The organism is Pseudomonas sp. UBA6315 (assembly GCF_002438125.1).
Taxonomy (GTDB): Bacteria; Pseudomonadota; Gammaproteobacteria; order Pseudomonadales; family Pseudomonadaceae; genus Aquipseudomonas; species Aquipseudomonas faucium.
In genome coordinates, this window is the sequence record NZ_DJTF01000179.1 from 64041 (window position 1) to 121711 (window position 57671).

The 57671-nt window shown below is 65.1% G+C and carries 45 protein-coding genes and 1 pseudogene (1 of these 46 only partly in view); 19 read left to right on the plus strand and 27 right to left on the minus strand.

Annotated features, from left to right (window positions below):
* A partial coding sequence (locus tag B3E94_RS21000) for a FecR family protein (RefSeq protein WP_286915021.1) occupies positions 1-954 on the plus strand: 954 nt, incomplete at its 5' end.
* Positions 955-958: 4 nt separating this feature from the next.
* On the opposite strand, the gene B3E94_RS21005 is transcribed toward B3E94_RS21000, so the two are convergent.
* Positions 959-2278: a Na+/H+ antiporter family protein gene (locus B3E94_RS21005; protein ID WP_286915023.1), complete on the minus strand. Its 1320-nt coding sequence runs from the start codon at positions 2276-2278 to the stop codon at positions 959-961.
* A 540-nt stretch (positions 2279-2818) separates the two neighbouring features.
* Between B3E94_RS21005 and B3E94_RS25645 the strand changes: the two are divergent.
* The 3 genes and pseudogenes from B3E94_RS25645 to B3E94_RS21015 form a co-directional block, all read left to right on the plus strand.
* Positions 2819-3784, plus strand: a pseudogene (locus tag B3E94_RS25645) (HAMP domain-containing protein); the annotation flags it as partial.
* Positions 3785-3886: 102 nt separating this feature from the next.
* Positions 3887-4642 (plus strand): methyl-accepting chemotaxis protein, encoded by a 756-nt coding sequence (locus tag B3E94_RS25650; RefSeq protein ID WP_409521158.1) that lies wholly within the window; start codon positions 3887-3889, stop codon positions 4640-4642.
* 96 nt (positions 4643-4738) lie between these two features.
* The gene (locus B3E94_RS21015; RefSeq protein WP_286915027.1) at positions 4739-5755 is read left to right on the plus strand and encodes an ABC transporter substrate-binding protein; all 1017 of its coding nucleotides are present in this window, start codon (positions 4739-4741) and stop codon (positions 5753-5755) included.
* Between the two features lie 12 nt (positions 5756-5767).
* On the opposite strand, the gene B3E94_RS21020 is transcribed toward B3E94_RS21015, so the two are convergent.
* On the minus strand, positions 5768-7255 hold the full coding sequence (locus tag B3E94_RS21020; RefSeq protein ID WP_286915029.1) for an aldehyde dehydrogenase family protein: 1488 nt from the start codon (positions 7253-7255) through the stop codon (positions 5768-5770).
* A gap of 201 nt (positions 7256-7456) precedes the next feature.
* On the opposite strand from B3E94_RS21020, the gene B3E94_RS21025 reads away from it, so the two are divergent.
* The 10 genes from B3E94_RS21025 to B3E94_RS21070 all read left to right on the plus strand — a co-directional run bounded on the left by B3E94_RS21025 (position 7457) and on the right by B3E94_RS21070 (position 15685).
* Entirely contained in the window at positions 7457-8608 is a 1152-nt protein-coding gene (locus tag B3E94_RS21025) for an amine dehydrogenase large subunit (protein WP_176516919.1), read from the plus strand.
* A 15-nt stretch (positions 8609-8623) separates the two neighbouring features.
* Positions 8624-9160, plus strand: a complete 537-nt coding sequence (locus tag B3E94_RS21030; RefSeq protein ID WP_286915031.1) for a MauE/DoxX family redox-associated membrane protein — start codon at positions 8624-8626, stop codon at positions 9158-9160.
* 4 nt (positions 9161-9164) lie between these two features.
* Positions 9165-9800, plus strand: a complete 636-nt coding sequence (gene mauD / locus B3E94_RS21035; RefSeq protein WP_286915033.1) for a methylamine dehydrogenase accessory protein MauD — start codon at positions 9165-9167, stop codon at positions 9798-9800.
* 14 nt (positions 9801-9814) lie between these two features.
* Positions 9815-10336: a methylamine dehydrogenase light chain gene (locus B3E94_RS21040; protein WP_016392015.1), complete on the plus strand. Its 522-nt coding sequence runs from the start codon at positions 9815-9817 to the stop codon at positions 10334-10336.
* Positions 10337-10340: 4 nt separating this feature from the next.
* Positions 10341-10859, plus strand: a complete 519-nt coding sequence (locus B3E94_RS21045) for a cytochrome C (protein ID WP_286915036.1) — start codon at positions 10341-10343, stop codon at positions 10857-10859.
* Positions 10860-11255: 396 nt separating this feature from the next.
* Positions 11256-11816 carry an FMN reductase gene (msuE, locus tag B3E94_RS21050; RefSeq protein ID WP_176516911.1) on the plus strand — a complete coding sequence of 187 codons (561 nt, stop codon included), beginning with the start codon at positions 11256-11258 and terminating at the stop codon, positions 11814-11816.
* Positions 11817-11825: 9 nt separating this feature from the next.
* Positions 11826-13013, plus strand: a complete 1188-nt coding sequence (locus B3E94_RS21055) for an acyl-CoA dehydrogenase family protein (RefSeq protein ID WP_236238271.1) — start codon at positions 11826-11828, stop codon at positions 13011-13013.
* Positions 13014-13022: 9 nt separating this feature from the next.
* Positions 13023-14123 carry a sigma54-dependent transcriptional activator SfnR gene (gene sfnR / locus B3E94_RS21060; RefSeq protein ID WP_236238272.1) on the plus strand — a complete coding sequence of 367 codons (1101 nt, stop codon included), beginning with the start codon at positions 13023-13025 and terminating at the stop codon, positions 14121-14123.
* A gap of 166 nt (positions 14124-14289) precedes the next feature.
* On the plus strand, positions 14290-15303 hold the full coding sequence (locus tag B3E94_RS21065; RefSeq protein ID WP_286915038.1) for an RHS repeat-associated core domain-containing protein: 1014 nt from the start codon (positions 14290-14292) through the stop codon (positions 15301-15303).
* Between the two features lie 247 nt (positions 15304-15550).
* Entirely contained in the window at positions 15551-15685 is a 135-nt protein-coding gene (locus B3E94_RS21070; protein WP_286915076.1) for a hypothetical protein, read from the plus strand.
* A 392-nt stretch (positions 15686-16077) separates the two neighbouring features.
* Here B3E94_RS21070 and B3E94_RS21075 read toward each other — a convergent pair whose 3' ends face one another.
* The 9 genes from B3E94_RS21075 to B3E94_RS21115 form a co-directional block, all read right to left on the minus strand.
* Positions 16078-17463, minus strand: coding sequence for a hypothetical protein (locus tag B3E94_RS21075; protein ID WP_286915040.1), 1386 nt, complete (start codon positions 17461-17463; stop codon positions 16078-16080).
* A gap of 118 nt (positions 17464-17581) precedes the next feature.
* A complete protein-coding gene (locus B3E94_RS21080; protein ID WP_286915041.1) occupies positions 17582-18037 on the minus strand; it encodes a hypothetical protein in 456 nt (151 codons plus the stop codon).
* A gap of 76 nt (positions 18038-18113) precedes the next feature.
* Positions 18114-19910 (minus strand): hypothetical protein, encoded by a 1797-nt coding sequence (locus tag B3E94_RS21085; RefSeq protein ID WP_286915042.1) that lies wholly within the window; start codon positions 19908-19910, stop codon positions 18114-18116.
* Positions 19911-20015: 105 nt separating this feature from the next.
* Positions 20016-21398, minus strand: a complete 1383-nt coding sequence (locus B3E94_RS21090) for an MFS transporter (protein ID WP_286915043.1) — start codon at positions 21396-21398, stop codon at positions 20016-20018.
* Entirely contained in the window at positions 21395-22606 is a 1212-nt protein-coding gene (locus B3E94_RS21095; protein WP_286915044.1) for an acyl-CoA dehydrogenase family protein, read from the minus strand. The genes B3E94_RS21090 and B3E94_RS21095 overlap by 4 nt, the downstream gene beginning before the upstream one ends.
* Before the next feature lie 151 nt (positions 22607-22757).
* On the minus strand, positions 22758-24470 hold the full coding sequence (locus B3E94_RS21100; RefSeq protein WP_286915045.1) for a dipeptide ABC transporter ATP-binding protein: 1713 nt from the start codon (positions 24468-24470) through the stop codon (positions 22758-22760).
* Entirely contained in the window at positions 24467-25330 is an 864-nt protein-coding gene (locus tag B3E94_RS21105) for an ABC transporter permease (RefSeq protein ID WP_286915047.1), read from the minus strand. The genes B3E94_RS21100 and B3E94_RS21105 overlap by 4 nt, the downstream gene beginning before the upstream one ends.
* On the minus strand, positions 25327-26313 hold the full coding sequence (locus B3E94_RS21110) for an ABC transporter permease (RefSeq protein WP_286915048.1): 987 nt from the start codon (positions 26311-26313) through the stop codon (positions 25327-25329). The genes B3E94_RS21105 and B3E94_RS21110 overlap by 4 nt, the downstream gene beginning before the upstream one ends.
* On the minus strand, positions 26310-27944 hold the full coding sequence (locus tag B3E94_RS21115) for an ABC transporter substrate-binding protein (RefSeq protein ID WP_409521156.1): 1635 nt from the start codon (positions 27942-27944) through the stop codon (positions 26310-26312). The genes B3E94_RS21110 and B3E94_RS21115 overlap by 4 nt, the downstream gene beginning before the upstream one ends.
* Before the next feature lie 272 nt (positions 27945-28216).
* On the opposite strand from B3E94_RS21115, the gene B3E94_RS21120 reads away from it, so the two are divergent.
* A complete protein-coding gene (locus tag B3E94_RS21120) occupies positions 28217-32389 on the plus strand; it encodes a hypothetical protein (protein ID WP_286915049.1) in 4173 nt (1390 codons plus the stop codon).
* Entirely contained in the window at positions 32386-36768 is a 4383-nt protein-coding gene (locus B3E94_RS21125; RefSeq protein WP_286915051.1) for an RHS repeat-associated core domain-containing protein, read from the plus strand. The genes B3E94_RS21120 and B3E94_RS21125 overlap by 4 nt, the downstream gene beginning before the upstream one ends.
* Positions 36769-36863: 95 nt before the next feature.
* Here B3E94_RS21125 and B3E94_RS21130 read toward each other — a convergent pair whose 3' ends face one another.
* The 10 genes from B3E94_RS21130 to B3E94_RS21175 form a co-directional block, all read right to left on the minus strand.
* Positions 36864-37127, minus strand: coding sequence for a DUF3077 domain-containing protein (locus B3E94_RS21130; RefSeq protein ID WP_286915052.1), 264 nt, complete (start codon positions 37125-37127; stop codon positions 36864-36866).
* 145 nt (positions 37128-37272) lie between these two features.
* On the minus strand, positions 37273-37512 hold the full coding sequence (locus B3E94_RS21135) for a hypothetical protein (protein WP_286915074.1): 240 nt from the start codon (positions 37510-37512) through the stop codon (positions 37273-37275).
* Between the two features lie 322 nt (positions 37513-37834).
* Entirely contained in the window at positions 37835-39622 is a 1788-nt protein-coding gene (locus B3E94_RS21140) for an ABC transporter ATP-binding protein (RefSeq protein WP_176517850.1), read from the minus strand.
* Between the two features lie 133 nt (positions 39623-39755).
* A complete protein-coding gene (locus tag B3E94_RS21145; RefSeq protein ID WP_286915053.1) occupies positions 39756-41402 on the minus strand; it encodes a dipeptide ABC transporter ATP-binding protein in 1647 nt (548 codons plus the stop codon).
* Positions 41399-42253 (minus strand): ABC transporter permease, encoded by an 855-nt coding sequence (locus tag B3E94_RS21150; protein WP_286915054.1) that lies wholly within the window; start codon positions 42251-42253, stop codon positions 41399-41401. The genes B3E94_RS21145 and B3E94_RS21150 overlap by 4 nt, the downstream gene beginning before the upstream one ends.
* A gap of 129 nt (positions 42254-42382) precedes the next feature.
* Positions 42383-43438 carry an NADP(H)-dependent aldo-keto reductase gene (locus B3E94_RS21155; RefSeq protein WP_286915055.1) on the minus strand — a complete coding sequence of 352 codons (1056 nt, stop codon included), beginning with the start codon at positions 43436-43438 and terminating at the stop codon, positions 42383-42385.
* 157 nt (positions 43439-43595) lie between these two features.
* Complete coding sequence (locus B3E94_RS21160) at positions 43596-44918, minus strand: LLM class flavin-dependent oxidoreductase (RefSeq protein ID WP_286915057.1); 1323 nt, start codon at positions 44916-44918, stop codon at positions 43596-43598.
* Positions 44919-44932: 14 nt separating this feature from the next.
* Entirely contained in the window at positions 44933-46177 is a 1245-nt protein-coding gene (locus B3E94_RS21165) for an acyl-CoA dehydrogenase family protein (protein ID WP_286915059.1), read from the minus strand.
* Between the two features lie 22 nt (positions 46178-46199).
* A complete protein-coding gene (locus B3E94_RS21170; protein ID WP_286915060.1) occupies positions 46200-47132 on the minus strand; it encodes an ABC transporter permease in 933 nt (310 codons plus the stop codon).
* Positions 47129-48853, minus strand: coding sequence for an ABC transporter substrate-binding protein (locus B3E94_RS21175; protein WP_286915061.1), 1725 nt, complete (start codon positions 48851-48853; stop codon positions 47129-47131). The genes B3E94_RS21170 and B3E94_RS21175 overlap by 4 nt, the downstream gene beginning before the upstream one ends.
* A gap of 472 nt (positions 48854-49325) precedes the next feature.
* On the opposite strand from B3E94_RS21175, the gene B3E94_RS21180 reads away from it, so the two are divergent.
* Entirely contained in the window at positions 49326-51434 is a 2109-nt protein-coding gene (locus tag B3E94_RS21180; RefSeq protein ID WP_286915062.1) for a TonB-dependent receptor family protein, read from the plus strand.
* 188 nt (positions 51435-51622) lie between these two features.
* Here the strand turns inward: B3E94_RS21180 and B3E94_RS21185 are convergent, their stop codons facing one another.
* Positions 51623-52246: a glutathione S-transferase family protein gene (locus tag B3E94_RS21185; protein WP_236238316.1), complete on the minus strand. Its 624-nt coding sequence runs from the start codon at positions 52244-52246 to the stop codon at positions 51623-51625.
* 117 nt (positions 52247-52363) lie between these two features.
* Between B3E94_RS21185 and B3E94_RS21190 the strand changes: the two genes are divergently transcribed.
* On the plus strand, positions 52364-52900 hold the full coding sequence (locus B3E94_RS21190; protein ID WP_286915064.1) for a GNAT family N-acetyltransferase: 537 nt from the start codon (positions 52364-52366) through the stop codon (positions 52898-52900).
* Positions 52901-52903: 3 nt separating this feature from the next.
* Here B3E94_RS21190 and B3E94_RS21195 read toward each other — a convergent pair whose 3' ends face one another.
* The 4 genes from B3E94_RS21195 to B3E94_RS21210 all read right to left on the minus strand — a co-directional run bounded on the left by B3E94_RS21195 (position 52904) and on the right by B3E94_RS21210 (position 56971).
* On the minus strand, positions 52904-53782 hold the full coding sequence (locus tag B3E94_RS21195; protein ID WP_286915065.1) for a DMT family transporter: 879 nt from the start codon (positions 53780-53782) through the stop codon (positions 52904-52906).
* A gap of 186 nt (positions 53783-53968) precedes the next feature.
* On the minus strand, positions 53969-56062 hold the full coding sequence (locus B3E94_RS21200) for a putative bifunctional diguanylate cyclase/phosphodiesterase (RefSeq protein WP_236238318.1): 2094 nt from the start codon (positions 56060-56062) through the stop codon (positions 53969-53971).
* A 141-nt stretch (positions 56063-56203) separates the two neighbouring features.
* Entirely contained in the window at positions 56204-56698 is a 495-nt protein-coding gene (locus B3E94_RS21205) for a GNAT family N-acetyltransferase (protein WP_286915066.1), read from the minus strand.
* A 135-nt stretch (positions 56699-56833) separates the two neighbouring features.
* On the minus strand, positions 56834-56971 hold the full coding sequence (locus B3E94_RS21210) for a hypothetical protein (protein WP_286915067.1): 138 nt from the start codon (positions 56969-56971) through the stop codon (positions 56834-56836).
* A 192-nt stretch (positions 56972-57163) separates the two neighbouring features.
* Between B3E94_RS21210 and B3E94_RS21215 the strand changes: the two genes are divergently transcribed.
* Complete coding sequence (locus tag B3E94_RS21215; RefSeq protein ID WP_176516681.1) at positions 57164-57481, plus strand: hypothetical protein; 318 nt, start codon at positions 57164-57166, stop codon at positions 57479-57481.
* A 48-nt stretch (positions 57482-57529) separates the two neighbouring features.
* On the opposite strand, the gene B3E94_RS21220 is transcribed toward B3E94_RS21215, so the two are convergent.
* On the minus strand, positions 57530-57671 hold the 3' portion of the coding sequence (locus B3E94_RS21220) for a PLD nuclease N-terminal domain-containing protein (RefSeq protein WP_176516683.1). 71 nt of this gene lie beyond the right edge of the window; 142 of the gene's 213 nt are visible here — the last part of the coding sequence; the start codon falls outside the window, past its right edge; it ends in the stop codon at positions 57530-57532.

Below are 57671 nucleotides of genomic sequence, written 5' to 3' on the forward strand. Positions count from 1 at the left end.
GCGCACTGGTGCATGCGCCTGCACGCCGACGATTGCACGCCGGGCGAGCGCGAGGCCTTCGCCCGCTGGCTGGCGGCCGACCCGCGCCACGCCGAGGAATACCAGGCGATGCTGGAAATCTGGGACACCGCCGACCTGCTGCCGCGCAGCGCCACGGTGATCGACTTCAACCCGCCAGCGCCGCCGGCTGCCCGGCGCCGCAACTGGCGCCCGCTGGCATCGGCCGCGGCGCTTGCCCTGCTGGCGTTGCCGCTGGCCGCCTGGGTGGGCTGGGAACAGGGCTGGGTACCCAACCGCTACCAGCACTTCAGCGCCAGTGACAGCACCCAGGCCGTGGAGCTGAGCGACGGCAGCACGGTCGAGCTCAACCTCAACAGCGAGCTGACCTTCCTCAACTACAAGGACCGCCGCCAGGTCACGCTCAAGCGCGGCGAGGCGTTCTTCAAGGTGCGACATGACAGCGCACACCCCTTCATCGTGCACGCAGGCCACGGCCAGACGCGCGTGACCGGCACCCAGTTCAACGTGTGGAAGTACCAGGACCAGGTCAAGGTCACCCTGGTGCAAGGCTCGGTGCTGGTCAGCAGCAATGGCAGCACCGGCGGCTACCGCCTGGGCCCTGGCATGCAGGCCAGCTACCGCACCGGCGATTTCGAGCCGCAACTGGCCCAGAGCGACGACTACGGCCACAGCCTGGCCTGGCGCAGCGGCCAGCTGGTGCTCGACAACCTGAGCCTGGAGCAGGCCCTGCCGATCATCAACCGCTACCTCGAGGCGCCGCTGCTGCTGGCCGACGAGAGCACCGGGCACATTCGCATCAGCGGCATCTACAGCACCCGCGAAGTCGGGCGCCTGGTGGACAACCTGCCCAAGGTGCTGCCGGTCTACCTGACCCGCAGCAAGGACGGCAGCACCGTCCTCAACCGCATCTCGCCCCCGCCACGCAAGGGCTGAGCCCTTACAGGGTCATCGCCGCCAGCCAGCCGAAGGCCAGCAGTGGCAGGTTGTAGTGCAGGAAGGTTGGCACCACGGTGTCCCAGATATGGTGATGCTGGCCGTCCACGTTCAGCCCCGAGGTCGGCCCCAGGGTGGAGTCCGATGCCGGCGAGCCCGCATCGCCCAGGGCACCGGCAGTGCCGACGATGCACACGGTGGCCAGCGGGTCGAAGCCCAGCTGCACGCACAACGGCACGAAGATCGCCGCCAGGATCGGCACCGTCGAGAACGACGAACCGATGCCCATGGTCACCAGCAGCCCCACCAGCAGCATCAGCAAGGCGCCAATGCCCTTGCTGTGGTTGATCCACTGCGCCGACGCCTCGACCAGGCTCTTGACCTCGCCGTTGGCCTTCATCACGTCGGCGAAACCCGAGGCGGCGATCATGATGAAGCCGATCATGGCCATCATCTTCATGCCCTCGGTGAACAGGTCGTCGGTGTCTTTCCAGCGCACGATGCCCGACAGCGAGAAGATCAGAAAACCGACCATGGCGCCGATGATCATCGAGTCCAGCCACAGCTGCACGACAAACGCCGAGGCAATCGCCAGCCCCGCCACCAGCAGGGTCAGCGGGTTGTACTGCACGCTCACCTGCTCCACCTGCTCGATGCGCGCCAGATCGTAGTCGCGCTTCTTGCGGTAGCTGATGAACACCGCGATCAACAGGCCGGCCAGCATGCCCGCCGCCGGGATGGCCATGGCATGGGTGACGTTGACCCCGCTCACATCGACCCCGGCGCGGGCGACGTTGGCCAGCAGGATCTGGTTGAGGAAGATGTTGCCAAAGCCCACCGGCAGGAACATGTACGGCGTGATCAGGCCAAAGGTGATGACGCAGGCGATCAGCCGGCGGTCGATGCGCAGGCGGGTCAGCACGTACAGCAGCGGCGGCACCAGCAGCGGGATGAAGGCGATGTGGATGGGCAGGATGTTCTGCGAGCACACCGCCACCACCAGCATCAGGCCGATCAGCAGCCACTTGACCTGGCCGCCGTTGGCATGGCCCTGGCGGTCGATCATGCTCAGGGCGCGGTCGGCCAGGGCATGGGCCAGGCCCGACTTGGCGATGGCCACGGCAAAGGCGCCGAGCAAGGCATACGACAACGCCACCGTGGCGCCCCCGCCCAGCCCGCCATTGAAGGCCTTGAGCGTGCCCTCGATCCCCAGCCCGCCCACCAGGCCGCCGACCAGCGCACCGATGATCAGGGCGATCACCACGTGCACCCGGGACAGGCTGAGTATCAGCATGATGCCGACAGCGGCAATCACAGCATTCATCGTTTGGTTTACCTCATGGCTGCAGACAAAAACCGCGCACTCTGAAGCAGTGGGGGGCGGATGTCAAAAGCGCCATGCTACGGCGCATTACACCGGCGCGGCCAATTTAAATTGAATGTTTGAATAAAGAAAAAATGCACGGCGCCGATAGGCTGTCCAGGTGCCCCCAGCGCTGCCCAAGATCCAAAGCCAACCCTTACCGCATAAAAGGGACCCCCAATGCCTTTGCGACAACTTTCCATCCAGTGGAAGATCACCCTGCTCGCCGGCCTGTGCCTGGCCAGCATCGTCACCCTGCTGGTCGGCCTTTCCCTCTACCGCATGGACCACAGCTCGGACCTGGTCAAGGCCAGCAGCATGCAGATGCTTGGCGAAGCGGCGCAGGCGCGCATCGAGTCGCAAGGTGAAGTGCAGGCCCTGAACATCCGTCGCCAGTTCATGGACGCCTACCAGTACGGCGCAGGCTTCGCCCGCCAGGTGCTGTTCCTGCGCGAGCAGGCCGACAAACGCTTCCTCGACGCCTTCGACCTGCGCGAGGACATGACCCGCCAGGTGCGCGCCGCGCTACAGGCCAACCCCGACCTGCTCGGCCTGTCGCTGGTGTTCGAACCCAATGCCCTGGACAGCAAGGACAGCCTATTCGCCGGCAAGCCCGAGCTTGGCAGCAACGAAACCGGCCGCTTCGCCCTGTACTGGTCGCAACCGCGCGCCGGCCAGCTCACCGCCATGGCACTGCCCGAACACGACATGGCCAACACCGAGATCGGCCCCAGCGGCCAGCCGGCCAACACCTGGTGGGTGTGCCCGCGCAGCAGCGGCAAGGTCTGCGTGGTGGAGCCCTACTTCTATGACATCGACGGCCAGCGCGTGCTGATGACCAGCATCGTCTTCCCGCTGGCGGTCGACGGCAAGGTCATCGCCACCCTGTCCATCGACATCAACCTCAACAGCCTGCAGGCCCTGAGCCAGGACGCCAGCCGCAGCCTCTACCAGGGCCAGACCACGGTCGGCATCCTCAGCCCGGTGGGCCTGCTGGCCGGCTACAGCGCCGACGCCAGCAAGCTGGCCCAGCGCTTCGACCAGGTCGATCCGCGCAAGGGCGCAGACCTGGTGCGCGCTTTGGCCGACGGCAAGCTCACCATCCACCATGACCAGCAGCGCCTGAAGGTGCTGGCCGCCTTCCAGCCGATCCCGGATGCGCAACCCTGGGGCGTGCTGCTGGATGTGCCGGAAAGCGCCCTGACCGGCCCTGCCGAAACCCTGAAAAAGGAGCTGGACGCGCTGAACACCAGCGGCACCCTGCTGGAGCTGGGCCTGGGCCTGGCGGCCGCGATCGCCGGCCTGCTGCTGGTGTGGCTGATGGCGCGCGGCGTGACGCGGCCGATCCTCGGCGTGGCCAGCATGCTCAAGGACATCGCCAGCGGCGAAGGCGACCTGACCCGCCGCCTGACCTACGACAAGCGCGACGAGCTGGGCGAGCTGGCCGGCTGGTTCAACCGTTTCCTGGACAAGCTGCAGCCGACCATCGCCGAGGTCAAACGCTCGGTGCAGGCGGCCCGCGGCACCGCCGACCAGAGCTCGGCGATCGCCAGCGAAACCAGCGCCGGCATGGAGCAGCAGTACCGCCAGGTCGACCAGGTGGCCACCGCCTCCCACGAAATGAGCGCCACCGCCCAGGACGTCGCCCGCAGCGCCGCCCAGGCCGCGCAGGCGGCCCGCGAGGCCGACCAGGCCACCCGCGAAGGCCTGACGGTGATCGACCACACCACCCAGCGCATCGACGCCCTGGCCGCCGACATGAGCCAGGCCATGGCCGAAGTCGAGGGCCTGGCGCACAACAGCGAGAAGATCGGCTCGGTGCTGGAGGTGATCCGCTCGATCGCCGAGCAGACCAACCTGCTGGCCCTCAACGCCGCCATCGAAGCGGCCCGCGCCGGTGAAGCCGGCCGTGGCTTTGCCGTGGTCGCCGATGAAGTGCGCAACCTGGCGCAACGTACCCAGGAGTCGGTGGAAGAAACCCGCCAGGTGATCGAGGCCCTGCAGGCCGGCACCCGGGAAGTGGTCGGCGCCATGGACAACAGCCACCGCCAGGCCCAGGGCGGCGTGCAGCAGGTTGGCCAGGCGGTCACGGCGCTGCAGCGCATCGGCCAGGCGGTCAGCGTGATCACCGACATGAACCTGCAGATCGCCTCGGCCGCCGAGGAGCAGAGCGCGGTGGCCGAGGAAATCAACAGCAACGTGGCGACCATCCGCGATGTCACCGAATCGCTGTCGGGCCAGGCCAATGAATCGGCGCGGGTCAGCCAATCGCTGAACAGCCTGGCCAACCAGCAACAGGCGCTGATGGACCAGTTCCGCGTCTAACGCCCTAGCGCAGAGGCCGCTGCTGCCCCCCGGCAGGCGGCCTCGAGCCTTCGTCTACACTTGCCCGCACCTGGTATGACAACCCGTGAGGTGCAGATGAAGAAAATTCCAACGCTGCTGGCCGGCCTGCTGCTCACCGTGGGCCTGGCCAGCACCGACAGCGCCGCCTCGGCCGAGCAGCGCGCGCCGATCCACTTTGGCGCCATCAACTGGGAAAGCGGCGCGCTGACCACCGAGATACTGCGCCTGATCGTCGAGCGTGGTTACGGCTACCCCACCGACACCCTGCCCGGCAGCACCGTGAGCATGGAAGTGGCGCTGGCACGCAATGACCTGCAGGTGGTCGCCGAAGAATGGGCCGGGCGCAGCCCCGCCTGGGTCAAGGCCGAAGCGGCCGGCCAGGTGTTCGCCCTGGGCGACACGGTGAAGAACGCCGAAGAAGGCTGGTGGGTACCGGCCTACGTGATCAAGGGCGATGCGGCGCGCGGCATCGCGCCGGCCGCCCCCCAGCTGCGCAGCGTCGAAGACCTCAAGCGCTACCCCGAGGTGTTCGCCGACCCCGAAGCCCCCGGCAAGGGCCGCTTCCTCAACAGCCCCAGCGGCTGGACCTCGGAAATCGTCAACACCCAGAAACTCAAGGCCTACGGGCTCGATGGCCTGTACAACAACTTTCGCAGCGGCACCGGCGCGGCGCTGGACGCCGAAGTCGATTCGTCCATCCGCCGCGGCAAACCCGTGCTGTTTTACTACTGGAGCCCCACCCCGCTGATCGGCCGCCACGACCTGGTGCGGCTGCAGGAGCCGCCGTTCAATGCCGACAACTGGGCCACCCTGCTCGACCCCAACAACCCCCACCCACAAGGCAGCCAGTCGTTGCCGGCGAAGCTGTCGATCGGTGTGTCCAAGGCGTTTCGCGAGGATCACCCGGAGCTGGTGGCGGTGTTCGAGAAGGTCGACTTGCCGATCGGCCTGCTGAACAAGACCCTGGCGCAGATGAGCGAAAAACGCCTGGCACCGGAAAAGGCCGCGCAAGCGTTCATGCGCGAGCACCCCGAGGTGTGGAAACCCTGGTTGCCGGCCGACATCGCCGCCAAGGTGGCCAGCAACCTGTGACCGCGCGGGCCTTCAGTAGCGGATCATCACCGACTTCAACTCGGTGTAGTCGTCGATGAACGCGCTGCCGAACTCGCGCCCCACCCCGGAGGCCTTGCTGCCGCCGAACGGCACCGCCGGGTCGAGGAAGGTGTGCATGTTGACCCACACCGTGCCGGCCTCGATCTGCGGGATAAGCCGCAGCGCCTTGGACAGGTCGTTGGTCCACAGGCTGGCGGTGAGGCCGTAGGGGCTGTCGTTCATCAACGCCACCAGCTGCGCCTCGTCATCGAATGGCAGCACACAGACGATCGGGCCGAAGGTTTCCTCATGCAGCAGCGGGTCGTGGGCGTCGTTGGCCAGCACCACCGTCGGCTCGACGAAATAACCCGGCCGGTCGAGCGCCTTGGCGCCGCACACCACCGTGTTGTTGGCCCGGGCACGCTCGAAGAAGCCGAGAATCTTCTGCAGGTGCGCGGCGTTGGCCAGGGGGCCGAACTGGGCTTCAGGGTCCAGCGCCGAGCCGATCTTCAACTGCCCCAGCGCCGCGCCCAGCTTGCGGGTGACTTCATTGACCTTGCTGCGGTGCACGTACAAGCGCTCGGGCGATGCGCACACCTGGCCCTGGTGCACGTAGGCGGTCTGCACGATGCCGGCCACCGCAGCGTCAACATCCACATCGGCCAGCAAGGCGGCTGCGTTCTTGCCGCCCAGCTCCAGGGTGGCGCGGGTCAGGTTGGCCGCCATCGCCGCCTTGCCCACGGCAATGCCGGTAGGCACTGAGCCGGTGAAGGCGACCTTGGCCACGTTGGGGTGCTCGATCAGCCGCTGGCCCACGGCGCCGCGGCCGTTGACCACGTTCAGGGCGCCCGCCGGCACCCCGGCTTCGATCGCAAGCTCGGCGATGCGCAGCAGCGTCAGCGGCGTGAACTCGCTGGGCTTGATCACGATGGTGCAGCCGGTGACCAGCGCCGAGGCGATCTTCCAGATGCCGATCATCACCGAGAAATTCCACGGCACGATGCCGGCCACCACACCCACCGGCTCGCGCAGGGTGAAGGCGGTGTAGCGCTCGCCGGCGAACGAGGGGATCGACGGGGTCATGGTCTGGCCGGTGATCTTGCTCGCCCAGCCCGCGAAGTAGCGCAGAAACACCACGCTCTGGGCGATTTCCAGCCCGCGCGAGAGGTTGATCGACTTGCCCGAGCACAGGGTTTCGAGCTGCGCCAGTTCTTCGCCATGGGCCTCGATCAGGTCGGCCAGGCGGTTGAGCACCACCCCCTTCTGATACGGCGACACCTCGGCCCAGGCGCCCTTGAAAGCCTGCCGGGCGCTGGCCACGGCGCGCGCCACTTCGGCTTCGCTGGCCTCGGCGACCCGGCTGATGACCGCCGCGCTGGAGGGGTCATGCACCTCGATCGATGGCCCCGCCTCGCCCGCCAGGTACTGGCCCTCGATGAAGTGGCCATGGGGCCTGGCGAGGAATTCGACCACGGCAGGTAACAGCTGGATATCGCTCATGACATGACTCCTGGGTTGGCAGCGCAAAAAGTGTGCAGGCCGATCTTCCGGTGCCCGGCCACCCGCCTGCCAGCCCTGCCCGGCGTTTTGTCAGGGAGCCACAAGAGAATGTCACGCTGGCCAAAGCAGCGCCTCGAGGCAGGCGGCACACTGCGAAGACTGCGATTTCTGCATAACCCATAACAACATCGGAGATAGCCAATGCGTCGCGTCGACAGGCTCAGCATCTCGGCGGCCCTGGCCTTGGCCCTGGCCGCGAGCACCAGCGCGGTGCGGGCCGAGCTGCCCGCCGAAGAGATCGGTAGCAACACCCTGCCGTTCCCCCCGGACCCTCACCGCGTCTACATCCTCGATGTGGACTTCAAGAACCCCATCGCCGGCAAGGTGGTGGTGGTCGACCCCAAGGCCAAGCGCATGCTGGGCATGACCACCAACGCCTTCGTCGCCCCCACCGCGCTCAGCCCCGACAACCGCACGCTGTACTCGGCCAACCTGTTCTATTCGCGCGGCACCTACGGCGAGCGCACCGACGTGCTGGTGGCCTGGGACACCCAGACCCTGCGCCCGCAATGGGAAGTGGTGCTGCCGGCCAAGCGCGCCAGCACCCTGACCGAGAAGTACGCCATGGGCATCAGCGCCGACAGCAAGCTGGCCTATGTCTTCAACCTCACCCCGTCGACCTCGGTGACCGTGGTCGACACCCAGGCGCGCAAGGTCGCCAGCGAAGTGGCCATCAGCGGCTGCGTGCTCAACTACCCGGTGGGCAAGCGCAGCTTCGCCTCGCTGTGCGGTGACGGCCAGCTGCTGCTGGTGACCCTGGACGACCAGGGCCAGGAAGTGTCGCGCACGCAAACCCCGTTCTTCGACCCGAACAAGGTGCGCCTGAACGAGCGCGCCATCGCCAGCGGCGACACCTACTACTTCACCACCACCCGTGGCGAGGTGTACCCGGTGAGCTTCGAAGGCGGCAAGACCAAGCCGCTGCCGACCTGGTCGCTGGTCACTGACCAGGAGCGCAGCCAAGGCTGGGCACCCGGCGGCTGGCAGGCGCTGGCCGTGGCCCCGGGCCTGAACCGCCTGTATGCGCTGATGCACGACCAGCACAGCGACGGCAAATGGGAAGACCCGAGCACCACCATCTGGTCGTTCGACCTCAAGACCGGCAAGAAACTCGCCACCCTGGAGTCGCCAAAACCGGTGTGGAGCCTGCAGGCCAGCCACGACAAGGCGCCAATCCTGGTGGCCACCGACCTGGAAGGCGGCGTGCAATTCTTCGACCTGGCCAGCAACCAGCACAGCGGCGCGATGGACCAGGTTGCCGCCACCCCCGTGCTCACCCTGGCCCCTTGGTAAGCAGGAGAACCGACCATGCTCGACCCTGTCCTGGTGATTGCCGCCAGTACCGCACTGGCCGCCCTGCTGGCCAGCGCGGCCAGCCACAAGTGGCGTGACTGGCGCGCCTTCAACGCCATCCTGCGCGCCTACCAGGTGCTGCCCAATGCGCTGGTGCCCGGCGCCACGGCCAGCCTGGCGCTGGCCGAACTGGCCCTGGCGCTGGCCTTGCTGCTGCCCGCCACGCGCAGCCTGGCGGCGCTTGGCGTGGTGCTGCTGATGGCGCTGTACGCCAGCGCCATCGGCCTCAACCTGTGGCGCGGGCGCCGCGACATCGACTGCGGCTGCTCCGGCCCCGGCGCCGCGCAACCGCTGCGCCCGGTGCTGCTGCTGCGCAACCTGGCGATTGCCCTGCTCGCAGGCCTTGCGGCCTGGCCCATGGCCGACCGCGCCCTGGGCGCGCTGGATATCTTCGTGGTGATCGCGGCCGGTGCCGTGGCGCTGCTGATTCATGTAGCGGTGGATGGCCTGTTGGCCAACCAGCCGCGTCTTGCCAAATTGACTGGGAGATAACCCCATGCAACTGCTCATCGCATCGAACATCCTGCTCTGGCTGCTGCTGATCGCCGTGGCCTTCACGGTCATGGCCCTGGTGCGCCAGATTGGCGTGCTGCACGGGCGCATCGCCCCGGCAGGCGCCTTGATGGTGGACAAGGGCGTCACCGTCAACGACCCGGCCCCGCAAGTGACCGCCGCCGACCGCCACGGCCGCCCGGTGAACATCGGCTACCGCACCGAGCGCTCGCAGCTGCTGTTCTTCCTCGCCCCCGGCTGCCCGGTGTGCAAGTCGCTGCTGCCGGCAGTGAAGTCGATCGCCAGGGACAACAGCGGCGAGCTGGACGTGATCTACGTCAGCGACGGCGATTTCGCCGAGCAGCAGGCGCTGATCGAGGCCAACGGCCTGCAGCAGGCCACCTATGTGGTCGGCCCCCAAATCGGCATGACCTACCAGATCGGCAAGCTGCCTTATGCCGTGCTCATCGACCCGGCCGGCACCTTGCGCGCCAAGGGCCTGGTGAACTCCCGCGAACACCTCGACAGCCTGTTCGAAACCGTACACCTGGGCAGCGCCAGCCTGCAGCACTACCTGCACGGCGAGCATAAGCACGACCACGGCCATGACCACGCCCACCCCCACAGCGCGCAGCACTGATCGCGGAGCACACCATGAGTTTTCTCGACAAACTGTTTGAACGCTCCAGCCGCCACGTCGCCGACACCACCTCGCGGCGCAAGGTGCTGGCCCGCCTCGGCTCGCTGATCGTGGCCGGCGCCGCGCTGCCGGTGCTGCTGCCGATCGACCGTACCGCCAAGGCACTGGCCGCCGATGAGCCGAAGATGGGCGACCCGGGCGACCCGACCAGCTGCGACTACTGGCGCAACTGCTCGATCGACGGCTTCCTCTGCTCGTGCTGCGGCGGCTCGATCACCTCGTGCCCACCGGGCACCGACGCCTCGCTGGTGACCTGGATCGGCACCTGCCGCAACCCGGCCGATGGCAAGAACTACATCATTTCGTACAACGACTGCTGCGGCAAACACGCCTGCGGCCAGTGCGCCTGCTCGCGCAACGACGACGAACAGCCGCTGTACCGGCCGTTCAACAACAACGACATCAACTGGTGCCTGGGGGCCGAGTCGAAGATCTACAACTGTACCGTCACCATCATCCGCGGCGTGGCGGTGTAGCGCCATGAAGGGTGTGACGGCGCTCCTGCTGCTGTGCCTGCTGGCGCCGCTGGCCCAGGCCAGGACTCTGCCCAACCCCAACCAGCGCCCGGCGCCGGGCAACGAGGTGCCCCCGGTACCGATCGCCCAGGCCGGGTACTCGACGCCAGTGAACTACCAGCTGCAGTGCGCCGGTTGCCACCGCGACCATGGCGAGGGCTCGGCGGCCAACGACACACCGCGCATGCAGGGCTTTGTCGGCAACTTCCTGCGCGTGCCCGGGGGCCGGGAGTTTCTGGTGCGGGTGCCGGGGATCTCCCAGTCGGCGCTCAACGATCAGCAGATTGCCGATTTGCTCAACTGGCTGCTGGCCGAGGGCGGCATGGCAGGCGCCAGCACCCCCGAGCAATGGCAGCCTTACAGCGGCGAGGAAGTGCAGCGGGTGCGCCATACCAGCATGCTCAACCTGCCCCATGTGCGGGCCGGGTTGATCGAAGCGATGCAGGCCAAGGGGATCGTCATCGGCGACGGGCTTGGCCACTGAATCACGCAAGCGTTGTGCCTTCAGCCCGCTCGGTCAGCGGGCTTTTTTTTTGCCTTCGAGGGCCCTATCGCTGGCAAGCCAGCTCCCACAGGTGGGGTGCCCCTGTGGGAGCTGGCTTGCCAGCGATAGGGCCTTCAGAAAAAACTCAATGATCTAAGAATATGAATTCTTATTCTTTTTTATTTACTCTGAACTCCTCTATAACTTTCCCAACTGTACAGCCGCCAACACCCGGCCAACTGTCTGCAGCGCAACACCGAATCAACAACCAACGCCCACAAGGCAACACCGGTAGCCGCCACCAATGGCACGCAACCTGTTGATTCATAACAAAATTCAAACCCGGCACGACGATTGCTCAAGCAAAGTCCCGCTTATAACAACCGGAGACCTGCCATGAGCGCCCCCCTCAACGTCGTTGCCCTGTCCGGCGGCACTACCCGCCCTTCGCGTACCCTGGCCCTGACCGAGGCCATCCTCGCCGAACTCGGCCAGCACCTGAACATCAAGCCGCACCTGATCGAGCTGGGCGACATCGCCCGCCCCCTGGGCGCCGCGCTGTGGCGCAGCGAACTGCCCGAGCAGGTGGAGCAACAGCTGCGCCTGGTGGAAAAGGCCGACCTGCTGGTGGTCGCCTCACCGGTCTACCGCGGCAGCTTCCCCGGCCACTTCAAGCACCTGTTCGACCTGATCGGCCAGGACGCCCTGGTCGACACCCCGGTGCTGCTGGCCGCCACCGGCGGCAGCGAACGCCATGCGCTGGTGCTCGACCACCAGCTGCGCCCGCTGTTCAGCTTCCTGCAGGCCCTGACCCTGCCGATCGGCGTGTACGCAAGCCAGGCGGAGCTGGCCGACTATCAGGTGTCCAGTGACGCCTTGAACGCCCGCATCCGCCTCGCCGCCGAGCGCGCCGTGCCGCTGTTCGGCGCCCACCATGCGCTGCGCAAGAGCGCCTGAGGAGCGGCCATGAATGCACCGGTAACCCCCGCCCAGCGCCCCGCCCTGGTGATTGCCCGCGAACTGGCCGGGCAGTTCGCCCAGAGCGCCGTCGAGCGTGACGAGCGCGGCGGCACGCCCAAGGCCGAGCGCGATGCGCTGCGCGCCAGCGGCCTGCTGTCGCTGGCCATCCCCCAGGCCTTCGGCGGCCAGGGCGCCAGCTGGCAGCAAACCTTCGAGGTGGTGCGCGAGTTCGCCCGCGTCGACAGCTCGTTGGCCCACGTGTTCGGCTTTCATCACCTGATGCTGGCCACCGTGCGCCTGTTTTCACGCCCCGAACAGTGGCAGCCGTGGTTCGAACAGACCGCGCGCAAGCACTGGTTCTGGGGCAACGCACTCAACCCGCTGGACACCCGCACGGTGGTCAAGCACTTCGATGGCTGGTGCGAGTTCTCCGGCAAGAAGAGCTTCTGCTCCGGCGCCAGCGACTCGGAAATGCTGATTGCCTCGGCCGTGGACGAACGCGCCGGCGGCAAGCTGCTGATTGCCGCGATCCCCACCGGCCGCACCGGCATCACCCTGCACAACGACTGGAACAACATCGGCCAACGCCAGACCGACAGTGGCAGCGCCACCTTCGAGCGGGTGCGGGTCGAGCTGGGCGAGCTGCTGCTCGACCCCGGCCCACTGAGCACGCCATTCGCCGCCCTGCGGCCACTGATCGCCCAGCTGCATTTCGCCAACCTGTTCCTTGGCATCGCCGAGGGCGCCTTCGACGAGGCGCGCCACTACACCCTCAAGGAAAGCCGGCCGTGGTTCCGCTCAGGCGCCACCAGCAGCGCCGACGACCCCTACGTGCTGCGCCACTACGGCGAGTTCTGGGTGGGCCTGGAAAGCATGCGCCTGCTGATCGAACGGGCCGCCGCGCAACTGGACCGGGCCTGGGCCAAGGAACATGCGCTCAGCGCCGAAGAGCGCGGCGACCTGGCCCTGGCCATCGGCACCGCCAAGGTCGCGGCCACGCGCCACGGCCTGGACATCTGCAACCGCCTGTTCGAAGTCACCGGCGCGCGCGCCACCCATGCTTCGCTGCGCTTCGACCGCCATTGGCGCAACCTGAGAACGCAAACCCTGCACGACCCCGTGGACTACCGCATCCACGAGCTCGGCGAGTGGGCCCTCAGCGGCAAGCGCCCTGCCCCATCCTTCTATTCCTAAGGATCGCCCATGCAACTGCTGACCCTCCCCCCGTCCCCGCAACTGGCTACCTCGATCAGGGCGACCGCACAGGTCTTCGAAGACCCTAAATCGCAGGCGCTGCTCGCCCACCTGCAACAGGTCGCCCCCAGCGAGGCCAGCGTCCTGATCATCGGCGAAACCGGCACGGGCAAGGAGCTGGTCGCACGCCACATCCACAACCTCAGCGGCCGGCGCAACGGCCCGTTCGTGGCGGTCAACTGCGGCGCGTTCTCCGAGTCGCTGGTGGAGGCCGAGCTATTTGGCCATGAAAAAGGCGCCTTCACCGGCGCCCTGGCGGCCAAGGCCGGCTGGTTCGAGGAAGCCAACGGCGGCACGCTGTTTCTCGACGAGATCGGTGATCTGCCGCTGCCGATCCAGGTCAAGCTGCTGCGCGTGCTGCAGGAGCGCGAGGTGGTGCGCCTTGGCTCGCGCAAGAGCATCCCGATCAATGTGCGGGTGCTGGCGGCGACCAACGTGCAGCTGGAGAAGGCCATCAATGCCGGGCATTTTCGCGAAGACCTGTACTACCGGCTGAACGTGGTGACCCTGCAGCTGCACCCGCTGCGCGACCGGCCGGGCGATATCCTGCCGCTGGCCCGGCACTTCATCCGCAGCTACAGCGAGCGGCTGAACTACGGCCCGGTGGAACTGAGCCCCAAGGCCCAGGCCAAGCTGGTCGAGTACAGCTGGCCGGGCAACATTCGCGAGCTGGAGAACGTGATCCACCACAGCCTGCTGACCTGCGGCGACGGCTTGGTGCAGGCGCAGGATCTGCGCCTGTCCAACCTGCGCCTGGAGCGCCAGGAGGAAGAGCCGACGAGCAATGGCGTGGACGACCTGCTGTTGCAGGCGTTCAGCCGGTTGTACGAGGAGCAGCCGGGGGATTTGTACGAGAAGGTCGAGAATGCGTTGCTGCGTTCGGCGTATCACTTCTGCCATTACAACCAGGTGCATACCGCGCAGCTGCTCGGGCTCTCGCGCAACGTCACGCGCACCCGGCTGATTGCGATTGGCGAGTTGGTGGTGAACAAGCGGCGGGTGCAGGAAGAGCAGGTGCTCGATGCTCGGGTGGTGCGGTTGTCGATCTAAGTGGTGCAGTGCCCTGGCCGGTCTACGAGCAGATTCACATCAGCATTCGACATCATGCTGCAGGCCCACGGCTATTCATACTGACATTTTTACTAGCTTGGAAATTAGAGAAGAAGAAGCGAAACTGAAAATGTGTTGCTTAATCCGAAATTGCTAGAGATTAACCATGATCCAGCACCGCGACCCACACTATTTGCAGCAGGAAAGACAGAAGACGCATTCGTTTTTCTATGTGGGGTCGCGACTTACGACAGTGACTGCGATAGAGTCAGGCATTACCGTGTTTCAAACCAGCACCACCCCCCTCGCGCAGATAACGAGGAGTCAGGCCTTTAACGTCACGCTGCTCGCCTGCGACTTTCAAAAAACAATCGTGCAAGAACAGCCCAACAAAGGCGAATTTAAAAACTACACCCCGTATGGATTTAGCCAGGCAGCTCATCGCGGAGCCGGTGGCATTCTTGCATTTAACGGTGAGCATTTAAACGCACGAACGGCGGCCTATTTACTGGGAAATTATCGTTTCTACTCGCCATCAAGTATGAGATTCAACAGCCCAGACAACATGAGCCCCTTCGGCACTGGCGGGGTTAATTCCTATGCCTATTGTGGTGGGCAGCCTATTACGAGAAAAGATGACAGTGGTCAATTCTGGCGAGATTCGATCGCGCGAATAAAACACACACTCGGACTCGAACGCAGGCAAACGACTTCCACTTTTTCAATTCATGATATGGGAGGCACACGGGTAAATTCGGCTGACCTTGGCCGGTACAAAACGTTGGAAAACATCTTGGAGGCCAAGCTCCCCGACGAGCTCGCGAGCTTTAACAAAAAGCGGGACAACGGCTGGCTGAGCACTTTTTCCATCGAGAATCGAAAAAGTGCTGAAGGTCTAAAAAAAATCAAATGGCCCGACCGATTTGTGTTTACTGACCCACCGGAACTGATCGTTGCCACGGGGCACCATCAAATGGCGGCGATGACGCATGCGGCGTTGGCTACCCGCGGTAACAACACACGCGTCATTTCGGCCGGCATGATAAGGAGCCTGGGTGGAATGGAATTAGAAATATCTAACAAGTCAGGGCACTACCGAACCTCTTTTGATCGTTTGATTCCGGTAGAGAACTACTTGAGCGAACTGGGATTCCACGTAAGAAAAGTCAGAGCATTTTAACGTCGTCATCAATTAATCCCACCACAGCATGCTATTGCCTATGCCTGTACGAGCGGCGGGTGCTGGATACTCGGGTGGTGCGGTTGTCGATCTGAGGTTTGCAGCGTCTGCATCGGCCTCTTCGCGGGGCAAGCCCGCTCCCACAGGATCTGCGCTGTCCTTGAGCTCAGTGGAGATCCTGTGGGAGCGGGCTTGCCCCGCGAAGAGGCAGGAACAGGCACCTCAAATGTCAGGTCCGATCACCTCCATGATCATCCCCGACATCATGATTGACCCCATCATCCGCGCCATGACCTACACCATGGGCCCCGCCGACGTCGTGATTCGCTTCGTGATTGGCGCCGTCATCAGCCCCATTACGGCCACTTTTACCGCGACCTGAACTGGCATGGCCACCGCCATCGCCGCTATGGTCGCTACCACCGCTGTGACCGCCACCACCGCTACCACCACCGCCGTGGCCGCCACCACCACCGCCATCCTTCGCATACGCGCTGGAAGCACCACCGAGGGAGTCAGGCACCAGCACTACCGCTGCTGATAGCACAGCGCCGATAGCCAGCGCCAACAAGCATTTCCTGAACATACTGAGCCTCCGCTTGGAGTTGCACAGGGCAACCCGTGATTTACGGCCCCCCCAAGGGGCTGGATGTCAATCAGCGCGGCTTTCCTTGTGCCAAGCGTGAACAGGATCCGCTGGTGCCAGCCGAGAATATTGCTGAATATTTCTTAAGTGATGAGCGTAGCCGGTCATGGGACCCGCCAACCGAACAGTCATGCAAATGGGCCATTGCTGCCCAGAAAACCCTGGATGGATTCCAGGCATCTTTGCACTTCACCCAGGCGCGCCTTGCTGCGCCGTTCGCGCGCGCGCCCGAGTGTGTCCAGGTAGGTAATGACCTTGTCCAGATGCTCATCGAGTTCGCTGCTGAGTACGTACTTGCCACTGAGTTGATTGAGCCTGAGCCAGGCAGCATTGAAGGTCTGCGCAAACAGCTCGCCCAGTTGCGCCACGGCCAGCCACTGCCCGGCCTGTTCGATGAACAACCCGTCGGTGGTCCTGACCAGGTGGTCGATACCATTGCTGCCAATGGGCCCGCCTTGCTCGGCGTTGGTATAGGTATCGATGCGTGCTTGTGCATCCGCCACGATCGTCAGCATGAAGTCTGCCAGGGAGCGAAAGAAGAACTCCATGACTTCGACGATTTCAATGTTGCGGGTCAGCGCCCGCAAGCTGAGGTTGAAGGCGCGGATCGCAAGCTCCACGGTTTTCTGCTCGCGGCAGCAGCCGACCAGCAATGCCTTGATCTTGCTCAACTCATCTTCATGCACAGCGCACAGTTGCTCGTACTTTTGCACGCTTTCGAGCAAGGCGACGTGCTGTCGCAGGATCGAGTCCGCTTGCTCCTGCGGTGCACTGCCGCGCTCGCGCGCGTCGGCCAATGCCTGCGCCTGATAGGCATTGCTGAACCGGGTCGCCGCAATGATCGTTGCGTTCGCCGCCGTCTTGAACACCGGGTGCGGCAACAGCGTCGAGACCCACTGGGCACCCAGGGCAATCAGGATGTCCATGGCCAGTTTCGACTCCATGACCTGTTGCTCGTAGCGTTGCACTTCGCCCCTCATCTCGACGACCAGGGTATTGATCTGCTGGCGACGGGTTTCGCCGTTCTGCTGCTCGAGCGCGAACTCCTGATTGCCCTTGATCAAGTCACCCAGCTCGATTTCGCTGCGGCGCTTCACCTGCAGGGTTTCGTCGAGAATCCGGTCATAGCCTGCAGCGATCGACTGCAGGTCTTGCCTGACCTGCGCGGCCTTGCTGGCGATGTCCTTGCCCAGTGCCAGCATGGTCTCGATGACGAACGCCCTGACCCGCTCCGGCTGGCCATTGTCCTTCACGCTCAGCCAGGCCGGCAGCGTTTGGCCCAGTTGCACATGAATGCCCTGGGCAACCTTCACGGCGTTCTTGATGGCCTGCTCACTGCGTTGCTGGGCGGTGATCAATTTGTCCATGATCGCCACGATCTGTATGCGAATTTCGTCCTGATCCTGCGGCGTCACGTTGTAGGCGATGAACAGCAGGTCGATGGCGTGATCGGTATCGCCCTGAAAGTCCGGAAGGTTGTATCCATTTTCGATCTTGGCGACAAAACTCTGCACCAACGCCGCGTGTGCCTCAGGCAAACAGAAAGGCTTGCATTCGATCAACTCACAGACCTGCAGGCGAATACGTTTGGTAATTTCATCCGTTCGGCTCTTGAACATCGGGGTATCGGCCTTATTCACCAGGTGCTGGTTCGACCGCTTCGAGCGCCTGCCCAAGCGTTGCGCTCAACACCCGCACCGCGGCAAGGTTTTCCTTGGATTGACGCTGCAGCTGCTCGAGTTCGAGCGCCATGTCTTTCCATGCCGCCTGAAACCTTGCGATGCAGGCCTGATCGATCACGCTTGCTACCAGCTCGCCACCGCTGCTGCCAGGCTCGCCGGCAAGGCCTTCGATGCGCTCTCTGTTCTCTTGGCTCTCCAAACCCAATTCCAAAGCCTTTTCATGCCGAGCAGCTATGGCTTTTTCAAGCACGTCACGTTGATCCTGCAGTGCCCGCTGGTAGTTGGCGAATTGCTCGACAGCCGCTTGCATCGGCGTGCCGGGCTGGGCAAGGGTGAATGTACTGCCCACGGACAAGCAGGCAGAAGCTACTGCGGCAATTGCATAGTTGAGCCGAATACGGGTCATCGTTGGTCATTTCCAGTGTGGAGAAGAAAAACACGGTGCCCACCGCCCCCCCATCGAGGGCGGCGGGCATCGGCTATCAGGCTTGCTCGGCGGTGGACTCGATCTGCTTGCGGTAGTTGTCCAGGTCGATGAGGCGCTGGGCTTTCATGGCTTCGCGCGCTTGCATGATTTCGCCAAGCTTGGTCGCGGCGCCTACCAGGTAGTCGTCCAGTTGCTCGCCGCTGATGTAGGTGCCATTCAAGGCGTTGAGCTTGCTCCAACCGTCGGCGAAGGTCTGGGCGAACACCTCGCAGACCTTGGCCACCGCCAGCCACTGCGCCGTCTGCTCGATGAAGAACGCATCGGTGGAGGCAAACACCTGCTCGCGCTTGTGGCGGCGCAAGGTTTCGCTCTGGGCCACCTGTTCGTAACTCTCGACCTGGGCATTGGCATCGTCGCTGACCCGCTGCATGAACGAGGAGAACGACAGGAAGAAGTGCGCGACCTCCTCGACGATTTCCTTGGTGCGCTTCAAGGCCGCCATGCTCAGGTTCAGCGAACGGATTGCCAGTTCGTTGGTTTCCTGCTCGTCGCGCTGGCCCGCCAGCAACACCTTGAGCGAGGTGAGCTCGGCACCGTGCTCACTGCGCTTGGTTTCATAGGCTTCGGCCTTGCTGACCATTTCCAGCTGCAATTGGCGCAGACCCTTGGCCTTGCTGGCCTGCTGCTCGCTGACCGTGCCGGCGTGCTTTTCCAACTGGCCCAGCGCATTTTGCAGTTCGGCCATCGAGTCCTCGACCTTGGCGCTTTTCGCCAGGGTCTCGTTCAGCGCCTCTTGTGCCTTGCCGATACGCGCTTGCAGGCCGCTGGCCTCTTCTTCGCTCTGCCCGGTGGCCTGGGCCTGCTCGTCCTGGAGCGACTGCACATTCTTGCGCTGCCCTTCAAGGGTCTCTTGCAGGGCCTTCTGCTCGACCTGCAAACGGCTCTGATCCTCGCGCATACCGATCGCCGTGGCGGTTTCCTGGCTGGACGCTACCCGCTGGCTGACGCTGCCCGCGACGCTGGCGGCGACGAGCGGCGCGCCGACGCCGCTGACCAGCGCGACAATCGGCATCACCACGCTGACGACTTCGAGCAGCCCCTGCAGCAGAGCCCCCCAGGAGGACTTCTGCTCTGCACTCTGGGCCTGGTTCTGGTAGTCATCGGCCAGCTTCTGGAACTGCTCCACCTGCTTGCGCATGTCGTCCACCAAGGCTTCCAGCGCCTCGCTCCTGGCCTTGGAAGCGCGCATCTCGGCGGCCAGCTTGGCATTGGCCTCGAGCGTTTCGCTGAGCAACGATTCGCTGTTCTGGGTAACGGCCTCGGTCTCGGTAATGATGACGTCGTAGTCCTTGGCGATGATCAGCAACTTGTCCTTGATGTCCAAGGCCTTGGTTTCGATGAACTTGGCCAGCTCAAGCAAGTCCTTGGCAATGAACGCCTTGATTTCCTGGGTGTCTTCGCTGTCCTTGATGTCGAGCCATTGCGGCAGGTCATTGCGTAGCCTCTTGTCGATGGCCGCGGCGACCGTGACCGCATCGGTGATGGTCACCTGGCTGGCCTGCTGGGCGTCGATCAGTTTGCTCATGATCGCGGAGATGGCGTTACGGATCTGCCCTTGAACCTGAGGCGTGGTGTTGTAGGCGATGTACAACAGCTCGATGGCATGATCGGTGTCGGTCTTGGCCCGTTTCGTGTCGTAGCTGCCTTCGATCTGTTCGACGTAACGGCTGACGATCTGTGCCTCAACGCCCGGCAACTGCAAAGGCTGCTGGGCGCGGGCCAGTTTGACGTGCTCGGCGATGGCATCGGCCAGGCGCGCGCTCTTGCTGACGAAGGGGATGGTGTTGGTCATGGGCATTTCCTTACACAGGGTGTGGGCTGAATAGAGGCCGCTATTCAAGATCGCCCTGCGTCGGGACATCAGTCGGAACCGTTTGCGCCAGCCCCGCAAATGCCATCAGCTCGCCAGCCGCCGGAACACCCCCGCCGACAACCCGCACAGCGCAGCGCACACCAGCATCACCGTGGCGATGTCCGCCACCGACGTTTCGCTGCGCCCCTCCAGCCCGGCCAATACACCCAGCAGCACGCCAGCCAGGCTGACCGACAAGGCCATGGTCAACTGCACCGACATCGCCGACAACGAACTGGCCGCCGCCGAGCGCTCGCCCGGCACATCCTGATAGCTGGCCGCACCCAGGGTGGAAAACTGCAGCGAGCGCACCAGCCCCGCCGCGAACAGCACCAGCGCCATCAGCCACACCGCCGTGTCCCGATCGAAAGCGGCGCACAACGCGATGCCTGTGCCACTGAGCACGGCATTGGCGCTCAGTACCCGCCGGTAGCCATAGCGGCGCACCAGCGGCACGGCCAGCAACTTCATCAGCAACGCACCGACACCACCGCTGACCACCAGCCAACCGGCTGCCAGCGGGCTCATGCCCAGGCAGTTCTGCAACAGCAGCACGATCAGAAAGGGCTGCGCCGCCGAGCCCAGGCGAAACAGCCCGCCCCCCGCCTGGGCCACGCCGAAGCTGCGCAGGCGCAGCAACGACAAGTCGACCAAAGGGTTGGGGTGCTGGCGCGCGTGCAGCAGGTAGCCCAAGGCGCACAGCATGCCACCGCCGACCAGCGCCAGCGCCCAGGCTTTGGGCAGCTGCCCAAGCCCCAGCGACTCCAGGCCGAACACCAGCATGGCCAACGCCCCGCCGCTGAGCAGCAGCCCGCGCACGTCCAGGGGCGGCACCGGGCGAGCCGGGTAGTCCGGCACATGGCGCACGATCAGCCAGCAGCCGACCAGGCAGATCGGCAAGTTGACCAGAAAGATCCAGTGCCACGACAGCACCGTCACCAGCAAACCGCCCAGCAACGGCCCGAGCAGCGGCCCCACCAGCGCCGGCAGGGCCAGCCAGGACATGGCCTGCAGCAACTGCTCGCGGCTCGACCAGCGCAGGATGATCACCTGCCCCACCGGCGTCATCAACGCCCCGGCCGCGCCCTGCAGCATGCGCCCCAGGCACAGCTGCCACAGCGTGTCGGCCAGCGCGCAGGCCAGCGAGGCAGCGGTGAACAGGCCCATCGCCAGGAGCATCACCTGGCGCGGGCGAAAGCGTTCGGCGGCCCAGCCGCTGACCGGCACACACAGCGCCAGGGCCAGCATGTACAGCGACACCACCAGGTTCATGCGCAGGCCCGGCTCGCCGAAGTCGGCGGCCATCTGCGGCAAGGCGGTCATCACCGCCGTGCTGTCGAGCAGCTCCATGAACAGCGCAGCGCCGATGATCACCGGCACCCTGGGGCTTTGCAGATGGCCGGCGAGCAACGCCGGCTGGGCGGTCAAAACAGCCCCGAGACAGGCGGCTGGGTGCCCTTGAGCTGCCAGGCGCCGACCACCGCCGCCTTCCACTGGCGCGGGTTGTGGTTGGCCACGGTGCGGGCGTTGCGCCAGTGGCGGTCGAGGTTGTGCTGGCGCCCGGTGGTGGACGCGCCGCCCACGTCGAACAGCGTCTCGGCCGCCTTGAGCGCCAGCTCCGCGACCAGGTACTGGGCCTGCGCCACCTCGATGGCGGCCTGCTCCACGGCGGCCTCGTCCAGGTTCGCCGCCCAGGCCTTGTCGATGCTCGCGGCAGCCTTGAGCACCAGAGCTTCAGCGCCGTAGGCACGGGCAGCGATATCGCCCACCGACAGCTCCACGTAAGGGTCGTCCACCGAGCGGCTGGCGCTGCTGTGCTTGATCGGCCGGGCGTGTTCGCGGGCAAAGCGCGTGGCGTCGTTCAGCGCGTTGCGGGCGATGCCGGCCAGCACGGTGCCGAGGAACAGCTGCAGGAAGGGCGTGACGAGGGTGCGCTTGCCCTCCTCCACGGTACGCGTGCGAATGTCGCCGGCCTCGACCCGCACATTGCGCAGGTGCGTGGTGCCGCTGGCGGTCAGGCGCTGGCCCATGGCGTCGAAGTCGTCGACCAGCTCCAGGCCTTCGCGGTCGCGCGGCAGGATGAACGACACCGGCTGCTCGTGCTCGTCCAGGGCCACGGCGCTGACGTAGTCGGCGAACAGCGCGCCGGTGCTGTAGAACTTGCTGCCGTTGGCGCGAAAATGCTCGCCCTCGCGCACCAGGCGTGCGGCGATGGCGCCGTTGGCGCCGCCCAGTTCCCAGCCGGCGTTGCCGATCACCGCGCCGTCCAGGTAGCGGGCGAACCAGCGCTCGCGCTCCTGCTCGGCGCCTTCGGCCTTGGATACCAGCAGGCCTTCGACGAAGGCGAAACCGGGGCGCAGGGCCTGGGCGACGTTGGAGTCGACTGACGCGACGTGCAGCAGCAGTTCGATCACGTCCGAAACGCTGCCACCGGGGCCGCCGTACTGGGTGGGGATGCGCACGGTGTAGAGGCCGGCGGCGGCGAGTTGGGCGATGGCCTGGTGGGGGAGCTGGCGGTCACGTTCGCGCTGGGCGGCGCCTTCGCCGATGGCCGGTAGCAGGGCCAGGATGCGGGCTTTGAGTGCTGCGATGCTGGTGGCTGGGGGTTGGGTGGGGAAGCGTTGGAAAGTGGTCATGGGTCAGTCCTTTAATGAATGCATTCATAACAACTGTGGGAGCGGGCTTGCCCCGCGAAGGGGCCGGCCCTGACGATGGGGATGTATGGCCAGGGCTTTGCCCTGGTTCGCGGGACAAGCCCGCTCCCACAAAGGGGGCAAACTTTTGGATTCAGATGGCGATCTTCCAAAGCCGCGATTCGTCGAACAGGTCAAACGCCTCGTGCACCAAATCCAGCGGCGGCACCACCAGTTCGGCGCCGCTGCCAGGCAAGCGCGGCACCGCACCGAGCAAGCGCTGGGTGTACTCATGCGCCGGCAGCTCGAACAGCTGCTCCACCGGCGCCTGCTCCACCACCTGGCCATGGCGCATCACCAGCACGTCGTCACTGACATGGCGAATCACCCCCAGGTCATGGGAAATGAACAGGTAGGCCAGGCCCAGCTCCTCCTGCAGGTCAGCCAGCAGGTCGAGCACCTGCGCCTGCACCGACACATCCAGCGCCGACACCGGTTCATCGCAGATGATCAGCTTCGGCTCGCTGGCAATCGCCCGGGCGATCGCCACCCGCTGGCGCTGCCCACCGGAAAGCTGCAACGGCCGGCGCTGGCCCAGCTCGGCCGGCAGGCACACCTGGCCGAGCAGCACGGCAATGCGCGCAGGCCTTGCCGCCGCCTCGATGCCGGCCACCTGCAAAGCGTCGTCGAGGATCTGCGCCACGCTCCAGCGCGGGTCGAACGAGCCCAGCGGGTCCTGGTAGATCACGCTGATCTCGCGGCGCAGCGGCCTGCGCGCGGCCTCGCTCACGGCGTTGGCCGGGCGGTTCCAGGGTTGACCGCGGTACAGCACTTCGCCCTGGTCGGGCTGCAGCAGGCCCAGGGCGATGCGCGCCACGGTGGTCTTGCCCGAGCCGGACTCGCCGACGATGCCCAGGGTGCGCCCGGCCCGCAGGGTGAAGTCGACGCCCTGCACCACCTGGCGCAACAGCCCGTCCGGGCCGAGGTAGCGCTTGCCCAGGCCACGGCCTTCGAGCAGCACGTCGCTCTTGAACGCTGGCCTCGGCTCACGCCTTGCCCCCGCACGCTCCGGCGACAACCGGCTGCCACGCGGGTGCTCGGCCGGCACCGCCGCCAGCAGCGCCTGGGTGTAGGGGTGGCGGGGCTGGCGCAGCACCTGCTGCATCGGCCCCTGCTCCACCACTTCGCCATGGCGCAGCACCACCACCTCGTCGGCCAGCTGCGCGACCACCGCCAGGTCGTGGCTGATGATCAGCAACGAGGCGCCACGGGCCTTGATCTGCTGGAACACTTCGAGAATCTGCGCCTGCACCGTGGCATCCAGCGCCGTGGTGGGTTCATCGGCGATCACCAGCGCAGGGTCCAGCGCCAGCGCGCTGGCAATCAACGCCCGCTGCCGCAGGCCACCGGACAGTTGCCCCGGGCGCTGGCGCGCGCGCAGCTCGACATCCGGCACGCCGACCCGCGCCAGCAATTCGTGCACCCGCGCAGTGCGGGTATGGCGATCGCCATATCGATGGGCCTGCAGCACTTCGAGAATTTCCTTGCCCACCGGCCGCAGCGGGTCCAGCGACACCAGCGCATCCTGCAGCACGAAGCCGATGTCCTTGCCGCGTACCGCACGCCATTGGCGTTCGCTCAGGCCAAGCAGGTCGTGGCCGTCGAAGCAGAGCCTGCGTGCACTGACCTGCGCCCGCGCACCGGCCAGGCCGACCAGGCTGCGGGCGCTGACGCTCTTGCCAGAACCCGACTCGCCAACCAATGCCACGCAGCGGCCCGGTGCCAGCACCAAGGACAAGTCACGCACCACGCTGCGGCCCTCGAAGGCCACGTTCAGCCCCTCGACGATCAAGGTCTTGTCACTCATGGCAGGCGGCCCTCCAGGCGTTGTTGGATGTAGCGGCCAGCCACGGTGGTGGCCAGGGTGGTGAGGACGATGAACAGGCCGGGGAAGAAGGTCAGCCACCAGGCATTGGCGATGAAGTCGCGGCCCATCGACAGCATGGTCCCCCACTCCGGCGCCGGCGGCCGCGCGCCTAGGCCCAGGAAGCTCAGCGCCGAGGCCCAGACGATGGCCTGGCCCACGCCCATGGTCAGCGTCACCAGCAGTGGCCGCATGGCGTTGGGCAGCAGCTGGCGCAGGACGATGCGCGAGGTCGGGTGGCCTAGCGCCCGCGCCGCTTCGATGTAGCCGGCGTTGCGCACCGTCAGCACCTGGCCACGCACCATGCGCGCATACCCCGGCGCACCGCCCAGCCCGGTGGCGACGATCAGCGGGCCGACGCCGCTGCCGAACACCGCCACGAACAACAGCGCCAGCACCAGGCTGGGGAAGGCGAACAGCACTTCCAGCAACCAGCCCACGGCGCGGTCCAGGCGGGCGCCGCCCAGGCCGCCGAGCAGGCCGAGGGTGATGGCGATGGCCATTGAAATGGCCGTGGCCGCCACGCCGATCAGCAGGCTTTGCCGGGCGCCATGGATGATCCGCGCAAAGATGTCGCGGCCCGATTGGTCGGTGCCCAGCCAGTGCGCCCAGCTCGGCGGCTGGAAGGCTTCGCGCGGGACGATGGCCAGCGGGTCGATGGCCGTGAACAGCCCCGGCGCCAGCGCCGCCAGCAGCAGCGCGAAGAGGAACAGGATGGCCAGGCTGGCGCTCAACGGCGGCAGCTTCAGGTGCCGTTGCCGGCGTTGCGCCGCCAACGCGCGGTCAAGGATCAGGTCAGTCATGCTGCGGCCTCCTGTTGCCGAGGGTCGATCCACTGGTACAGCAGGTCGACCAGAATGTTCGCCAGCACGTAGCCGGCGGCGACCACCAGGCTGATGCCGATCACCAGCGGCAGGTCCTGGGCTTGCACGGCCTGGTACAGCTGCCGGCCCACGCCCTTGCGCGAGAAGATCACCTCGCACACCACCGCGCCGCTGATCAGCGCGCCGATCGCCCAGCCCGACAGCGACACACCCGGCAGCAAGGCATGGCGCAGGGCATGGCGAAAGCGCACGGCCAGGTCGCTCAGGCCACGGGTGCGGGCCGTGAGCACGAAGGGCTGCTCCAGGGTCAGTTCCAGCGATTCGCGGGTGACCTGGGCGATGAACCCGGCCAGCGGAATCGCCAGCGAAAAGGCCGGCAACACCAGGCTGGCGAAGCTGTCGCTGCCCGCCGGCGGGAACCAGCGCAGGCCGAAGGCGAACACCGCCAGCAGCACCACGCCCAGCCAGAAATGCGGCAAGGCCGCGCTGAGGGTTTCGGCCAGCGACGCCAGGCCACCGACCCACTTGCCGCGCCCGGCGGTGGCCACGGTCAGCAGCAGCACCAGCAACCAGGCCAGCACCAGCGCCGCGACCGTCAGCTGCAGGGTTGCCCCGCCCTGCTCGGCCAGCACGCGGGTGACGGGCAAGTGCTGCGAGTAGGACACCCCGAGGTCGCCCTGCAACAGGCGCCACAGATAGAGCAGGTATTGCACGGCCAGTGGCTTGTCCAGGCCGTATTCCTGGCGTGCGGCCTCGATCGCCTCGGGTGTGGGGTTGCCGCTGGGGCCGCCGAGAATCGCCAGCACCGGGTCGCCTGGCATCAGGCGCAGGGCGAAGAAGGTCAGGGTCGCCACCGCCCACAGCACCAGCACGCCACCGCCCAGGCGGATGGCAGCGCGCCGGCCCAGGGCGGCCAGGCGTTCGCGCCGTGGGTCGGTGACTGCAAGTGTCGTCGTACTCATTTGTTCACCCATGCGTCATAGAGGTAGGTCACCGCCAGCGAAGGCTCCAGGCGCACGCCGTGGGCGGTCTTGTAGATGCCCAGGCGCGTGCTTTGCGGGTAGGTGGTGAGTTGCAGGTACTGCGCGGCGGCCTGTTGCTGGGCCTGCAAGTAGCGCTGGCGGCGCAGGTCCGGGTCCTGGGTGGCCAGGGCGCTGTCGAGCAGCGCATCGAACGCGGGGTCGGCGTAGCCGGAGGAATTCTGGTGATAGCCGCCCACCCCGGCCGGCTGCACGAAGGCGCTGGTGAAGATGATGCGCAGCACGTCGGGGGTGTTGGTGTTCCAGTAGCCGATGCGGATGTCGTAGTCCCAGGCAGCCTGGCGTGCGGTGACCTGGGCATCGCTCATCTGGTCGAGCACCAGTTCCAGGCCGGCCTGGCGCGTGGTGGCCTGCACCTGCTCCCAGAGGGTCAGCTCCGACGGCGCGGTGCGCGCGCCGATCAGCACCACGGCGCGCAGGCGCTGGCCATTTCTGGTCCGGTAGCCTTGGCTGTCGCGCCCGGTCCAGCCGGCGTCGTCGAGCAGCTTGGCGGCGCGGGCCGGGTCGTAGTCCTGGCTGTGCTCGAAGCCGCCGCTGTAGAACGGCGTGGCCACGCTGAGCGGCCCGCCGGCGCGGGGGAACTCGCCGAAGTACACGCTCTTGAGCGCGCCCTCGACATCGGCGCTGCGCACGAACGCCTCGCGCACACGGATATCGTCGAACGGCGCGCGGCGCAGGTTGAAGGTGCCATTGGTGGGGTTGCCGGGGCGCTGGGCGATGATCAGGTCGACATCCGGGTTGCGCCGCGCCGCCTCGTGCGACTCGGGCGGCAGCGTCTCGATCACGTCCACCTCCCCCGCCTGCAGCGAGGCGAAGCGCACCGACGGCTCCTGGATGAACTTCCAGACGATGCGCTCCAGGTAAGCCGGCCCTTGGTGCTGCGCGGTGGGCGGCGCCCAGTTGTAGTCCGGGTTGCGCACCAGCTCCACCTGGTTCTGCCGGTCCCAGCGCAGCACCTTGAACGGCCCGCTGCCCACCGGGCTTTCGCAGTTTTCGTCGCGGCTGCGGGTGAGCGCGGTGGGCGACTGGATGCCGAGAAAACCCTGGGCCAGCACTTCGAGGAAGGCGGCATAAGGCGTGGCCAGGGTGACCCGGGCGGTGTAGTTGTCCAGCACCTCGGTGCCGCGGTATTGGCGGATGTAGCCACCGGCGGTGCTGGACTGGGTCTTGGGGTTGGCCATGTGGTCGAGGTTGGCCTTCACCGCCTCGGCGTTGAACGGCGTGCCATCGGTGAAGTGCACGTCGCGGCGCAGGTGGAAGGTGTAGTGCAGGCCATCGGCCGAGACCTCCCAGCTTGTCGCCAGCCACGGGCCGATCTGGCCGTGGCTGTCCATCGACACCAGCGAGTCGAGGTATTGCTGGGCGACGAACACCTGGGGCATGTCACCGGCCACGTGCGGGTCCAGGCAAGTGGGTTCGCGGTCGGTGGCGTAGACCAGCGTGCCGCCGCTGAGGGGTTGGGTGCTTTGCGCGGAGTGTTGCTCGGGTTTTTCGCAGCCGAGCAAGGCCAGTGCGGTGCAGAGCGGGATCAGGGGGAGGATGGGTTTGTTCAAGGGCGCTCCTGCGGGGACTGGGCTTTGCAAGGCCTGTTGCAGGAGTTGTGCCGGGTTCTAAGCGTTGATTTTGCGAGGTTTATTGCGAGAGCGATGCGCTTGGAGAAACAAAGTGTGCACGCGCTGTTGGAACAGCAGCAGTTCGCTTGCCCGCTCACCTCGAGCAACCGTGCCGGCAGGCCGTTCGGTGCTGCCCACCTGTTATTTTTGTCAGTTGCGGGGCTTTCGCCGCTGCCTTTTCATACCCGCTATCTGACAACGGAGTGGCGAAGATGAAATACACAGCAAAGGAGTTCCAACGCTACATCGCCGAATACGCAGCAATTACCGTTGATGGCGTGCTTGGCACCTTTTGGAGTACATCCGAAAAAAGCCTGACGATTAAAGTTGCCGGCGAAAATAAATCCATTCCCCTCTCCACCATCCAAGAAGTACCCGAGCTCGACAGCAAAAAGAAGAACGTCGAAGCGTTTATCAAATACCTGCTTGAGCAAGGTGCCACCGAAGTTCCCAAGGATGACTGGAACGGCCTCACGCGATCATCAGGCCCGCTGCTGATCGACTATGGTGGAAGGCGCCACAACTTTATCTTCATACTTGGCCATTTGACGGAAATGGCGGGCGAGTACTACAAACTCGCTGGGAAAAAGGCAGACATAAAACTGTTTACTCAGCTGTTGAAAAAATACGATCTTTCGTCCGATTGCTTCCAGCATAACGAGCCGTCTATTTCATTCCAAGAAACCACCAGCAAAATATATCGACTGGCTCCGGTATTAGCCGCGCTCGCCTCTAAGCCGGAGGAATCGCCATCGCGCGAAACACCAGGCAGCCAGGATAACGACCTGCTCCCCGACATGACGGGTTTCGTCCCCGCCCGCCTGGGGGCGGGGCAACATACCTGGCTCAGCAACAACTTCCTGCTGGCCGATCGCGACCTCAAAGAAGGCGAGAAACTGCATGCCTGGGTCATCGACCAAGCGGATGGCCGGGTCCGCAAGCAGGTCACTTGGGCGGCCGACAAAGACAATCTAACCAAGGACAAGTGGCCGCAAGCCTTTGCCAAGGCGATCAACGCCAAACCTGCCGACTCTGATGGCAGCAAATGGCTGGTTGCCGGCCATCTGGCAGCCAACGGCGGGCTGGCTATCAATAGCCACGCCACCCCGACCACAGAAGCTTTCCGCGCGCTCACGGCCAGCCAACGCTCCGACCTCAACCGCCTGTGGTACTACGCAGACGGTTGCCGTTTCTACAGCAATGCCCCGTTCAGCGCCAACCAGGTCATCGCCGCCCGGATACCCGACAGCACGCCAGTCGCAGGCGACACCTTGACTGTACAAGTGCGCGATCGGACCACGTTGTACCTGTATGAAACCTATCTGTACGAGCACTCGGGCGCCAAGGCGACCAGTTCCGCGTCTGCTGGTCTGTGCAAGCGCATCGAAGAACGGCGCGGCAGTTTGCTCCGTGCCGGTGTGCTGGGCAGCGACAACATCACCGTGACACCTGCCGAAAGCCGCAACGCACTGTGGGTGCCGCAGTACTCCGAGCTGTCGGTGGAGATGGACGCCCTGACCTGGCAAAAGCAGCCGGGGAAGATCACCGATTTCACCCCTGTAGCGGGTGCTACCGTGCAGTTTCACCTCTACGACGCCTTCAGCCCGGTCGAGATGTACGGCTCCCCCTTCAGCTACACCATCACCGAGACCGACACCGATGCAGTGAAATGCCTGGCCTCGCTGGCCAAGGCCCTGAAGCAATCGAAACTGAAGTACTGCCTGCGACTGGGCAACCACGCCTCATCGACCGCCACTGCCGACTCATTGGACAAGTGGGCACTGTGGTTAATGCCACTGCCCCTCAGATTGGTGGTCAAGGGGCTGCCTGGCCTGACGAATGCCGAGGAACCTTCGCTGGAAACGGTACAAGGGCAGCCACTCAACCTGGGCCAACTGTATGAGGACTACAAGAGCGGGGTGACCCTCGCCATGGCCGATCGCTGGAATGGGCACACCCTCACCTCATGGGCCTTCACGCCGAGTGCACAGCAGGCCGCGAGCCTGGGAGCGTGGGTCACGGGATTGAGGGCGGCGCTCGATTCGCCCTTGATTCACTGGGGTACCGAGACCGTCCGCAAGGACACGCCCGATACCGACGCTGCCGACCTGGCGGAGCATACTTTGTGGTTGCCTCGAGATGCGCAATTGGCCTTGCTAGCGGACCATCCTGTTCAGCCAGTACCTGAATCGGACTCACTGCCTGAGCTGGACCCCAAACTGACCTACCTGAGCGACAGGTTGATGTGGGAAGAAGCACGAGCGTATGCCGGCTCCAAACGGTTTGAACGCGGCATCACCGACTACCACGCACGTTATGCGAAGTTGATCATCTGGGGCGACGAGCCGCTGGTAGAGCGCGACAGGGTAGAAATTGACCCCGGCAGAGAAGCCAACAGAAAACTCGATTTTGCCGAAATGACGTATGCGGACTTCGAGTTCAAGATCCCCTCAGCCAATGTACCTGCGCTGGTAGCCTCCGCGCTCTCCCACGAAGAGCACGTCTATGCTCAGAAAGATGTATGGCAACTGAACTACAGAGCGTGCGAGTGCCTTTGGAGCAATGAAGAGCAAGTGGTGCTTGACTTCAAAACGACGGATCGCAAGCAAGCCCCCAGCCAAGCCTACCTGCACCTGCAATTGGCCCACAGTGCCCGTGACAAAGGTATTCGCTTCATATCCTATACCTCTGACTTTGCACCTGATCAGCCTGCAAGCGAATACGCGATAAGGGAATTGCAAGGCACGGGTGGACTGCGCCTGAACATTCCTGTCCCGCAAGCGCTTGCAGAGGACGAAGTACTGTGCAGCGCGAGCAGGATCAGCCGCGCAGGCATTTCGGCGGCCCCCCGCAGGCAACATGGAGTTTACGAACTCGAGCAGGTCGCCTTTACCCTCCAGAGGCCGTACACGGGCAAGTCCTTCGCGCCCGCCGACTCTCTCTGCGCGGACTATGCCGGTACGTTGGGCTCGGAAGTCTACGACGTCAGCGGCGCCAACGAGAATGGCGTCGACCCCAAGACCGGACTGTTCCATGCCCACTACCCGGTGGGCGTGATCCGGGGCCTGGCAGGCAAAGGCCCAGAAGTCGACCTGACGCTGCACTACTCCGCCACCCGCGCCAATGAAAGCGCCCTGGGCGACGGCTGGGCGTTGCGCTTCAGTGCCTACGACAACCGCCTGCACCGGCTTACGCTCAGCACCGGCCAAACCATCACGCTCACGGCTGATCATGTGAAAGAGGCAACAGGCGACAAGCGCCTGGCTATCAATGGCATCACCTTGACCGGTTGCAAGGGCACGTACGATGCCTTGACCGAAGTGACGATCGTTTTCCCGTCTGGCCGCGTCGAAAAGCTGGCCAAACCCAGCACTCACGATGACAAGGAAGCCAGTGAGCACTACAAGAAAGCGTTTGTCGGCAAGATAAATAAACTCCAAGAAAACCTGGAGCAATGGCTCAAGGAAACCGGAATCACAAACGAACAGATCGAGAACATAAACAACAAGCTCAAGGGATTGAAAGAGATGAAGAAAGACCTTGAGCGCAAGGCTTTCATCCTCATTCCGCAATGCATCACTTCTCCTCAGGGCGGCAATCTGACCTTTGCCTGGGAGGGCAAGGAAGGCCATATCCATCTGCAGTCCATCAGTGACGGCGATACCCAACTGTTGAAAGCAACGCTTGGCACCCCGACCGCAACCGGTGAATACACCAGCACCTACACCGTGTGGCCTGACAGCGACGAAGCCTATGACGTGACCCTGACCATCGAGGACTGCCTGCTCACGCGCCTGACACGAAAAGGGGCCAACGACACATCCCCCGTGCAAACCGTGGTTTTCGGCTACGAAGGCGAACCGGTGCTAGACCGTGTGCTCTGCTCGGTTGCCGAAGAGGATGGATCGCTCGAGGCCGTGAGCTATGCCCCGCAGTGGAAGGGTTGGGACTCCGGCAGAAGTCCGATCCCTCTTTCCAGGGTGCTGCGGCACACCCTGCTGCCAGGCGCCGGGCAGGCGCCGATCACGCACATCTGGCAATGGGAAGGTATCAACGATCAAACCATGCAAGAGGGTGGCACCTTCTCCTCCACCTGCAGCCTGGACACCGGCGGCGTAGCAATGGGCCCGTTCACGCGCCGCACCTGGGCGCTGAAGAACGGCTTCGCCGTACCGACCGAGGTTGTCGAGGAAGTGCCAGGCGTGGTGCGTGAAACCACGACCATGACCTACCCGGACAGCATTGCCAGCGAAGACCCGACAGTGAAGTTCCGCCTGGCCACGCAACCGGTCCGTACCACCGTCAGCACCGAAGACTTGCGCACGCCGCGCACCCCAGCCCCCACCAGCGCTGCCGAGCCTTCTGCAGAGGAGTCGCAATCATGAGCAAAAGCACTGCAAAAGCCAGCACTGCAACTGAGCCCAAGGCACCTGCCATGGTCAAGGAAACGACGGACGTTACCTATGACTTCAATACCGGCCTGGTGGCTAGCACGACCACTGATGATGGCCAGACCTCGCACTTCTGCTATTACGCGGTGAAGGCCAGCGAGGGGAAAGCGGATCGCAGTGACAACGTCCCGGCACTGGCAACGTTGCTGAGCGGGCTGAAGCTCGAAAAAGAGGATGCCGACCTCCCCGTCACGGCGCTGACTTGCCCACAGGTGCCCGATGCCAGCACGCCGCCCTTGCTCGCGCAGTGCAGCTACTTGCGCTTCCCCGACACCAGCAAATCTGAAATGAGCATGACGCTTTACGGCTATGCGCAGGCCAGCAAAAACAGCCAAGGTGTCCTGATTCCCGATACGGTCTTGAGCCTTGAGGGGGTGACGGTGGATACCACCACCACCCCATGGACCCTGACCAAGGCGCAGGGTCGCGATGGGCTGATGGTCAGCCTGATACAGGTGAGTTACAGCCACGAAGACGGCAAGACGACGGCAGAAACGACCTCCACCCGTTGGTACAAGAACAATGATGCCCGCCAGACGCAGAAGCTGACCGAAACCACGACCTTTGATGCAAACACAGCCACCTTGTCAGTCAAGAGCGTGGCCCCGTTCGAGCGTGATGGGCTCAACCTCACTGCCACCTTGAGCCACCACATTCGCTCGGCACGCAGCGGCCGTGTGCTGCGCGAGACGGAGCAGGATGACCTGGGCCGGCCAATAACCATGGACTACCTCACCTATGATGCGCGGGGTCGTTTGCGCTCCAGCTCCACCTATGCCTGGAAGCTCGAAAACTACGCATCGGGCGATGCCAATGGTACTGACTCAGCACCTGCCAGTTATGAGTGGCTCGATACCAGCGCTGGCACCTGGGTGGTGGCTACGGGCCCGGATGGCCGTAAAGGCCGGACATTGCTCGATGGCCTGCAGCGCCCGGTTCGCCGCGAACTGCAGCGCGAGGCGGGCAGCGATGACGCTGCCAGCAATTACGTATGCCTTGAAGAGATTGCCTACGGCTACGATGGAGAAATACAAAGCCAGTGCACGTTCGATTACCACCCCGGCGGATTGTGCCTACGCAATGAAGGCATCAGCTTGCCTGCAAACGTGCGGGACTGGTTCTGGCAAGCCGAAGCACAGGACGACAAAGTGGAGAAAGACGGCACGCAGACGCAGCGTACCGAAACCATCACTGGCAGCCTGCTCCAGGGAACGCTTCACAGCGTCGAGCACACCCAGAAGAACCAGGCCGATGGTCAAGTCACCTTTGCGCTCAACCACAAACGCTGGAACGCCAAGGGCAAACAGCTGAAGGATATCGGTCTGTGCAGCGAGCGACGGGTCAACAAGCGTGGGCAAACCGAGCTGATTATCGAAAAAGTGGATACCGTCACTCGGGAATGGAAACACGAGTACGACGAACTGGGCCGGCGCACACAGACCAAGGCACCAGATGGCAGTGTGGTCAAGTGGGCTTTCCAAGGGCTCAGTAACATTCCCACGAAAGTCAGCATCAAGGACGCTGCGGGCAAGGAGCGGCAACTGGGCAAACAAACCTTGCGCGGTGACGGCAAGCGTGGCGATGAGATCGTCTCCAGGACAGTGGGGGCTGATGGCTCATCGCAGACTTACTTGTTCAAAAACAGCGGTTATCAGCGCCCCGACGGGTCTGAAGTGTGGAACGAAAGCAGCGAAGACGGCACCTCTGTGTCCTGGTACAGCAAACCCAAGCAAACGGCGAAGGCAGGAACGCTGCTCACGAAATTCACCTACAACAAGGTCACCCAGGCCATCAATGCCGAGCGCCCCGAAGCCACTGCGAACCTTCAAAGTCGCATCAGCACGCAATGCTTGTCGCCCCGCTTGCTGGGCCAGGTGAATACAACCCGGACACTGCGTGGTCAGACATATCGCGAAGGTCTCCGTCATTCGCTACGCGGAAACGTCGAACTGGCAGAACTTTCCAATGGTGTAGTCAGCCGAGCCTGGCACGATGCGCAAAATCGCCGTACCCGGGTGCGCCGCGGGCAGCTCGAATATCGCTACCGCTACACCGCTCTCGGGGACCTGGAGCAACTGTTTGTCAGTGACCGGCAGAGCGGCCAGAAGCTGATGGTTGCCTATGAGTACGACCCGTTCGGTCGAGAAACCCAACGCACTTACCAGCTCAATGGCGAGATCAAAAGCCGCTATGAACAAGGCTGGTCAGTGACCGGGCAGCTCGTGAGCAAAACGTGGTACCGCGACGGCGCAAGCAAGCCGACTCGCAGCGAAACTTACACCTACGAAGACAAGCGTAGTGAACTCAAAACATGGAGTGTCAACGCGGTCAAAGGCTATGAGATTCAAGATGCGAATAGAAAAGACATCAAGGACCAAGCCTACACCTATGACGCGCTTGGCAATATGCTCACCTGCACCACCACCTATCTCGACGGCTCAAGCGAGGCACGCACTTACACTTATGGCGACAAGCTCAAGCCCACTCAACGCACGCAGGTGACTGTCACTCACATTGACAAGGCCGCAAAGGCAGATGCGCCAACGATCCTGAAATTGACCAGCGATGACAATGGCAGCCTTACCGAAAATGCGGCAGGCCATCAACTTGGCTACACACTCGAAGGGCAACTGCAGTCTGTAAAGACCGAGGCCACGTTGCTTGCCAGCTATGAGTACGACCACATCGGCCGCTTGGCATCCCAGTGGGATGAAAGCAAACAGCAGCGCCGCGTATTGCAATACACCGGCGACCAACTCTGCGGTGAAATATGGCTTGACGCGCAAAACAACCCGTTGCGACAGCGGGTGCTCGACGAAGAAGCAGGCTTGGTCGTGCAGTGTCGAGAATTGGCCAAGGATGATGCCGCAGCGAAAACCTACTTCATTCTGTCGGATCCGCAAAACGGCGGTGGCGAAGAGTACTCGATCGATGCCAACGGCCAATGGAAGAGCGCGTCGATAGGCTTCACGCCGTGGGGCGAAGCACCACTGGACAGCCTCAATGCACTGGGCAGTGGCCTTGGCTACAACGGCCAGCGCGTGGACCCGGTGACGGGCGCCTACCACCTGGGCAACGGCTACCGCATCTACGACCCCAGGCACCAGGCATTCTTCCAGGGTGACAGCCTTAGCCCGTTCGGTGCAGGCGGGCTGAACGACCGGGCATATTGTGCCGGCCGTGATCCAGTCAACTGGCATGACCCCAGTGGGCACATCATGGTCAGCCGCCGGGAACAGGCAACGCAGCTGGCCTCGATGGACGACATGATCCGCGACACCACACCGCCCCAACATGAGCCCGTCGCGTGGTGGGAATGGTTACTCTTGATTTACGGCACGCTTTTGATCGTCGGCTTGTCGGTTATCACAGGTGGCGCCTTCGGCGCGCTGATGCTGGCTGCCGGTCTGCTGAGTTTCGGCTTTGGCGTGGCGGAACTGGCGTTGCGGCAAAGTAACCCGGCCTTGTCGGTGAAAATGGGTTGGGCGTCGGTTGCTACAGGTTTTCTTGATGGTGCCGTTGCAGGGGCTGTCAAAGTGGGAAGTTCGTTGGCCAGAGGCCTGCAAACGTTGAGCAGATTGCGTAGTGCCTTGAGATTTACCAGGCTGCCAGCGCTACATAGATCGCGTGCGGCATTACGACCGTATTTCCCCGGCAAGCCCATGGGAGGCAAAACACAGGGCCTCAAGATCTTTGGAAATAAGTCGAACACGGTACAGAAGGTTCCGGTACATCGCGGACAATTCAGAGCCCCTGAGTGGCATGAGGAAGTAATATCAAACAATCAAACACTGTGGGGCTCAGATATGCGTGTTACTCACTATGACATTCAGGAGCCCATCATAAGAATCGGAAGAAGGAACTCTTTAAGTGATATCCATCTCTATTCCGGCGCCCATGGAAACCCTGACGGTGATAACTGGACAAGTTATCGAAACGCCTCCAACCGGGCCACTTATCGACGAGATCCCTACCTCAATGAAAGCACTTTTTTTCAAGAGGACCTGGGTGCCTACAAACAGACTCAGACTAGACATCGACTCAGAAGACTGGTAACAGAAGCCGAGGTAAATTACTACAATTACTTGAGACACACTTCGGATGACTATAAGGCTATACGGAGGAATTTGCGCAAACGCAAAATCCACATCCATGACCTTCGGGGTCCCGATCTCAAGGGCATTACACCTAAGCAACTCAATGCTTTGGAAGCTATGCCAGGCCATCACATTGGAGCATTCTGCTACTCTCGAAATGATGAGCGTTGGCTTCATAGATATGGATTAGCGCCCGTTATAAGCCATATCAAATAGTAGGCCCGTGCTTCTTTACGTTGAACCCAGCGGTCACCCCAAAGTACTGGGGTGACCTACTGCGCTTTTCTCGTGGTGCGCGCGGTATCTAACTCTCAGTGCATCATGCCAAGTTCGGCATCATCCATCAGTGCCTTGGCCATGGCGCTCAGGTAGTGCGCGGCCCAGATCATCATGGGTTTCTCCTCCATCAGGCCGATGATGGTCAGCTCCCGTACATAGCCCATCAATTCCGAGGCCTGTTCGCGGGCATTCTGGCAAGGGATGCCGGGCTCGATGCGGAACAGGGGGTGGGTCTGGTGTTCGCCTTGGCAGAAGGTGGTTTTGCCGACGGTGAAATGGGTGTCGTCTGTGGTCATTGGTTATCTCCCTGAAGTTTTTTCTGGCTGTGCTGGCCTCTTCGCGGGGCAAGCCCGCTCCCACAGGTATTGCTCAGGCCCGAGTTCATGTGGGAGCGGGCTTGCCCCGCGATGAGGCCAGCACAGCCAACACATCATTGATGGCCTAGTGCGAAGTCCTGGGCTCAGCCGGCATCTGCACCTGAATCAACATGGACTCCAGCATCACCCGCAACGCCTCCACTTTATGCATCGACGCCATCATCAGAATCGACGCGGGCGATTTGGGCTGTAGCAGAAGGGCCTGATGCATCACGGTCTGTGCGCACAGGGCGTAGTCCGTGGCCTGGATGAGGATGTCTTCGAGGGATTGGTTGAGTGGGGGATCGGGGACGATTTTCAATATAAGTAGTATCCGTTTTGGGGCGACCACCCTCTGCTGTCAAACAGAAAGGTGGCAGCTGTGCATAGGTTGACAGACCGGCGGATACCAGAACCGGCGCACGCAAGCGTGCCCCATGCACAGCCGCCATAACGGCACAACCATGCAAAGTATCTCGTTACGGCCTGTCAAAGCCGTGTCGTCGATATGCAACGACAGGCCGAGACTAGAGAGCTGCCCAAGCGACCGCAACGGGAAAGAGGCGGTAGGAGTATCTTTGGGAAACGTCCTACAAGAAAGGGGTTAAAACTGATTTTTTCACACGTTCAAAACCAAGACACCACCCTCACGCCACCTCCCCCTGCCGGCTCCACAACCGATGGTAATACCCCCGCCGCGCCAGCAACTGCGCATGGCTGCCATCCTCCACCACCCGCCCATCATCGAACACCACGATCCGATCCAGGTGCGCCACGGTCGACAACCGATGCGCCACCACGATCACCGTCTTGTCCTCCATGATCTCGTCCAGCTTGTCCTGGATGTACCGCTCGGTAATCGAATCCAGGCTCGACGTTGCTTCATCCATCACCAGGATCGGCGCATTCTTCAGCAGCACCCGGGCAATGGCGATGCGCTGGCGCTGGCCACCGGACAACTTCACCCCACGCTCCCCCACCAACGAATCGAAACCCAGCTCCATGGACTCGATGAAGTCCCGCGCCCCGGCCCGGTCGATGGCCGCCTGCACGGCCTCATCGCCGGCATCCAGGCGCCCGTAATGGATGTTTTCGCGAATGCTGCGATGGAACAGCCCCGGCTCCTGCGGGATCAGCCCCACCTGCTCGTGCAGCGAGTGCTGGGTCACCGTGCGCACGTCCTGGCCATCGATCAGCACTTGCCCGCCGTTCACGTCATACAGCCGCAGCAGCAACCCCAGCAGCGTCGACTTGCCCGAACCGGAAGCGCCCACCAGGCCAACGCGCTGGCCTGCCGGGATATGCAGGTTCAGGCCCTGAAAGATTGGCCGCCCCGGGTGATAGCCAAAGGTCACATCGGCAAAGCGCACCTCGCCCCGCTCCACCTTCAGCGGCTGCGCCTGGCTGGCATCGCGCACCTCATGCGGGCGCACCAGCGTGCGCACGCCGTTGGCGATGTTGCCCATGGCTTCGAAGAACTCCAGCAGGCGCCGTGACAGGCCGGCCACGTCGGTGATGATCATCAGCGACAGGCTGGTGGCGGTGACGAAGGTGGCGATGTCGATGCTACCGCGCTGCCATAGCCACAGCGCCAGCAGCAGGATGCCGAGCTTGAGCAGCACACCGCAGGCGTTCTGCAGCCAGCGGATCTTTTCCATGTAGCCCAGCGAGCGGTCGGCGGCGGCCACCTCGCGGTCGAGAAAGCGGCCCAGGTAACTGTGCTCGTAGGGGTGGCGGGCGAACAGGCGGATGTTGGTGAGGTTGGTCACCGCGTCCACCACCTTGCCGGTGCTCACGCTGCGCGCCGCGGCGAAATCGCGGGCCAGGGGGTGGCTGCGGCGGGCGAGGAACCAGCACAGGGTCAGAAAGCCCAGCGCCCACAGGCCCATGAAGGCGGCCAGCCAGGCGTTGGCGGTGGCCAGCAGGACCACCGCCAGGGCCAGGGTGGCCAGCAGCGGGATCAGGTCGAAGATGAGGATGGCCAGGGTCTGGGTGGTGCCCAGCGCCACTTCGCTGATGCGGTGCGCCAGGGCGCCGGCGAATTCGCTGGTGATGTAGCGGTGCGAATGGCGTTGCAGGTAGGCGAACAGCGCCTGGGTCACGGCGCGCCGCTGACGCGGCACGGTATGGATGTGCAGGCCGCTGGCCAGGCGCATGCTGAGCATTTCCACGGCCAGCAGTGCGGCGAAACCGGCCAGGGGCCAGGCCAGGGCATCGACCGCGCGCGCGGCGTCCAGGCCCTGGCTGACCAGGCGGGTGAGCTGGCCCAGTTGCCAGGGCACCAGCACGGCGCAGAGCACCGAGAGGGTCTGCAAGGCGAGCATGCCGCCGTAGGCCAGCGGGTGGCGCAGGATGAAGGCGCGGACGAAGGCCATGGGGGTGTCGGGCAGGTGGCGGATGTCCCAGCCATCGGGGAGGCGGTGGGTGGATGTCACGGTGGTTTCCTCAGAGTTCAAGGTGCTGCCACTGGCCCTATCGCCGGCAAGCCGGCTCCCACAGGGCCTGCACAATTTCAAGCCTTGTGGGGTACCTGTGGGAGCCGGCTTGCCGGCGATAGGGCCGGTGGCTTCAAACAGCAATCCGGCTGACCCAGCGCGGCTGCGCCGCTGGCAAACTGGGCACGGCATCGAGCAGTGCGCGGGTATAGGCATGGCGCGGCTGGCGCATCACTTGCTCTACGCTGCCCTGCTCCACCACCCTGCCCCCCTGCATCACCAACACCTGGTCGCTCACCTGCTCCACCACGCCCAAATCGTGGGAGATGAAAATGCACGCCAGGTTGAGCTCGGCCTTGAGCTCGGCCAGCAGCGCCAGAATCCGCGCCTGCACCGATACATCCAGCGCCGACACCGGCTCGTCCAGCACCAGCACCCGCGGCTTCATCGCCAGCGCCCGGGCAATCGCAATGCGCTGGCGCTGGCCCCCGGAGAGCTCCAGCGGGCGCCGGTCGAGCACGCTGCCCGGCAACTGCACCCGTTCCAGCAACGCCGCCGCCTCGGTACGCCGCAACCCTCGCGGCACGCCGGCCTGGGCCAGTGCCTCGGAGAGCACCCGCAATACCGTGTAGCGCGGGTCGAACGAGGCCAGCGGGTCCTGGAACACCACCTGGATGCCCTGGCGCACCTGGCGCTGCTGCTCGGCGGTGAGTGCCAGCCAGTCCTCGCCGGCAAAGTGCACGGTGCCCTGCTCCGGGCGCTCCAGGCCGAGCAGGATGCGCCCCAGGGTGCTCTTGCCGGAGCCGGACTCGCCGACCACCCCCAGCGTCTGCCCCGCCCGCAGCTGCAGGGAAACGTCCCTGAGCACCGGGCGCGGCTGGCCGTCCGGGCCGATGAAGGCCTTGCCCAGGCCACGGGCCTCGAGCAGCACCGGTTGTTGGTTCACGGCTTGCTCCAGCAACGCCAGCGCCGGCACCTGCGGCCGCTGGAAATGCACCGCCCGCGCCGCCCGCAGCAGGCGCTGGGTGTAGGGGTCTTGCGGGTCTTGCAGGATCTGCTCGGCGCTGCCCTGCTCCACCACCTGGCCATGGCGCATCACCGCCACCTGGTCGGCCAGGCGCGCGACCACCGCCAGGTCGTGGCTGACCATCAGCAGGCTGTTGTCGTGCGCCCGCAGTTGCGCCAGCAGGTCGAGGATCTGCGCCTGCACCGTGGCATCCAGCGCGGTGGTCGGCTCATCGGCGATCAGCAGGCGCGGCTGGCAGGCGATGGCCGAGGCGATCAGGGCGCGCTGGCGCAGGCCACCAGAGAGCTGCCAGGGGTATTGCCGGGCACGCACCTCGGGCTCGGGCACGCCGACCTGGCGCAGCAACTCCAGCACACGCAGGCGGCGCTGCTCGCTGCCAAGGCGGGTGTGCTGAAACAGCGGTTCTTCGATTTCGGCACCCACCCGGCGCAGCGGGTCGAGCGAGCCCAGCGCGTCCTGCATGACGAAGCCGACCCGCCCGCCGCGCAGGCGCTGCCAGGTGGCCTGGTCGACGCCGAGCAGGTCCTGCCCGGCGAACGCCAGGCGCTGAGCCTGCACCTGCGCGCCGGCGCCGGTCAGGCCGACCAGGGTGCGGGCGGTGACGCTCTTGCCCGAGCCAGACTCGCCCACCAGCGCCAGGCACTGCCCGGCCTGCAGTTGCAGGCTCACGCCGTGCACCACCGGCACGCCGTTAAAGCTCACCCGCAGGTCGCGGATATCCACCAGCGGTGGCTGAATCTCGAAAATGCTCATGGTTGCCTGCCCTCGCTGCGGCGTAGCCAGTCACGCCCGATGGCGGTGATGGCGATGACGGTGATGGTGATTGCCAGCGCCGGCCAGGCCATCAGCCAGGGGGCGTTGGCCATGAAGTTGCGGGCCACGGCCATCATCGCGCCCCATTCGGGCGCAGGTGGCGGCGCGCCGAAGCCCAGGAAGCTCAACGCGGCGGCGGCGGTGATGGCGCCGCCGAGGCCGATGCAAGCCAGGATCAGCACCGGTTGCACGGCGTTGGGCAAGACATGCTCGAACACCACCGCCAGCGGCCGGCGGCCCAGGGTCAGCGCCGCCTCGACGAAGCCTGCGTGGCGGATGGTCAGGGTTTGCGCGCGCACCAGGCGGGCGTAGCGCGGCACCGAGGCGATGCCCACGGCGAGGATCAGGTTGCTGGTGCCCTGGCCGAACAAGGTGATGATCACCAGCGCCAGCAGCAGGTCGGGAAACGCCAGCAGCACATCGACGGCGCGCATCAGCAGGTTGTCCAGCCAGGCCGGGGCCAGGCCCGACAGCACGCCGAGCAGCGTGCCCAGGCCGAGGCCAAGCAGAGTCGCGGCCAGGCCGATCAGCAGGGATGGGCGGGCGCCGTGGATCAGCCGGGTGAGTACGTCGCGGCCGTTTTCGTCGGTGCCCAGCCAGTGGGTGGTGTTGGGTGGGAGGTAGGCCAGGCGGGCGTCGGCGGCCAGGGGGTCGGCTGGGGCTAGCCAGCCGGGTGCGGCGACGGCCAGCAGCAGCAAGGCGAGCGTGGCCCAGGCCAGGTAAAGCCCGGGGCGGGACAGCCAGCGGGGGCGCGTGGACAAGACCAGAGGTGATGGGGCGATGGCGTTCATGACTGTCCTTCTGATGCAGCGCTATCTGTGGGAGCCGGCTTGCCGGCGATGGCGGCACTGCGGTGCATGGCACCGGCTGCGCCGGTGATCGCCGGCAAGCCGGCTCCCACAAAAGAGAAAAGCATTCGGCTACGGTGCCGGGTTGGGGATGCGCCGGTGCACGGCCTGGATCTGGGCCAGCACTTCTTCGCTCAACTGCACATCCAGCGCCCCGAGGTTTTCCTGCAGCTGCAGCAAGCTGGTCTGCCCGGTGATCGCGCTGGCCACGAACGGCTGGCGGATGACGAAGGCCAGCGCCAGTTGCGCCGGGGTCAGGCCATGCTCGCGGGCGATTTGCACATAGCTGGCGATGGCGCTGTTGGCCTCCTCGCTGCCATAGCGGTTGAAGGTGCGGTACACCGACGACAGCCGCGAACCCTCGGGCCGGGCGCCATTGAGGTACTTGCCGGTCAGGGCGCCGAAGGCCAGCGGCGAATAGGCCAGCAAGCTCACGCCTTCGCGATGGCTGAACTCCGACAGGCCGGTTTCGTACAGGCGGTTGAGCAGACTGTAGGGGTTCTGGATGCTGGCGATGCGCGCCAGGCCCTTTTCTTCGCTGTGGCGCAGGAACTGCGCCACGCCCCACGGGGTTTCGTTGGACACGCCGATATGGCGCACCTTGCCGGCCTTCACCTGGTCGTCGAGCACGGCCAGGGTTTCTTCGATGGCCGCCGTTTGCGGGTGGTCGTCGGCGTAGGGGTATTCGCGGATGCCGAAGAAGTTGCTGGTGCGGTCGGGCCAGTGCAGCTGGTAGAGGTCCAGGTAGTCGGTGTTCAACCGGCGCAGGCTGCCTTCCAGGGCGGCGACGATGTTCTTGCGGTCGTGGTGCGACAGGCCATCGCGGATGTGCGCCTGGGCGCCGGGCTCGCGGGAGGGGCCGGCGATCTTGCTGGCGAGGATGTACTTGTCACGGTTGCCACGGGCTTTGATCCAGTTGCCCAGGTAACGCTCGGTGGTGGTCCAGGTGTCGGCGCGGGTGGGGGTTGGGTACATCTCGGCGGTGTCGATGAAGTTGATGCCGGCGGCGAGGGCAGCGTCCAGTTGCTGGTGGGCGTCCTGTTCGCTGTTCTGGTGGCCCCAGGTCATGGTGCCGAGGCTGAGCAGGCTGACTTGGAGGTGGGTGTGGCCTAGTGGGCGGTAGCGCATGGATGCATCCTGATGAATGGGTTTTGGGTTTGAGATCCTGGGGCTGCTGTGCAGCCCAATCGCTGGCAAGCCAGCTCCCACAGGATCACCACAGGTTTCGGGCTTGCGCCGTACCTGTGGGAGCTGGCTTGCCAGCGATTGGGGCGCACAGCGCCCCCTAAGCAGCGAACTGGTTGTGTGCCTTGGGCAACCCCAGATGCTCACGCAAGGTCGTGCCGCTGTACTCGGTCCGGAACAACCCGCGCTTCTGCAGCAACGGCACCACTTCCTCGACGAACACCCGCGCCCCCGACGGGAACATGTCGGGCATGATGTTGAAGCCATCCCCCGCCCCCGCCAGGAACCACTCGGCCAAGGTGTCGGCGACCTGCTCCGGCGTGCCCACGGCCAACCGATGCCCCACCAGAATCCGCCGCGACAGCTGGCGAATGGTCAGGTTCTCGCTGCGCGCCAGGTTCAGCTGCGCCTCCAGAAAGCCATGCGAGCCGCGCTCGAAGTCCGCCACCGCGCCAATCCGTTCCCACGGCAGCGGCGCGTCCGGGTCCAGCTCGCGGGCATCGATGCCAATGCGCCCGGCCACCTGCTGCAACAGGCCATGCTCGCCATGCCAGGCATTGAGCTCGTCGAAGCGGGCATGGGCCTCGGCCTCGGTGCTGGCGATCACCGTCGACAGCCCCGGCATGATCTTCAGGTGCTCGGGGTTGCGCCCCCAGGCCTTGGCCCGGGCCTTCATCTCGCGGTAGAAGGCCTGGCCGTCGGCCAGGGTGGTCTGGGTGGTGAAGATCGCATCGGCATAACGCGAGCCCAGCGCCTTGCCGCCTTCGGAGGAGCCGGCCTGCACCAGCACCGGCCGGCCTTGCGGCGAGCGCGGCAGGTTGAGCGGGCCGCGCACCTGAAAATGCTGGCCCTTGAAATCCAGGGTGTGGACCTTCCGCGGGTCGGCGAAGCGCCCGCCTGCGCGGTCGCCGATGATCGCGTCGTCCTCCCAGCTGTCCCACAGCTTCAGGGTCACGTCGACGAACTCCTCGGCGCGCCCGTAGCGGTCGACGTGCAGCGGTGCGCCGGTCAGGCCGAAGTTCTGCGCGGCGGCGTCACCGGCGTTGGTCACCACGTTCCACGCGGCGCGGCCGCCGCTGATGTGGTCCAGCGAGGCGATGCGCCGGGCCAGGTTGAACGGCTCGTTGTAGGTGCTGGAGCAGGTGGCGATCACGCCGATGCGCTCGGTGGCCGCGGCCACGGCGGTCAGCAGCACGGTCGGCTCCAGGCGCCCGCCCGGTTGGCTGGACACGTCGGGCGGCAGTGCCGGGCCGTCGGCCAGGAAGATCGCGTCCAGGCAGCCGCGCTCGGAGAGCTTGGCGATGTCGCGGTAGTAGTTGACGTCGATGTAGGCATCGATCGCCGCCTCGCCCTGGCGCCAGGCGCCTGAGTGCGAGCCGAAGCCGAGGATGTTCATGCCCAGGCTCATCTGTTTGCTGCTCATCGTGGTTCTCCTGTTCACACCGCGCTGGCTTCGTCGCCGCTGCCCTGCCCTGCGCTGACGGCGGCGTGCCGGGCACGCCAGGCCTGGGCCGGGCTGATGCCGTTGAGGTAGTAGTTGCCCAGCGCCTGTTCGCGCTGGATCGCCGGGTTGTGCGAGGCCAGGGTGCGTGCGTTGCGCCAGTGGCGGTCGAAGCTGCGGGCGCGGCTGGTGGCCGAGGCGCCGCCCACTTCGAAGAGCAAGGTGCTGGCCTCCAGCACCTGCGGCAGGACGATCTGCTGGGCCTGGAAGGTGTGGATTTCGGCATCGGTGTACAGCTGCTCGGGCACCTCGCCAGCCTGGCCGGCTTCATCCACCGCCTGCAGGCTCTGGCCGACGGCGCTGACCTGGGCCTCGGCGGCAAACGCCAGGCTGGCCAGGCGACCAACCACGGCCTGCACCAGCGGGTCCTCGCCCGGCTGCGACTGGCCGGGCACACCGAAGGTGCGGGTACGGCCCTGGACGAAGGCCACGGCGTCGGCCAGCACGGCGCGGGCGATGCCGGCCAGGGTGGCCAGGTGCACCGCCTGGTAGAAGGCGGTGAGGTACGACTCGGCGCGCAGCTCGCCCTTGGCGAAGCGGCGCAGCAGGTGCTCGGGCTGCACGCTGACCTGGGCGAAGCGGGTGGTGCCGCTGCCGGTCAGGCGCTGGCCGAAGCCGTCCCAGTCGTCGACCCGCTCTACGCCCGGGGCGCGGGTGGGCACCGCGAGGCTGACGAAATCGTCGCCATGGTTGGCCACCGCCGCCACCCAGTCGGCGTACAACGTGCCGGTGCAGTAGTACTTCTCGCCGTCGAGCCGGTAGCCCTCGTCGCTGTCGCTCAGTTGCACGGTGTTGCCGGTGCTGTCGGTGCGCTCGGCCATGGCCGCGCCCCACAGCTCGCCGGCCACCACGCGGGCGAACCAGTAGTCCTGGGAGGCAGCGTCATGGGACGACAGGCGCCCTTCGACGAAACCGAAGTGGGCGCGGAAGATCTGCGGCAAGTTGGAGTCGGCCTGGCCCAGGCGCACCAGTTGGCGCAGCAGTTGCGGCAAGGTCGCGCCGAGGCCGCCGTGGCTGCGCGGCACGCGCAGGGCGCCAAGGCCCGCTTCGCGCAGCCAAGCCACAGGCTCCTGGGCCAGGGTGCGCTGCTGCTCGCGGGCCACCGCGCCTTCGGCGATGCGCGCATAAATGGGCGCGAAGCGCGCATCCAGTTCGGCGTCGGTAATCGGGGTTTGACTCATTGGCGGTTCCTTTCTCGTGAATTCAGGGGCGCGTGGTGCGCGGGTCGATGGCCTGGGTCGCCAGGTCCACCAGCAGGTTGACCAGCACGTAGAGGGCGGCGGCCAGCAGGGTCACGCCCAGCACCAGCGGCACGTCCTTGTTGGCGGTGGCGTCGAGCATCAGCCGGCCGATGCCCTGGCGGCCGAACAGCAGCTCCAGCACCACCGCGCCACCGAGCAGGCTGGCGAAGACGAAGCCGGCCAGGGTCACCAGCGGCACCAGGGCGTGGCGCAGGGCATGGCGCAGGCGCACGGCGGTGTCGGACAGGCCGCGGGCGCGGGCCTGGGTGATGAAGGGTTGTTCCAGCACCTGCTCCAGCGACTGGCGCAGCACCTGGGCCAGCACTGCGGCAATCGGCAGCGCCAGGGCCAGGCTCGGCAGCACCAGCGAGCGCCAGCCACGCGAGCCGGAGGGCGGCAGCAGGTGGAAGTGGAAGGCGAACACCAGCAGCAGCAAGGTGCCGATGACGAAGTTGGGCGCCGACGACAGCACCAGCTCCACCCCCGACACCAGCGCGCGCAAACGCCGCCCACGGTTGGCGGTGAGCAGCGCCGACAGCAGCGCGATCAGCACCGCCAGCAAGGCCGCGCTGCTGGCCAGGGCCAGGGTGGCGCCGAGCTGCTCGGCAATCGCCTGGCCGACCGGGATGCGCAGGCGGTATGACTCGCCCAGGTCGGCACTGGCCAGGCGCGCCAGGTAGTGGCCGTATTGCTGCCACAGCGGCAGGTCGAGGCCATATTCGGCGCGCACCTGGGCGAGCATTTCCGGGGTCGGCATGGCGTCCGGGCCGCCGAGGATCGCCAGGGCGGTGTCGCCGCCGCTGTACTGCACGCCGAGGAAGGTCAGGCTGGCCGCCGCCCACAGCACGATCAGGCCGTCACGCAGGCGGCGCAGCAAGGTTGCCAGCAGCTTCATGGGTGCTCCTTTTGCTGTGCTCGAGAGCCCAGCCAGACGCTGGTGAACAGGGGAACGTTGTGCGAGCCGTCGAACAGCACGCCGCCGACTGCCTTGCGGTAGGCCAGCAGCATCTGGCTCTCCACCGAGGGCACGGCCGGCACGGTTTCGCCCAGCCGTTGCTGGGCCTGGCGATACAGCGCACGGCGCTGCGCCGGGTCGGTGCTGCGGCGGGCGTCGCCGAGCAGTTGGTCGAGGGCGGCATCGCGAAAATGCCCGACGTTCTGCCCGAGCATCCGCGCACTGGGGATCGACTGGCTGTGGTAGAGGATGTACAGGCCGTCGGCGGTGTTGGTGTGCCAGTAGCCGCCGCCGATGGCGTCGAACTCGCCGGCATAGCGCAGGGTCATGACCTTGGTGACCGGCAGCAGCTCGATGCGCAAATCGAAGCCGACCTTGCGCAAGTCGGCTTGGGCGGCGACCGAGACGTTGGCCGGGAACGCGGGGTTGTCGTAGGTCAGCAAGGTGGCGCCCAGGCGTTGCCCTGCGCGGGTGCGAAAACCCTGGCTGTCGCGGCCGGTCCAGCCGGCGGCGTCGAGCAGGCGGCCGGCTTCGGCCGGGTCGAAGGCCAGGGCATCGCGGGCCACCGGGTCGTAGCCTGGGGTGTTGACGGCAAGGAAGTCGCCCTTGGCCAGGTATTCGCCAAAGCCTGAAATCCACGCCAGGCCGTTGCGGTCGATGGCCTTGGCCACCGCCTGGCGCACCCGCACATCGTCGAACGGTGCGCGCTCGACATTGAAGGTGATGCTGCGCGCCGGGTTGCCCTTGCGGATGCGGTTGCGCAGGGTCAATGCCGGGTTGGCGCGGATCGCCGCGGCGTTCTGCGCCGGGGCGTCCAGGGCCATGTCGCTGTCGGCGGCCTCCAGCGAGGTGTAGCGGATCATCGCCTCGGGCACGTAGCTCAGCTCGATGCCGTCCAGGTAGGCCTCGCCAGTGTGGCCGATGGCGGGCGGCGCCCAGTGGTAGCCGGGGCGGCGGGCGAAGCTGGCGCTTTGGTCGCGCACCCAGCCGGTGAGCACGAAGGGGCCGGTGCCGATGGGCTGGCTGGCGATGCTCTTGGGCGCGTCGAGAATCTGCCGGGGCGAGATCATGCCCAGCCAGGCTTGCGACAGCACATCGAGAAACGGCGCGTAGGGGGTGCGCAGGGTCGCTTCGAAGGTGTACTCGTCGACCACCCTGCCCTGCAGGTACGGGGCGATGTAGGCCGCGGCCAGGGGCGACTTGGTCTTCGGGTCGCGCATGTGCTCCAGGTTGACCCGCACCGCTTCGGCATTGAAGCGCTCGCCGTCGCTGAAGGTGACGTCGTCGCGCAGGTGGAAGGTGTAGGTCAGGCCATCGGCGCTGATGGTCCAGCTTTTTGCCAGCCACGGCGTGAGGGTGCCGTCTTCGGCCTGGTACACCAGGCAGTCGAAGAGGATGCGCCCCAGCCACTGCATGTTGCCGTTGGACTGGGCGTGGATGTCGAAGGTGCCGGCATCGCTGGCGGCCGAAACGCGCAAGGTGCCGCCGCGCTCCCCGACGCGCTGCTCGACGAAGTCGCTGGCGGGGTAGCGCATGATGCCGTTCACTTCGCTGACGGCTTCGCCCTTGAGGGTGCTGGCCGTTTCGGGCGGTGTGGCGGGCGAGCAGGCGGCCATCAATAATGCGCTGGCCAGCCACCATGGCTGAATAAAGTGGTTCATCGAATGCCGCGACTCCCTTCCTATATAAGGCCAATTGCCTTAGATGCCGAAAGGGGTATTGCAGTTGTCGTGCCAGCTTGTTGGCCGCGTATTTACGGCGCCCACTTGGCCGTGCTCGCATTACAAATGAACAAACTGCTCAACCGCTGTTGCATTACCAACAGGTGGGCGCGGGCTTGCCCCGCGAAGCAGGCACCGCGGTGCTTGGCACCGGCTTTTGCCGGTGTTCGCGGGGCAAGCCCGCTCCCACAGAGAGAATGGGTATTTATATATAACCGACACTGTTCGACCTACAACAGCGGCACAACAAAAGTTGTTATTCCATTCAACATAAAAGTTGCAACCTGGGTTCAACCCCACAACTTCCGGCCTTTTGCCACCTGGCACAGAAACTGCTCTTACCGTTTTCGACAGGCCTGACTATGCCCATAGAACGCCGAGGTACCTACGATGACTTTCAAGGAATACAACGATGCGTGCGATCCATCCCCACCCACTGCGCCTGGCCATCCGCCAGGCCGCCCTGGCCACCGCCGCCACGGCCCTGCTGGCCCCCTTTGCGGGAGCGGCTGAGCAGACCCTTGGCACGGTGACCGTACAAGGCGCCAAGCAAAGCGAAGTGCAACAGGCCGCCAGCGCCCTGGCCGAAGTGCCCGGCGGCACCAGCGTGGTCGACAGCGAAGAGGTCGCCAAGGGCCGCACCGCTACCCTGCAGGACACCCTCGCCTACCAGCCCGGGGTGTTCGTGCAGTCCACCGGCGGCAACGATGCGGCAAAAATCTCCATCCGCGGCTCCGGCGCCAACACCTCGCCCGGCTACTTTCGCGAAGGCATCAAGTTCCTCTTCGACGGCCTGCCGCTGACCGGCCCAGGCGGCACCCCCTACGAATTCCTCAACGCCAGCGGCGTCAACTACACCGAGATCCTGCGCGGCGCCAACGCCTTCCAGTACGGCGCGCTGACCCTCGGCGGCGCGGTCAACTTCGTCAACCACAGCGGCTACAGCGCCCCGGGCCTGCGTGTGCGCGCCGAGGCCGGCAGCTACCACTACCAGAAGCAGAGCGTCAGCTACGGCGGCGTCGAAGGCGACCTGGACTACTACCTGCAGGCCGACAACTACCGCAACGAGGGCTACCGCGACTACAGCCTGTCGAAGAGCTCCGGCATCGTCGCCAACGCCGGCTACCGCTTCAGTCCGAAACTGGAAACGCGCCTGCTGCTGCGCTACCGCGACGAAACCCACAACGACCCCAGCGCCACCACCCTGGACAACGCCCTGCACCACCCTCGCCGCGCCAGCGCCACCGCCGAAAGCAGCGGCGCCGGTGCGCGCCGCCCCGGCAGCATCTGGCTGGGCAGCAAGACCACCTACACCTTCGACGACGACGCACGCCTGACCTTCGGCCTGTCGTACCACGACTACCGCCACACCAACAGCCCGCGCAGCCCCAGCAACCCCAGCTACTGGGACTGGCACGACCTGGGCCTCTTGCTGGGCTATGACCGGGTGGACTACCTGTTCGGCCATGAGAGCCGCAGCAACATCGCCTTCACCTCCACCCAGCACCTGCGCGGCGGCGTGAACTCGGCCAACGACGACAAGGTGTCGCTGAAAAAGGTCAACTACAAGGACTCGTTCGACCGGGTGATCGCCCTGGGCAACGACCTCAACCTGGTCGACAACCTGTGGCTCACCAGCGGCGTGTCGTTCGTCAACGTGCGGCGCAAGGTCAACATCGACTACGCGGTGAACCCCAACACCACCAACTTCGGGCAGCACGAGGACTACGACAACTGGAGCGTCGCCCCGCGCATCGGCCTGCGCTACGAGTTCAGCCCGAACCTGCAGGTGTTCACCAACTTCAGCCGCAGCATCGACCCGCCGGCCTCGTGGGAGTATTCCGGCTCCGGCCCGACGCTGCCGTACATCCGCCCGCTGGTGGAGCAGAAGGCCAACACCTTCGAGGTCGGCATCAAGGGCTCCCACGGCATCTTCGACGGCAGCCTGGCGCTGTACCGTTCCTGGATCCACGACGAGCTGTTGAACGTGCAGATCATCCCGGCCACCGCCAACGCGGCGGCGGTCACCGGGGCATTCAACGCCTCACCGACGATCCACCAGGGCGTCGAGGCGGGCCTCAATACCCGCCTGTGGGAAAGCCCCCAGGGCGACCTGGTGCGCTGGCGCCAGTCGTACACCTACAACGACTTCTACTACCGGCATGACGACACCTTCGGCGACAACCAGCTGCCGGGCGTGCCCAAGCACATCTACCAGGGCGAGCTGCAGTACCAGGACCACAGCGGTTGGTACACCGGGGTGAACGTGCAGTCGGCCTCGCGCACGGCGGTGGACTACGCCAACACCTTGTATGCGCCGTCGTACACCATCTGGGGGGCGAACCTGGGGTACGAGGCGCCGAAGGGCAACTGGAAGGTCTCGCTGGACCTGAAGAACCTGGCCAACAAGGCCTACGTGACGGCGGTGACGCCGGTGTACAACGCGCGGGGGCTGGACACCGCGTCGTTCTGGCCGGGGGATGGCATCGGGGCGTATGTGGGGGTTGAGGTCAGGTACTGAGTTCAGCGGCGAATGCTTCGCGGGGCAAGCCCGCTCCCACAGGATCTCCACAGGCCTGGAGACTGCGATGCACTTGTGGGAGCGGGCTTGCCCCGCGAAGAGGCCGGCTCAGGCTCCCACAGGGTCTCCACAGGCCTGGAGACTGCGATGTACTTGTGGGAGCGGGCTTGCCCCGCGAAGAGGCCGGCTCAGGCTGTCCTGGGCATCAGCTCATAAGGGGGCTTCCACCCCGGCACCTGCTGGATGCGCTTCTTCCACGCTTCGATGTGGCTGAACGCGGCCAGGTCGATGCCGGTGTCCTCCGGCATGAACACATACCCCGCCAACGACAGGTCGGCGATGGTCAGGCGCCCGCCGACCATGAACGGCGTCTTCGCCAGGTGCGCGTCGACGATCTTGTACGCCGCCGTGGCCCGATCGCGCAGAAAGCGCGTGACGTCGGTTTCACCGGTTTTCTTCAGGCAGAACAAGAACCGCAGCATCGCGTAGTAGCCGGTGAACTTGTGGTTGTCGAACAGCATCCAGCGCCAGATCTCGCGCTTTTCGGCATCGTCTCGCGGGCCGAACTGGCCGGTGCGTTCGGCCAGGTATTCGAGGATCAGCGCCGACTGGGTCAAGGTTTGCCCAGCATGTTCCAGCACCGGCACCTCGCCTTGCTCGTTGACCTCGTCGCGCCAGCCCTGGCCACGGGTCTGGCCGTTGAAGAAGTCGACGAACAGCGGCTGCCAGTCTTGCCCCGTGAGTTCGAGCATGAGGGCGGCCTTGTAGGCGTTGCCGGATTCGGCGAAGCAATGCAGCGTGTAGTCGGGCATGGCGGTCCCTCACTTCCCTGGGATGATGGTGGCTAGCGAGCAGATCACGCGCTGCCAGGCTCGGTCAATGCCTCTATGATTAGTGGACTTGTCCTATAGCCAAAGCCAGGAAGGCCCATGCCCTACCCCACACTGCCCCGTACCCTGTCCACCCCGCGCACCCGCCTGGTACGCCCCGACCCGGCGCTGGCCGAGCAGGTACTGCACGCCCTGCTCGACAGCTACAGCCTGCACCAGCCCTTTTTAGCCTGGGCCAAGCCGGACTGGACGCTGGACGAGGTGCGCGAAAGCCTGCAGGCCAGCGCCCGCGAGTTCCTCGACCCCGCGGCAGAAAAGCGCTTTTTCGTGTTGCAGGCGGGCGGCGACGCCGTGCTGGGCTGCATCGGCCTGCGCCCCGGCAATGGCGAATACGAGGTGGGTTACTGGGCGAGCCAGGCCAGCACTGGCCAGGGCCTGATGCGTGAAGCGCTGGTCAGCTTGCTCGATGCGATTGACACGCCGGTGTGGCTGACCACCGACATCGACAACCAGGCCAGCCAGCGCCTGGCGCTGCGCGCAGGTTTCAAGGCCGCCGGCAGCCAGCTCGGTGAACTCGACCCGAGCACCCCGCGCCCGCTGTTTCGCCGCCCGCCGAAACTGGCGCCGGGTCATTGAGCCTTATTTGCGCCGCTGCATCCACGCCGCGCCCAGGCCGCTCAAGCAGATGATGGCGATGCCCAGCAGGCTGGCGCTGTCGGGCACCTGGTTGTAGATCAGCAGGCCCAGCAGCCCGGCGAAGACGATCTGGCAGTAGCTGAACGGCGCCAGCAGCGCCGGTGCGGCATGGCGGAAAGCTTGGGTCAGCAGCAGGTGCGCGCTCATGCCGAAGCCGCCAAGGGCCAGCATCAGCAGGGCATGGTCCCAGCGCGGCATTTCCCAGAAGAACGGCACCAGCGCAGTCATCGCCAGGGTGTTGCACAGGCCTGCGTAGAAGTTGCTGGTGGTCGGGCTGTCATGGGCGGCCAGGATGCGCGTGAGCAGCTGGTAGAAGCAAAAGCCCAGCGCCGAGCCGAACGGGTAGAGAATCGCCGGGGTGAACATCGCCCCGCCCGGGTGCACGACCACCAGCACGCCGATGAACCCCAGCACCACCGTCAGCCATTGCGCCACCGACACCCGCTCCTTGAGCAGCGGTGCCGACAGCGCGGTGACCAGCACCGGGGCCAGGAAGTTGACCGCGGTGGCCTCGGCCAGTGGCAGGTACTGAATGCCGGTGGTGAACAACAGGCTGGTGCTGAGCAGGCTCAGCGCGCGCAAGGTCTGCAGCAGCGGGCGGCGGGTGCGCAGCACGTTGAGGCCGGCCTTGGGCAGGAAGATTGCGGCCATCAGCAAGGTGTGCACCAGGTAGCGCGCCCACACCACCATGATGATCGGGTACAGAGCACCGAGAAACTTGGACAAGGCGTCGTGGCTGGCGAACAGCAACGTCGCCACCACCACCAGGGCGATGCCGCGCAGGGGCTGGTTGACGCCGGACAACGGGGTGCTGGAACTCATGGCGATCTCGACGGCGGCGCGGCCTGCGGCTGCACCAGGGTGAAGGCAAGTGCGACAGCAGCGATTCTAGAAGACCGACGGCCGCTTGCCCACGTGCAATCAAGGCCACAGGTGCAGGCTGGGGCGCTTTGCGTTCGCTGATCGACCACTTTGTCCCGGGGCCGCCCATGCCCCGGGACGCGCCCGTCAGCCGGCGGCCACCACCTGCTTCAAGCGCTCGCTGGCCGGTGCCGGCCGCCCGTACAGGTAGCCCTGAAAATGCGAGCAGCCCTCGGCCGCCAGGCGCTGCATCTGCTCTTCGGACTCCACCCCTTCGGCGGTGGTCTTGATCATCAGGCTGTTGGACAGCTCGGTGATGGCGCGGATGATCGACATCGCCTCGCGGCTGTCGCACATGTCGTGCACGAACGACTTGTCGATCTTGATCCGGTCGAAGGGGAACGAGCGCAGGTAGCCCAGCGACGAATAGCCGGTGCCGAAATCGTCCAGCGAGATCGACACGCCCAGGTCTTTCAGGGCGCGCAGGGTGCGCACGTTCTCTTCGCTGTTGCCCAGCAGCACCGATTCGGTGATTTCAAGCTCCAGGCGCTGCGCCGGCAGGCCCGAGTCGGCCAGGGCCAGGGCTACGGTGTGCACCAGGTTGGCGTTCTTGAACTGCACCGGCGAGAGGTTGACCGATACGGTCTGCTCGCTGTCCCAGCTGGCCGCTTCCTGGCACGCCAGGTTCAGGGCGCGGTCGCCAAGCTCGTGGATCAGCCCGGTTTCCTCGGCGATGGGGATGAAGTCCATGGGCATGACCATGCCTCGGGTCGGGTGCTCCCAGCGCAGCAGCGCCTCGTAGCCGGTCACGCTGCTGGTCAGCTGGTCCACCACCGGCTGGTAGTGCATGTGCAACTGGCCCAGGTGCAGCGCCGTGCGCAGGTCGGTTTCCACCAGGCGGCGCTGGCGCGCGGCGACGTCCAGCTCGACGTGGAAGCACTCGTAGCGGTTGCGGCCGTTGCGCTTGGCTTCGTACAGGGCCATGTCGGCGTAGCCCAGCAGTTGCTCGGCCTGGTCGTTGTCGTCGGGGGCCAGGGCGATGCCGATGCTCACGCCCACCGAGAACTGGTGGCCCTCGATCTGGAATGGCGGGCTGATGGCATCGATCAGGCGCTGGGCGGTGATGCAGGCGGCGTCGCGGCCGTCCAGGCCGGCCAGGACCACGGCGAACTCATCGCCGCCCAGGCGCGCCAGGGTGTCGTGCTCACGCAGCTCGCGGCGCAGGCGCTTGCCCAGGGCGCGCAGCAGCTTGTCGCCGAAGGCGTGGCCGAGGGAGTCGTTGATGTTCTTGAAGTTGTCGAGGTCCAGGCACAGCGCGGCGGTCAGCTTGTCATGCTCGTGGCCGCGGATCAGCGCCTGCTTGAGGCGCTCGTTGAACAGCGTGCGGTTGGGCAGGCCGGTGAGCGCGTCGTGGTGCGCCATGTGGTGGATCTGCGCGTGGGCGGCCAGTTCTTCGGTGGCGTCTTCGGCCACGAACAGCACGTAGTCGGCCTGGCCTTCGCGGTTCTGGCTGAGCAGCGCGCGGCTGCGCAGGGTGCGCGGGCCGCGCAGGGTATCGACCCGGGTTTCGGCGGCAAAGCCCTTGGCGCTGCGGGCGCCGCGGCTGAGCTGCTGCTCCAGGTAGTCGGCGGCGGCCGGCGCCATGCACTCGCCCGGCAGCTGCCCGATCATGCTGCCGTGGCCGCCGAACAGCCGCTCGGCCTGCTGGTTGGCCAAGAGGATGCGCTGGCTCTGCAGGTCCTGGACGATGACGCTGGCGGGAATGTTGGCGATCACCGAGTCGAGGAACTGCGACAGCTGGGTCATTTCCTGGCTGTACTGCTCGGCCAGCTCCTTGGCCTGCAGCAGCTCCAGTTCCTGCTGGCGGCGCTCGGAGATGTCGCGGGTGACCTTGGCGAAACCGACCAGCTGGCCGGCATCATCGCGCACCGCATCGATCACTACATGGGCGTGAAAAGCAGTGCCGTCCTTGCGCAGGCGCGCGCCGACCTCCTCGAAGCGCCCGGTGCGCCGTGCCTGTTCCAGGTTCTGCTCGGGCAGGCCGGCGGCGCGCTCGGCTTCGCTGTAGAACAGCGAGTAGTGCTGGCCGACGATTTCCTCGGCGAGGTAGCCCTTGGCCCGTTGGGCGCCGGGGTTCCAGTTGGCGACAATACCGTCGGGGGTGAGCAGGTAGATGGCATAGTCCACCACGCTCTGGATCAACAGCCGGTACATGATGTCGGGGCTTGCGACTAGCGACATGAAATTTACCTGAACCTGCGACGTGCACGAAAAGGAACCCCGGCGCAGAGCGGCCGGGTGATGGAAAGAGGTGCTGGCATTATGCCGTGCGAGTGGATTTTGTGAAGTGGGTCACAGAATTTTGCAGGTGGCGTACAGGACTTAGTGACGGGCAGATGTGATGCGGTAGGTAAGCAGGGCCGGCTCATCGTCCAGCATCAGCTGCTGCACCGGGCGTGGCAGGTCGGCCACCACCGCCTTGCAGAAGGCTACGGCAGCCGGGTCGTGGGCGTAGCAGCGCAGCAGCCAGTCACCGGGGTTGCCGAGAAACTGTTGCGCCACGGCAAGGCCGATGCCCTGGCGGCGGTAGCGCTTGAGGATGAACAGGTCGGCCAGTTCAAGGGCGTCGATGCCCGGCAATTCGCTGCGCTCGACCAGCACGAAGCCTGCGATGAAGCCGTCCACCAGCACCAGGGTGGCGCTCCAGCCGGGGGACTGCCAGTAGCGTTGCAGGTGGTCTTCGTGGATGTAGAAGCGCCCATCGACCTCGACGTCTTCCTGCTCCCAATCGGAGGATTCGTAGGCGTAGAACTGGTAGAGGTTGCGGATCAGGTGGGCCTGGTCGGCGGTGGTGGGCAGCAGTTCGATGGGCGGCATGGGAGGTGGCTCTAAATAGCGTAATTCTAGAAGATTTGCGAGTGAATGTAGCGGCCCTATCGCCGGCAAGCCGGCTCCCACAGGTAGAGCGCAGTACTCTGCCCTGTGGGAGCCGGCTTGCCGGCGATGGGGCCGCTACAGGTTCATGCCACAGCCGCCACAGCCTCGATCTCCACCAGCATTCCATCCAAGGCCAAACGCGATACCGGTATAGGCATTGCCACTGGGATCGTAGAGGCCCTGCGGGTTGGACAACTGGAAGGCACGAGTCATGGGACGCTCCGTGGTGTGGATGAGCGCCCGAGTCTGCGACCTCGAGTTAGGTCGAGGTCAAGGCGGTGTAGGAAATATCGCCGCTACGGTGCACAAGCCCAACATCACGTATGTAGGCGGCTGGCGTGGGAGCCGGTAGATTGCAGGTTCCGGCACGGAGGCCAGCCATTTGCACGCATCAAGGAGATGCCCATGACCAAGCACCATTTCCAGCTCGCCTACACCATCAAGCCGCGCAGCGATGACGATGAAAGCGCAGCCGCGCAAGCTCGCCTGCACCTGCGTGACATCGGCTGGGACACCCTGCCGCAGATCGAAACCACTTTGCTCGGTGAGGTGCACCTGTACCACAGCACCACCCACGATCGCATCAATGAAGCCGAGCGGCAGATCCGCGAGCGCATCCACGAACAGCTCAAAGAACTGAAGGTGCTGACCCGCGTGAAGTTCTACGCCAGCCTGATGGTCGATGGCCTGGGGCCTGCGATCCGCTTCAGCATCCTCGCCTGAGGCCAGCCGGCGGCATCAGGCGCAGCCTGCGCCTGATGCACGGCGGGTTCATTTCTCCTGCAGCACCGCCCTGCCCTTCACCGCCCGCGGGCCGCGCCAGGCCCAGAACAGCAACCCCGGGAACGGTGCATAGACGACGAAGACGACCCATAGCATCTTGCGCTCGGCGCGCCGGTCGCTGCCGATGATG

What these genes read in the sequence shown, in the direction of transcription:
- B3E94_RS21005 (WP_286915023.1), bottom strand. Translation starts at nt 2,278, where the DNA reads ATGAATGCTGTGATTGCCGCTGTCGGCATCATGCTGATACTCAGCCTG.
- B3E94_RS25650 (WP_409521158.1), top strand. Translation starts at nt 3,887, where the DNA reads ATGGAGCAGCAGTACCGCCAGGTCGACCAGGTGGCCACCGCCTCCCAC.
- B3E94_RS21015 (WP_286915027.1), top strand. Translation starts at nt 4,739, where the DNA reads ATGAAGAAAATTCCAACGCTGCTGGCCGGCCTGCTGCTCACCGTGGGC.
- B3E94_RS21020 (WP_286915029.1), bottom strand. Translation starts at nt 7,255, where the DNA reads ATGAGCGATATCCAGCTGTTACCTGCCGTGGTCGAATTCCTCGCCAGG.
- B3E94_RS21025 (WP_176516919.1), top strand. Translation starts at nt 7,457, where the DNA reads ATGCGTCGCGTCGACAGGCTCAGCATCTCGGCGGCCCTGGCCTTGGCC.
- B3E94_RS21030 (WP_286915031.1), top strand. Translation starts at nt 8,624, where the DNA reads ATGCTCGACCCTGTCCTGGTGATTGCCGCCAGTACCGCACTGGCCGCC.
- mauD (WP_286915033.1), top strand. Translation starts at nt 9,165, where the DNA reads ATGCAACTGCTCATCGCATCGAACATCCTGCTCTGGCTGCTGCTGATC.
- B3E94_RS21040 (WP_016392015.1), top strand. Translation starts at nt 9,815, where the DNA reads ATGAGTTTTCTCGACAAACTGTTTGAACGCTCCAGCCGCCACGTCGCC.
- B3E94_RS21045 (WP_286915036.1), top strand. Translation starts at nt 10,341, where the DNA reads ATGAAGGGTGTGACGGCGCTCCTGCTGCTGTGCCTGCTGGCGCCGCTG.
- msuE (WP_176516911.1), top strand. Translation starts at nt 11,256, where the DNA reads ATGAGCGCCCCCCTCAACGTCGTTGCCCTGTCCGGCGGCACTACCCGC.
- B3E94_RS21055 (WP_236238271.1), top strand. Translation starts at nt 11,826, where the DNA reads ATGAATGCACCGGTAACCCCCGCCCAGCGCCCCGCCCTGGTGATTGCC.
- sfnR (WP_236238272.1), top strand. Translation starts at nt 13,023, where the DNA reads ATGCAACTGCTGACCCTCCCCCCGTCCCCGCAACTGGCTACCTCGATC.
- B3E94_RS21065 (WP_286915038.1), top strand. Translation starts at nt 14,290, where the DNA reads ATGATCCAGCACCGCGACCCACACTATTTGCAGCAGGAAAGACAGAAG.
- B3E94_RS21070 (WP_286915076.1), top strand. Translation starts at nt 15,551, where the DNA reads ATGATCATCCCCGACATCATGATTGACCCCATCATCCGCGCCATGACC.
- B3E94_RS21080 (WP_286915041.1), bottom strand. Translation starts at nt 18,037, where the DNA reads ATGACCCGTATTCGGCTCAACTATGCAATTGCCGCAGTAGCTTCTGCC.
- B3E94_RS21085 (WP_286915042.1), bottom strand. Translation starts at nt 19,910, where the DNA reads ATGACCAACACCATCCCCTTCGTCAGCAAGAGCGCGCGCCTGGCCGAT.
- B3E94_RS21095 (WP_286915044.1), bottom strand. Translation starts at nt 22,606, where the DNA reads ATGACCACTTTCCAACGCTTCCCCACCCAACCCCCAGCCACCAGCATC.
- B3E94_RS21100 (WP_286915045.1), bottom strand. Translation starts at nt 24,470, where the DNA reads ATGAGTGACAAGACCTTGATCGTCGAGGGGCTGAACGTGGCCTTCGAG.
- B3E94_RS21105 (WP_286915047.1), bottom strand. Translation starts at nt 25,330, where the DNA reads ATGACTGACCTGATCCTTGACCGCGCGTTGGCGGCGCAACGCCGGCAA.
- B3E94_RS21110 (WP_286915048.1), bottom strand. Translation starts at nt 26,313, where the DNA reads ATGAGTACGACGACACTTGCAGTCACCGACCCACGGCGCGAACGCCTG.
- B3E94_RS21120 (WP_286915049.1), top strand. Translation starts at nt 28,217, where the DNA reads ATGAAATACACAGCAAAGGAGTTCCAACGCTACATCGCCGAATACGCA.
- B3E94_RS21125 (WP_286915051.1), top strand. Translation starts at nt 32,386, where the DNA reads ATGAGCAAAAGCACTGCAAAAGCCAGCACTGCAACTGAGCCCAAGGCA.
- B3E94_RS21130 (WP_286915052.1), bottom strand. Translation starts at nt 37,127, where the DNA reads ATGACCACAGACGACACCCATTTCACCGTCGGCAAAACCACCTTCTGC.
- B3E94_RS21145 (WP_286915053.1), bottom strand. Translation starts at nt 41,402, where the DNA reads ATGAGCATTTTCGAGATTCAGCCACCGCTGGTGGATATCCGCGACCTG.
- B3E94_RS21150 (WP_286915054.1), bottom strand. Translation starts at nt 42,253, where the DNA reads ATGAACGCCATCGCCCCATCACCTCTGGTCTTGTCCACGCGCCCCCGC.
- B3E94_RS21155 (WP_286915055.1), bottom strand. Translation starts at nt 43,438, where the DNA reads ATGCGCTACCGCCCACTAGGCCACACCCACCTCCAAGTCAGCCTGCTC.
- B3E94_RS21160 (WP_286915057.1), bottom strand. Translation starts at nt 44,918, where the DNA reads ATGAGCAGCAAACAGATGAGCCTGGGCATGAACATCCTCGGCTTCGGC.
- B3E94_RS21165 (WP_286915059.1), bottom strand. Translation starts at nt 46,177, where the DNA reads ATGAGTCAAACCCCGATTACCGACGCCGAACTGGATGCGCGCTTCGCG.
- B3E94_RS21170 (WP_286915060.1), bottom strand. Translation starts at nt 47,132, where the DNA reads ATGAAGCTGCTGGCAACCTTGCTGCGCCGCCTGCGTGACGGCCTGATC.
- B3E94_RS21175 (WP_286915061.1), bottom strand. Translation starts at nt 48,853, where the DNA reads ATGAACCACTTTATTCAGCCATGGTGGCTGGCCAGCGCATTATTGATG.
- B3E94_RS21180 (WP_286915062.1), top strand. Translation starts at nt 49,326, where the DNA reads ATGCGTGCGATCCATCCCCACCCACTGCGCCTGGCCATCCGCCAGGCC.
- B3E94_RS21185 (WP_236238316.1), bottom strand. Translation starts at nt 52,246, where the DNA reads ATGCCCGACTACACGCTGCATTGCTTCGCCGAATCCGGCAACGCCTAC.
- B3E94_RS21190 (WP_286915064.1), top strand. Translation starts at nt 52,364, where the DNA reads ATGCCCTACCCCACACTGCCCCGTACCCTGTCCACCCCGCGCACCCGC.
- B3E94_RS21195 (WP_286915065.1), bottom strand. Translation starts at nt 53,782, where the DNA reads ATGAGTTCCAGCACCCCGTTGTCCGGCGTCAACCAGCCCCTGCGCGGC.
- B3E94_RS21200 (WP_236238318.1), bottom strand. Translation starts at nt 56,062, where the DNA reads ATGTCGCTAGTCGCAAGCCCCGACATCATGTACCGGCTGTTGATCCAG.
- B3E94_RS21205 (WP_286915066.1), bottom strand. Translation starts at nt 56,698, where the DNA reads ATGCCGCCCATCGAACTGCTGCCCACCACCGCCGACCAGGCCCACCTG.
- B3E94_RS21210 (WP_286915067.1), bottom strand. Translation starts at nt 56,971, where the DNA reads ATGACTCGTGCCTTCCAGTTGTCCAACCCGCAGGGCCTCTACGATCCC.
- B3E94_RS21215 (WP_176516681.1), top strand. Translation starts at nt 57,164, where the DNA reads ATGACCAAGCACCATTTCCAGCTCGCCTACACCATCAAGCCGCGCAGC.